The 54,887-nt window shown below is 71.5% G+C and carries 57 protein-coding genes and 6 tRNA genes (1 of these 63 running past the window's edge); 27 read left to right on the top strand and 36 right to left on the bottom strand.

From position 1 onward, the window contains the following. Positions 1–401, bottom strand: the 5' end (the start) of a protein-coding gene (locus L942_RS13320; RefSeq protein WP_037359654.1) for an alpha/beta fold hydrolase. The gene continues 460 nt to the left of window position 1, outside the view; the window shows 401 of its 861 coding nt (coding positions 1–401); its start codon is at positions 399–401; the stop codon falls past the left edge of the window. 45 nt (positions 402–446) lie between these two features. Continuing rightward, positions 447–1,397 carry a LysR family transcriptional regulator gene (locus L942_RS13315; protein WP_037359693.1) on the bottom strand — a complete coding sequence of 317 codons (951 nt, stop codon included), beginning with the start codon at positions 1,395–1,397 and terminating at the stop codon, positions 447–449. 118 nt (positions 1,398–1,515) lie between these two features. Here L942_RS13315 and L942_RS13310 point away from each other — a divergent pair, with 118 nt between their 5' ends. Together L942_RS13310 and L942_RS13305 are read left to right on the top strand one after the other, a co-directional pair. Beyond that, positions 1,516–2,385 (top strand): alpha/beta fold hydrolase, encoded by an 870-nt coding sequence (locus tag L942_RS13310; protein WP_037359651.1) that lies wholly within the window; start codon positions 1,516–1,518, stop codon positions 2,383–2,385. Next, the gene (locus L942_RS13305) at positions 2,382–3,815 is read left to right on the top strand and encodes an MFS transporter (protein WP_051165918.1); all 1,434 of its coding nucleotides are present in this window, start codon (positions 2,382–2,384) and stop codon (positions 3,813–3,815) included. The genes L942_RS13310 and L942_RS13305 overlap by 4 nt, the downstream gene beginning before the upstream one ends. A gap of 31 nt (positions 3,816–3,846) precedes the next feature. Here L942_RS13305 and L942_RS13300 read toward each other — a convergent pair whose 3' ends face one another. Further along, entirely contained in the window at positions 3,847–4,986 is a 1,140-nt protein-coding gene (locus L942_RS13300; protein WP_037359648.1) for a TolB family protein, read from the bottom strand. A 191-nt stretch (positions 4,987–5,177) separates the two neighbouring features. Next, the gene (locus L942_RS13295; RefSeq protein WP_037359645.1) at positions 5,178–6,569 is read right to left on the bottom strand and encodes a KamA family radical SAM protein; all 1,392 of its coding nucleotides are present in this window, start codon (positions 6,567–6,569) and stop codon (positions 5,178–5,180) included. 121 nt (positions 6,570–6,690) lie between these two features. Here L942_RS13295 and L942_RS13290 point away from each other — a divergent pair, with 121 nt between their 5' ends. The 3 genes from L942_RS13290 to L942_RS13280 are packed head-to-tail and all read left to right on the top strand — an operon-like array spanning position 6,691 to position 10,722. Further along, positions 6,691–8,292 (top strand): amidohydrolase, encoded by a 1,602-nt coding sequence (locus tag L942_RS13290; protein WP_037359644.1) that lies wholly within the window; start codon positions 6,691–6,693, stop codon positions 8,290–8,292. A 10-nt stretch (positions 8,293–8,302) separates the two neighbouring features. After that, a complete protein-coding gene (gene lnt, locus L942_RS13285; protein WP_037359641.1) occupies positions 8,303–9,931 on the top strand; it encodes an apolipoprotein N-acyltransferase in 1,629 nt (542 codons plus the stop codon). A gap of 23 nt (positions 9,932–9,954) precedes the next feature. After that, complete coding sequence (locus tag L942_RS13280; RefSeq protein ID WP_037359638.1) at positions 9,955–10,722, top strand: polyprenol monophosphomannose synthase; 768 nt, start codon at positions 9,955–9,957, stop codon at positions 10,720–10,722. A gap of 7 nt (positions 10,723–10,729) precedes the next feature. On the opposite strand, the gene L942_RS46000 is transcribed toward L942_RS13280, so the two are convergent. The 3 genes from L942_RS46000 to L942_RS13265 all read right to left on the bottom strand — a co-directional run bounded on the left by L942_RS46000 (position 10,730) and on the right by L942_RS13265 (position 12,703). Continuing rightward, positions 10,730–11,806, bottom strand: a complete 1,077-nt coding sequence (locus L942_RS46000; protein WP_037359634.1) for an SRPBCC domain-containing protein — start codon at positions 11,804–11,806, stop codon at positions 10,730–10,732. Beyond that, positions 11,803–12,147, bottom strand: a complete 345-nt coding sequence (locus L942_RS13270; protein ID WP_037359631.1) for an ArsR/SmtB family transcription factor — start codon at positions 12,145–12,147, stop codon at positions 11,803–11,805. The genes L942_RS46000 and L942_RS13270 overlap by 4 nt, the downstream gene beginning before the upstream one ends. Positions 12,148–12,226: 79 nt before the next feature. Then, on the bottom strand, positions 12,227–12,703 hold the full coding sequence (locus L942_RS13265) for a winged helix-turn-helix transcriptional regulator (RefSeq protein ID WP_051165917.1): 477 nt from the start codon (positions 12,701–12,703) through the stop codon (positions 12,227–12,229). Between the two features lie 49 nt (positions 12,704–12,752). Here L942_RS13265 and L942_RS13260 point away from each other — a divergent pair, with 49 nt between their 5' ends. After that, positions 12,753–13,934 carry an MFS transporter gene (locus L942_RS13260; RefSeq protein WP_037359628.1) on the top strand — a complete coding sequence of 394 codons (1,182 nt, stop codon included), beginning with the start codon at positions 12,753–12,755 and terminating at the stop codon, positions 13,932–13,934. Between the two features lie 100 nt (positions 13,935–14,034). Here the strand turns inward: L942_RS13260 and L942_RS13255 are convergent, their stop codons facing one another. The 3 genes from L942_RS13255 to L942_RS13245 all read right to left on the bottom strand — a co-directional run bounded on the left by L942_RS13255 (position 14,035) and on the right by L942_RS13245 (position 16,796). Further along, complete coding sequence (locus L942_RS13255; RefSeq protein ID WP_009078445.1) at positions 14,035–14,382, bottom strand: RNA polymerase-binding protein RbpA; 348 nt, start codon at positions 14,380–14,382, stop codon at positions 14,035–14,037. A 226-nt stretch (positions 14,383–14,608) separates the two neighbouring features. Further along, positions 14,609–15,373, bottom strand: a complete 765-nt coding sequence (locus L942_RS13250; RefSeq protein ID WP_037359625.1) for a thymidine kinase — start codon at positions 15,371–15,373, stop codon at positions 14,609–14,611. Between the two features lie 22 nt (positions 15,374–15,395). Then, positions 15,396–16,796: an MFS transporter gene (locus L942_RS13245; RefSeq protein ID WP_037359623.1), complete on the bottom strand. Its 1,401-nt coding sequence runs from the start codon at positions 16,794–16,796 to the stop codon at positions 15,396–15,398. Positions 16,797–17,046: 250 nt separating this feature from the next. Here L942_RS13245 and L942_RS13240 point away from each other — a divergent pair, with 250 nt between their 5' ends. Beyond that, entirely contained in the window at positions 17,047–17,751 is a 705-nt protein-coding gene (locus L942_RS13240; protein WP_051165916.1) for a transglycosylase family protein, read from the top strand. Here the strand turns inward: L942_RS13240 and L942_RS13235 are convergent. Then, complete coding sequence (locus tag L942_RS13235) at positions 17,684–18,682, bottom strand: helix-turn-helix transcriptional regulator (protein ID WP_037359617.1); 999 nt, start codon at positions 18,680–18,682, stop codon at positions 17,684–17,686. The two genes, L942_RS13240 and L942_RS13235, sit on opposite strands and share 68 nt — an antisense overlap. Positions 18,683–18,722: 40 nt before the next feature. Beyond that, on the bottom strand, positions 18,723–19,499 hold the full coding sequence (locus L942_RS13230) for a glycerophosphodiester phosphodiesterase (protein WP_037359614.1): 777 nt from the start codon (positions 19,497–19,499) through the stop codon (positions 18,723–18,725). Between the two features lie 66 nt (positions 19,500–19,565). Between L942_RS13230 and L942_RS13225 the strand changes: the two genes are divergently transcribed. Together L942_RS13225 and L942_RS44260 are read left to right on the top strand one after the other, a co-directional pair. Next, positions 19,566–19,946 (top strand): hypothetical protein, encoded by a 381-nt coding sequence (locus L942_RS13225; protein ID WP_051165915.1) that lies wholly within the window; start codon positions 19,566–19,568, stop codon positions 19,944–19,946. A 136-nt stretch (positions 19,947–20,082) separates the two neighbouring features. Then, positions 20,083–20,304, top strand: a complete 222-nt coding sequence (locus tag L942_RS44260) for a hypothetical protein (RefSeq protein ID WP_158684455.1) — start codon at positions 20,083–20,085, stop codon at positions 20,302–20,304. Between the two features lie 252 nt (positions 20,305–20,556). On the opposite strand, the gene L942_RS13220 is transcribed toward L942_RS44260, so the two are convergent. The 5 genes from L942_RS13220 to L942_RS44255 all read right to left on the bottom strand — a co-directional run bounded on the left by L942_RS13220 (position 20,557) and on the right by L942_RS44255 (position 24,727). Next, positions 20,557–21,021, bottom strand: coding sequence for an SRPBCC family protein (locus L942_RS13220; RefSeq protein WP_037359611.1), 465 nt, complete (start codon positions 21,019–21,021; stop codon positions 20,557–20,559). A 4-nt stretch (positions 21,022–21,025) separates the two neighbouring features. Next, the gene (locus L942_RS13215; RefSeq protein WP_037359608.1) at positions 21,026–22,051 is read right to left on the bottom strand and encodes a tyrosine-type recombinase/integrase; all 1,026 of its coding nucleotides are present in this window, start codon (positions 22,049–22,051) and stop codon (positions 21,026–21,028) included. 697 nt (positions 22,052–22,748) lie between these two features. Beyond that, positions 22,749–23,459 (bottom strand): SDR family NAD(P)-dependent oxidoreductase, encoded by a 711-nt coding sequence (locus tag L942_RS13210; RefSeq protein WP_037359605.1) that lies wholly within the window; start codon positions 23,457–23,459, stop codon positions 22,749–22,751. A 176-nt stretch (positions 23,460–23,635) separates the two neighbouring features. Continuing rightward, positions 23,636–24,502: an LLM class flavin-dependent oxidoreductase gene (locus tag L942_RS13205; RefSeq protein WP_037359602.1), complete on the bottom strand. Its 867-nt coding sequence runs from the start codon at positions 24,500–24,502 to the stop codon at positions 23,636–23,638. Positions 24,503–24,556: 54 nt separating this feature from the next. Beyond that, positions 24,557–24,727 carry a hypothetical protein gene (locus L942_RS44255; protein ID WP_158684454.1) on the bottom strand — a complete coding sequence of 57 codons (171 nt, stop codon included), beginning with the start codon at positions 24,725–24,727 and terminating at the stop codon, positions 24,557–24,559. A 28-nt stretch (positions 24,728–24,755) separates the two neighbouring features. Between L942_RS44255 and L942_RS13200 the strand changes: the two genes are divergently transcribed. The 4 genes from L942_RS13200 to rox all read left to right on the top strand — a co-directional run bounded on the left by L942_RS13200 (position 24,756) and on the right by rox (position 29,261). Continuing rightward, a complete protein-coding gene (locus L942_RS13200) occupies positions 24,756–25,361 on the top strand; it encodes a TetR/AcrR family transcriptional regulator (protein ID WP_037359599.1) in 606 nt (201 codons plus the stop codon). Continuing rightward, complete coding sequence (locus L942_RS13195) at positions 25,345–26,961, top strand: acyl-CoA dehydrogenase family protein (protein WP_037359597.1); 1,617 nt, start codon at positions 25,345–25,347, stop codon at positions 26,959–26,961. The genes L942_RS13200 and L942_RS13195 overlap by 17 nt, the downstream gene beginning before the upstream one ends. A gap of 22 nt (positions 26,962–26,983) precedes the next feature. Beyond that, positions 26,984–27,658: a class I SAM-dependent methyltransferase gene (locus L942_RS13190; RefSeq protein ID WP_037359593.1), complete on the top strand. Its 675-nt coding sequence runs from the start codon at positions 26,984–26,986 to the stop codon at positions 27,656–27,658. Positions 27,659–27,833: 175 nt separating this feature from the next. Then, complete coding sequence (gene rox, locus L942_RS13185; RefSeq protein WP_037359590.1) at positions 27,834–29,261, top strand: rifampin monooxygenase; 1,428 nt, start codon at positions 27,834–27,836, stop codon at positions 29,259–29,261. Positions 29,262–29,330: 69 nt separating this feature from the next. Here the strand turns inward: rox and L942_RS13180 are convergent, their stop codons facing one another. From L942_RS13180 to L942_RS13170, 3 genes are all read right to left on the bottom strand, one after another. Continuing rightward, the gene (locus tag L942_RS13180) at positions 29,331–30,107 is read right to left on the bottom strand and encodes a PE-PPE domain-containing protein (protein ID WP_037359587.1); all 777 of its coding nucleotides are present in this window, start codon (positions 30,105–30,107) and stop codon (positions 29,331–29,333) included. A gap of 213 nt (positions 30,108–30,320) precedes the next feature. Further along, positions 30,321–30,968 (bottom strand): SWIM zinc finger family protein, encoded by a 648-nt coding sequence (locus L942_RS13175; protein ID WP_037359584.1) that lies wholly within the window; start codon positions 30,966–30,968, stop codon positions 30,321–30,323. Next, on the bottom strand, positions 30,965–33,355 hold the full coding sequence (locus L942_RS13170) for a DEAD/DEAH box helicase (RefSeq protein ID WP_440201317.1): 2,391 nt from the start codon (positions 33,353–33,355) through the stop codon (positions 30,965–30,967). The genes L942_RS13175 and L942_RS13170 overlap by 4 nt, the downstream gene beginning before the upstream one ends. A gap of 184 nt (positions 33,356–33,539) precedes the next feature. On the opposite strand from L942_RS13170, the gene L942_RS13165 reads away from it, so the two are divergent. From L942_RS13165 to L942_RS13145, 5 genes are all read left to right on the top strand, one after another. Next, positions 33,540–34,289 (top strand): TetR/AcrR family transcriptional regulator, encoded by a 750-nt coding sequence (locus L942_RS13165; RefSeq protein ID WP_037359582.1) that lies wholly within the window; start codon positions 33,540–33,542, stop codon positions 34,287–34,289. 86 nt (positions 34,290–34,375) lie between these two features. Beyond that, positions 34,376–35,698, top strand: a complete 1,323-nt coding sequence (locus tag L942_RS13160) for an RNA polymerase sigma factor (RefSeq protein ID WP_037359579.1) — start codon at positions 34,376–34,378, stop codon at positions 35,696–35,698. Further along, positions 35,695–36,498: an alpha/beta fold hydrolase gene (locus tag L942_RS13155; protein ID WP_037359575.1), complete on the top strand. Its 804-nt coding sequence runs from the start codon at positions 35,695–35,697 to the stop codon at positions 36,496–36,498. Before L942_RS13160 ends, L942_RS13155 begins: the two co-directional genes overlap by 4 nt. Then, positions 36,498–36,821, top strand: coding sequence for a YciI family protein (locus L942_RS13150; RefSeq protein ID WP_037359572.1), 324 nt, complete (start codon positions 36,498–36,500; stop codon positions 36,819–36,821). The genes L942_RS13155 and L942_RS13150 overlap by 1 nt, the downstream gene beginning before the upstream one ends. A gap of 34 nt (positions 36,822–36,855) precedes the next feature. Next, entirely contained in the window at positions 36,856–37,344 is a 489-nt protein-coding gene (locus tag L942_RS13145; protein ID WP_037359569.1) for a GyrI-like domain-containing protein, read from the top strand. Positions 37,345–37,362: 18 nt separating this feature from the next. Here L942_RS13145 and L942_RS13140 read toward each other — a convergent pair whose 3' ends face one another. Beyond that, complete coding sequence (locus L942_RS13140; protein ID WP_037359681.1) at positions 37,363–37,839, bottom strand: anthrone oxygenase family protein; 477 nt, start codon at positions 37,837–37,839, stop codon at positions 37,363–37,365. Positions 37,840–37,953: 114 nt separating this feature from the next. Here L942_RS13140 and L942_RS13135 point away from each other — a divergent pair, with 114 nt between their 5' ends. Continuing rightward, positions 37,954–38,787: an alpha/beta fold hydrolase gene (locus L942_RS13135; protein ID WP_037359567.1), complete on the top strand. Its 834-nt coding sequence runs from the start codon at positions 37,954–37,956 to the stop codon at positions 38,785–38,787. A 142-nt stretch (positions 38,788–38,929) separates the two neighbouring features. After that, positions 38,930–39,865, top strand: a complete 936-nt coding sequence (locus L942_RS13130; protein WP_037359565.1) for an AraC family transcriptional regulator — start codon at positions 38,930–38,932, stop codon at positions 39,863–39,865. A gap of 273 nt (positions 39,866–40,138) precedes the next feature. Here L942_RS13130 and L942_RS13125 read toward each other — a convergent pair whose 3' ends face one another. Next, positions 40,139–41,275 (bottom strand): FAD-dependent oxidoreductase, encoded by a 1,137-nt coding sequence (locus L942_RS13125; RefSeq protein WP_037359562.1) that lies wholly within the window; start codon positions 41,273–41,275, stop codon positions 40,139–40,141. Positions 41,276–41,358: 83 nt separating this feature from the next. On the opposite strand from L942_RS13125, the gene L942_RS13120 reads away from it, so the two are divergent. Together L942_RS13120 and L942_RS13115 are read left to right on the top strand one after the other, a co-directional pair. Then, entirely contained in the window at positions 41,359–42,045 is a 687-nt protein-coding gene (locus L942_RS13120) for a TetR/AcrR family transcriptional regulator (protein WP_037359560.1), read from the top strand. A gap of 27 nt (positions 42,046–42,072) precedes the next feature. Continuing rightward, a complete protein-coding gene (locus tag L942_RS13115) occupies positions 42,073–42,816 on the top strand; it encodes a hypothetical protein (RefSeq protein WP_037359559.1) in 744 nt (247 codons plus the stop codon). Between the two features lie 27 nt (positions 42,817–42,843). Here the strand turns inward: L942_RS13115 and L942_RS13110 are convergent, their stop codons facing one another. Both L942_RS13110 and L942_RS13105 read right to left on the bottom strand, forming a co-directional pair. Then, entirely contained in the window at positions 42,844–44,007 is a 1,164-nt protein-coding gene (locus tag L942_RS13110) for a tyrosine-type recombinase/integrase (protein WP_037359557.1), read from the bottom strand. Next, on the bottom strand, positions 44,004–44,699 hold the full coding sequence (locus tag L942_RS13105) for a TetR/AcrR family transcriptional regulator (RefSeq protein ID WP_037359556.1): 696 nt from the start codon (positions 44,697–44,699) through the stop codon (positions 44,004–44,006). The genes L942_RS13110 and L942_RS13105 overlap by 4 nt, the downstream gene beginning before the upstream one ends. An 80-nt stretch (positions 44,700–44,779) precedes the next feature. Between L942_RS13105 and L942_RS13100 the strand changes: the two genes are divergently transcribed. Further along, positions 44,780–45,901 (top strand): FAD-dependent oxidoreductase, encoded by a 1,122-nt coding sequence (locus L942_RS13100; RefSeq protein WP_037359554.1) that lies wholly within the window; start codon positions 44,780–44,782, stop codon positions 45,899–45,901. A gap of 88 nt (positions 45,902–45,989) precedes the next feature. On the opposite strand, the gene L942_RS13095 is transcribed toward L942_RS13100, so the two are convergent. After that, positions 45,990–46,859: a PhzF family phenazine biosynthesis protein gene (locus L942_RS13095; RefSeq protein ID WP_037359551.1), complete on the bottom strand. Its 870-nt coding sequence runs from the start codon at positions 46,857–46,859 to the stop codon at positions 45,990–45,992. 3 nt (positions 46,860–46,862) lie between these two features. Beyond that, positions 46,863–47,156 carry a DUF1330 domain-containing protein gene (locus L942_RS13090; protein WP_037359548.1) on the bottom strand — a complete coding sequence of 98 codons (294 nt, stop codon included), beginning with the start codon at positions 47,154–47,156 and terminating at the stop codon, positions 46,863–46,865. Between the two features lie 146 nt (positions 47,157–47,302). On the opposite strand from L942_RS13090, the gene L942_RS13085 reads away from it, so the two are divergent. Then, entirely contained in the window at positions 47,303–47,656 is a 354-nt protein-coding gene (locus L942_RS13085) for a winged helix-turn-helix transcriptional regulator (RefSeq protein ID WP_037359545.1), read from the top strand. A 34-nt stretch (positions 47,657–47,690) separates the two neighbouring features. Here L942_RS13085 and L942_RS13080 read toward each other — a convergent pair whose 3' ends face one another. Further along, on the bottom strand, positions 47,691–48,290 hold the full coding sequence (locus tag L942_RS13080; protein ID WP_235079067.1) for a lytic polysaccharide monooxygenase auxiliary activity family 9 protein: 600 nt from the start codon (positions 48,288–48,290) through the stop codon (positions 47,691–47,693). A 379-nt stretch (positions 48,291–48,669) separates the two neighbouring features. Between L942_RS13080 and L942_RS13075 the strand changes: the two genes are divergently transcribed. After that, positions 48,670–49,797 (top strand): hypothetical protein, encoded by a 1,128-nt coding sequence (locus L942_RS13075; protein WP_037359541.1) that lies wholly within the window; start codon positions 48,670–48,672, stop codon positions 49,795–49,797. Positions 49,798–50,225: 428 nt separating this feature from the next. On the opposite strand, the gene L942_RS13070 is transcribed toward L942_RS13075, so the two are convergent. Next, positions 50,226–50,831 (bottom strand): response regulator transcription factor, encoded by a 606-nt coding sequence (locus L942_RS13070; protein WP_037359538.1) that lies wholly within the window; start codon positions 50,829–50,831, stop codon positions 50,226–50,228. Further along, entirely contained in the window at positions 50,828–51,988 is a 1,161-nt protein-coding gene (locus L942_RS13065; protein WP_200862799.1) for a sensor histidine kinase, read from the bottom strand. Before L942_RS13065 ends, L942_RS13070 begins: the two co-directional genes overlap by 4 nt. An 86-nt stretch (positions 51,989–52,074) precedes the next feature. Here L942_RS13065 and L942_RS13060 point away from each other — a divergent pair, with 86 nt between their 5' ends. Next, entirely contained in the window at positions 52,075–52,491 is a 417-nt protein-coding gene (locus L942_RS13060; protein WP_037359534.1) for a hypothetical protein, read from the top strand. Positions 52,492–52,537: 46 nt separating this feature from the next. Further along, complete coding sequence (locus L942_RS13055; RefSeq protein WP_037359531.1) at positions 52,538–53,338, top strand: pentapeptide repeat-containing protein; 801 nt, start codon at positions 52,538–52,540, stop codon at positions 53,336–53,338. Here L942_RS13055 and L942_RS44880 read toward each other — a convergent pair whose 3' ends face one another. The 7 genes from L942_RS44880 to L942_RS44250 form a co-directional block, all read right to left on the bottom strand. Then, positions 53,339–53,506, bottom strand: coding sequence for a hypothetical protein (locus L942_RS44880; protein WP_200862798.1), 168 nt, complete (start codon positions 53,504–53,506; stop codon positions 53,339–53,341). Positions 53,507–53,750: 244 nt separating this feature from the next. Beyond that, positions 53,751–53,822: transfer RNA gene (locus L942_RS13050), tRNA-Arg, on the bottom strand. Positions 53,823–53,827: 5 nt separating this feature from the next. After that, positions 53,828–53,901, bottom strand: a tRNA-Lys gene (locus tag L942_RS13045). Between the two features lie 9 nt (positions 53,902–53,910). Beyond that, positions 53,911–53,985, bottom strand: a tRNA-Gln gene (locus tag L942_RS13040). 213 nt (positions 53,986–54,198) lie between these two features. Then, a tRNA-Arg gene (locus L942_RS13030) sits at positions 54,199–54,272 on the bottom strand. Positions 54,273–54,307: 35 nt separating this feature from the next. Beyond that, positions 54,308–54,380 (bottom strand) — tRNA-Gly (locus L942_RS13025). A 25-nt stretch (positions 54,381–54,405) separates the two neighbouring features. After that, positions 54,406–54,490 (bottom strand) — tRNA-Tyr (locus L942_RS44250). Positions 54,491–54,887 lie beyond the last annotated feature (397 nt).

Here is a 54,887-nt window from a genome sequence, read left to right as displayed (position 1 = left end):
AACGAGTTCATGACCACTCTGGTCGGCAGGATGTCCAGCAGGGCAAGCGCTTTGACGTCCGCGGGGCGGTCGAGTGCCCAGCGGTGCGCGACACGGGCGCCGCGGTCGTGCCCGATCACCACCGCCGATTCGAACCCCAAGCGGTGGACCAGAGAGCTCAGGTCGGCGGCGGCGGCGCGTTTGCCGTAGTCGCCCGAGCGGGCCAGTCCGGAGGCGCCGTAACCGCGCAGATCCGGGGCGACGACGGTGCGGCACCGGCTGAGCGGTTCGACGACCCGGCGCCAGCAGGCGTGCGTTTGCGGCCAGCCGTGCACCAGGACGACCAGTTCCGGCCCGGTGCCGGCGATCCGATAGGCCAGGTCGACGTCGTCCAGTCGCACCGACTCGAGCGGCCGTGGCATGTTTCTCCCTTGCGGCGAGCGAGTGTTCCAGTGTCGCCGGACCGGTCACGAGGCGCCAAGCGCCGGCTGCCGCCCAGTGGCAGCCGGATGCCGGGCGAGGAGGTCGTCGAGCCGGCTGCCGACGTCGGCGCAGTTCTGCCGGACCACCGAAAGGAAAGCGGCCAGCACCGGCGAGGAATCGGCCGCCCGGAAAGACATCTGCAGATCCGGCAGCCGGAACCGCGGCTCGACGGCGCAGAACCGGATGTCCTTGCGAGCGATCAGCCGCATCCGTTCCGGACCGAGGCCGACCCCCGCGGAGCAGGCGGCCAGCCCGGCGATCGTGTGGATGTCGCGCGCCAGGGTGGCCCCGTCGAGGACGGCGGGCTCGAATATCGACCGGAGATAGGAGCCGGCCGCGTCCGCGCTGACCACGAGCGGCTCGCGGGCGATTTGCGCGACGTCGACAGACTGGCGGCCGGCGAAGGGATGCCCCGCCGAAACCGCGGCCACCAGGTGGTCGGAACCGATGGGCACGGTGACCAGCTGCTCCGCGCCGGTCCCGCGGGGGCTGCCCCGTCCGACCGCCACATCCAGCTCGCCCGCGAGCAATGCGGCGGACCCGGCGGAACTGTCCAGCTCCTGCAGGGTCATCCGAACGTCCGGATGGGTCCGGCGGAACCGGCCGATCACCCCCGGCAGCGGATCGAGCAGCGCGGACCCGATGAACCCGAGCCGCAGCCGCCCGGTCTCCCCGCGCGCCGCGCGGCCCGCGTCGATCAGCGCGAGGCTCATCTCGGCGAGCGCGCTGCGCGCCCTGGCGAGGAACGCGTCCCCGGCGGCCGTGGGCAGCACGCCGCGCGCGGTTCGGTCGAAAAGCCGTTCGCCGACTTCGCGCTCGAGCGCGGCGATCTGCGTCGACAACGGCGGCTGGGCGATGCCCAAGGAGGCAGCGGCGCGGCCGAAGTGCTGATGCTCGGCGAGGGCCAACGCGTACCGGAGATGACGGGCTTCCACGGCGGTCACGATACCTGCGAAGTATCACGCGGCCCCACGTGAGATATAGCGATGGATAACGCGCCGGCACCGGTGTGCGGTGGAGAGGTCCGTGATCGACGCTTCCGAAGGATCTCCAGTGACCCGACCCTCCTCGTCCGAGACCGTCCTCCTGCTCGTGCACGGCGCCTGGCATTCCGCCTCGCACTGGACGTCGACGCAGCGCGCACTCGCGCGGCACGGCGTCGCCAGCGTCGCCGTGGACCTGCCCGGCAGCGGGCTCGGCGCGCCGGTCCCCAGCGGGTACTTCCTGCCTGGCCAGCCCGGTTTCGCCAGCGAAAAGTCGGCTCTGCACGGCGTGACCATGCAGGACAGCGTCGACGTCGTGCTCGACGCGCTCGGCAATGCCCGCACCCGGTACCGGAACGTCGTCCTGGTCGCGCACAGCGCCGGCGGTTCGGCCGCGTCCGGCGCCGCGGAGCAGGCGCCGGAACTCGTCGACCGGCTGGTCTATCTGTCCTCGTTCGTGCCGGCGGGACGGCCCCGGTTCGCCGACTACATCGAAGCGGAGCAGAACGCGGGGGCGGTCCGGATCCCGCCGGTCGGCGATCCGGCCGAACTCGGCGCGATCCGGATCAACCCGCTCTCCGCGGACCCGGCGGTCACCGAGGGCATCCGCCGGGCGTTCCTCAGCGATCTCCCCGCCGGCAGCCCGGATTCGTGGCGGCAGTTCCTGCACCCCGACCTCCCGTTCGCGAACTTCACCACGCCGGTCCCGGTGTCCGCGGCGCGCTGGGGCCGGATTCCCCGCGCCTACCTGCGGCTGACCGACGATCTCGCCCTGCCGCCGGCGACTCAGGACCTGATGATCGCCGAGGCGGACCTGCTGACGCCGGAGAATCCGTTCCGCGTGCACTCCCTGCCGGGCGGCCATTCCCCGTTCGCGACCCGGCCGGACGAGCTGGCGGCGACGCTCACCGCGGTCGCCCTGGACCGGTCCGGCCGATGAGCGCGGTGCGTCTTTCGCCGCCCTCCCGCCGGCTGCTGCTGCCGATCGTGCTCTCCGGCACCTTCGTGCAGTTGTTCAGCGTCACGGTCATGCAGGTCGGCGTGGTGGACGTCCAGCGGGACCTGCGCGCCGGGGCGGCGGAGACCCAGCTGGTTCTCGCCGCCTACACCCTCACCTACGCCTGTTCGCTGATCGTCTCCGCGCGGCTGGGGGACAAGTACGGCTACCGCCGGATGTTCGTCACCGGGATGGCGTTGTTCACCGCCGCCTCGATCGGGGCGGCTGCCGCGCCGGACGCGTGGGTGCTGATCGCCGCGCGCGCCCTGCAGGGTTTCGGCAGCGGTCTGATGGCGCCGCAGATCCTGTCGATCATCCAGTCGGCGGTGCCCGCGGACCGCCGTCCCGCCGCGCTGAGCGCCTTCGGCGCGACGATGGCGGCGGCCTCGCTCGCCGGCCCGGTGCTCGGCGGCGTGCTGACCCAGCTGGATCCGCTGGGACTGGGCTGGCGGGCCGCGATGCTGGCGGTCGTTCCGGTCGGGATCGCCGCCCTCGCGTTCTCTCCCGCGCTGCCGTCCGTCCGCGGCGGACGCGAACCCCAGCGCGTCGATCCGGCCGGTGCGGCGCTGAGCCTGCTGGGGTTCGCCCTGCTGGTGTTCCCGCTGGCCATGGGACGCGAGACCGGGTGGCTGCCCTGGACCTGGGCGAGCCTGGCGCTGGCCGCGGCGTCGCTGACCGGTTTCGTGCATTCCCAGCGCCGGGCGGCAGATCCGCTTGTGCAACCGTCCACGTGGTCCGAACCGGCGACGCGGCGGGGGCTGGTCGCCGTGCTGGTGTTCAACGCGGGCGTGCCGTCTTTCACCCTGCTGCTGTCGATGCATCTGCAGGCCGTCAAGGGCTGGAGTCCGCTGCAGACCGGGCTGAGCCTCACCCCGTACGCCGTCGGAGCGCTGGCCGGGAGCCGGATCGCCGGCAACAGGCGGCTCGGCCCCCGGGCGCTCGCCGCTTCCTCGCTCGCGATGGGACTGGTGTCGGTCGCCGTCCCGGTACTCCTCGGCGACGACGACCTGCTCTGGTTGTACTGGCTCGCGTTGTGCGCCGGCGGAGTCGCTTTCGGGGTGTTCACCGCGTCGGCCTTCACCCGGATCATCGCCAGGGCGCGCCCCGAGGCGGCGACCTCGGTTTCCGGCCTGCTTCCCACGGCGCAACAACTGGGCGGGACGTTGGGCGTCACGTTCGCCGGGATGGCCTACGCCGCACCGGCCGCGACCGCGAGCGGCGCGTTGTGGCACGGGATGACTTACGAGGCAACGGTTTTCGCCTTCGCCGCCGCCCTGTGCGCGATCGGCGGCCGTACGGCGACCAGGCCACCGGCGGCGGTACTCGGGGGTGAGCCGGTGGAACGGGGCGATCGATCCCGCCGGACCGGTTGACCGGTGAGCTGCGGTCGCAGCAGCCGGGGTCCTACCGCGCGCCGGGAGTCCAGCCGAGCACCTCGGTGGCCTCGCTCCACGGCCCGTCCAGACGGCGGGTGCCGCCGGTGGCCAGGTCCGCCACGATCAGCTGGTGGGTGTTGCGGTCCGCGTACGCCGTGGCGAGCGCGCCGGGCGCCGGTGACGGGACGAACATGGTGCGGCCGGCAGGTTCGCCGATCCCGCTGTCCCCGCCCAGCGCGATCGGCAGCGTGCGGGAACTGCGTTCCTGCCCGGTGACCGGGTCGAGCAGCTTGACGGTGCGGTCGTAGCTGTCCTCGTCGCCCGGGTGCGAAACGACCACGAGCGCACAGGTTCCCGGCTGGAAGAACCACACGTCGTCGCTGCGGCCCAGCGGCACTTCGGTGGTGTGCGACAGGTCGGAGGCGTCCGCGAGGAGCGTCGGGCCGACCACGACCGGATCGGGTGCCCGGTGCAGCAGCACGTGCCCTTGGCAGGTGTTCAGCAGGTCTTCCTTCTCGGGCAGGTCCTGGACAGCGCCGGTGCTGACGCGGCCGACGACTGTCGTGTTCGGCGCGAGCGCGCCGCTGCTGTCCGGGATCACCGAGGGCAGATCGCCGTTGTAGCGGCTGAGCAGCACCGTGTCCGGGTCGCCCCAGAGGGCGCACGTCATCCCGGACACGACGTCCCGGTACTGACCGGAGGAGCCGGGCCCGGTCTCGCGGTAACTGCCGCTGGGCCGGGTGACGAGACCGGCCACGGCACCCTTGCGGTCGGCGGTGTAGACCCCTTGTTCGGCGGTGATCGCGACGTGCGCGCTGTCGGGCGCCCAGGTCACGCACAGCGGACTGGTCACCGACGCTTCGGCGACGATCTCGGTCCCGGCACTGACGTCGTGCAGCACGATCCGGCTGGCGCGGTTGACGTAGGCGAGGGTCCGGCCGTCCGGCGACAGCGCCACGGCAGGCAGCTGCGGTGCCGTGTTCCCGGTCAGCAGCGGCGTCGTGGCCCCTTCGGCCACCCGCCACACCGCAGGCTGCCCGGCCTGGTCCTTGCCAGCCACTATCAACGACCCGCTGAGCGGCGGGGGAGCGATGTCGGGCGGCGACGAACACGCGGCGGCGAAAAGAGCGATGGCACCCAGCAGGACGGCGGTCTGGCGGCGGAACATGAAACGATCATCGTGAGATCCGGCCCGGTCCGGGGACGGCGAAAATGCCGACTACCGTCGACCAGGTCGCTCCGGGTGTTTCGCCGGAACCGGTCTTCTGCCACGGCGCGGCTCGTCCACGGCAGGGCGCGGAGCCGGGTGACGGTCGGCCGTCGACCGCGGATCCGCCACCCGGCCGCGGACAAACGGGATCAGCGGTCCCGCTGCTCGCCCCACCACTTCTGCCCGGCCTCGGGCAGCGTCTGGATCGGGTCGTAATACGGGTACTTCCGCTGCAACGCCTCCGGATCCTCGTGCTCGATCCCGGTCCGGTAGTTCTTCGTCCAGTACGAAATCCCCAGATCCCGGTCGTACTCGGCGAGCTGGTGCACCCACCGCTTCCCGACGTAGGGAACGTCGCACACAATCCGCGGCGTCGCGTACCCCGGCAAATACCCCATGATCGAGTGCTGCAATTCCTGCGCTTCCCACACGGCCACCCGCCAGTGCTCCGCATTCGGAATCATGTCGCACATGTAGAAGTAGTACGGCAGGATGTTGGCCTCGCCCTGCAACGCGAAGCAAAGATCCAACAGCGCCGCCGGAGTGGCATTGACCCCGCGCATCAGCACGCCCTGGTTCCGCACATCGCGCACCCCGACCTGCAACGCCGTCCGCGCCGCTTCCGCGACGAGCGGCGTCACCGACTGCGCGTGGTTCACGTGCGTGTGGATCGCCAGGTTCACCCCGCGCGCCTGAGCCGTCAGCGCGACTCGCTGCAGGCCTTCGGTCACCTTCGGCTGGAGCCAGTGCTGCGGAAGCGCGGCGAGGGCCTTGGTGGCGAGGCGGATGTCGCGCACGGTCTCGATGTCCATCAGGCGCATCAGGAAAGACTCCAGCTGCGGCCACGGAACGTTCGCCACGTCGCCGCCGGAGACGACCACGTCGCGGACGCCGGGGGTGCGCTTGAGGTAGTCGATCATGGCGTCCTGCCGGTCGACCGGCTTGAGCGCGAGCTTGTGCTTCTCGACCTGCTCGGTCGAGTTGCCGACGAGGTCCATCCGGGTGCAGTGCCCGCAGTACTGCGGGCAGGTCGAGATCATCTCGGCCAGCACCTTCGTCGGGTAGCGGTGGGTGAGCCCCTCGACCACCCACATCTCGGCCTCGTGCAGCGAGTCCCGTTCGGCGTGCGGGTGGCTGGGCCACACCGGGTGCCGGTCGCTGCGCACGGGAAGCATGTAGCGGCGGATCGGGTCGGCGTAGAACGCCTCGGTGACCTTCGCCGGGTCGGTGCCCGCGTGCGGGGCCATCGTGTTGATCATCTGCGGCGGCAGCAGCATCGACATGGTGGCCATTTCGCGCTGGTCGGCGAGCAGGTCCTCGTAGAACCGGTCTTCCAGCAGGTCGCCCATCAGGGCTCGCAGCTGCTTGACGTTGCGCACGCAGTGCACGCGCTGCCATTGGGCGTCCCGCCACTCTGCCTCGGTCACGTCGTGCCAGCCGGGGAAGCGGCGCCAGTCGGGTTCCACCAACTCGGCGCGGACGTACTCGTACGGCTGGTCGAAGGCGGCGGCAGTCGGCACAGGTTCCTGGATCGCAGTCATCTGTACTCCAAGTCGTCGGGAACGCGTAAAAATATCCTGCCATAACGTTAGTCCGCCGTAAATCTTTCTGCCCGACGACCCGGTCTGCCCTGGTCGGAAGACCAGGCGGGAGACTCGGGGAGTGAACGACAGCACCACGCTCCTGCTCGGCGGCCGCGTCTACACCCCGTCCTCCCCGGACGCGACCGCGATGGCGGTCTCCGGCGGCACCGTGGTGTGGGTCGGCCAGGACGCCCCGGCCCGCGCGCTGCATCCGGACGCCGAGGTCGTCGACCTGGACGGGGCGTTCGTCGCGCCGGCGTTCGTGGACGCGCACGTGCACGCGACCTCCACCGGGCTGCACCTGACCGGGCTCGACCTGACCGCGGTCCGCAGCTCCGGCGAACTGCTCGCCGCGGTGCGCGACGCCGTCGTTCCCGGGCAAGTGCTGCTCGCGCACGGCTGGGACGAGTCGTCCTGGACCGAGCAGCGGCTGCCGAGCCGGGCAGAACTCGACGCCGCCGCCGGGGACACCCCCGTCTACCTGAGCCGCGTCGACGTCCACTCCGCTCTCGTGTCGAGCGCGCTGGCCACACTCGCGCCCGGCGTCGAGGCCGCCGCCGGATGGTCCGCTGACGGCCCGCTCACCCGCGCCGCGCACCATCTCGTCCGGGGAGCGGCCCGCGACGCGGTCACCCGCGCCCAGCGCCAGGCCGCGCAGCGCGCGTTCCTCGCGACGGCCGCCGCGCGGGGCATCGTGTCGGTCCACGAATGCGCGGGCCCGGACATCTCCGGCGAGGAAGACTTCGCCGACCTCCTCGCGCTGGCCGATCCGGCCCTGCCCGAGGTCGTCGGCTACTGGGGCGAACTGAACGGCTTCGACACCGCCCGCCGCCTCGGCGCGCACGGGCTCGCCGGAGACCTGTTCGTCGACGGCGCCCTCGGCTCCCGCACCGCGGCCTTGACCGCGCCGTACTCGGACGAGCCGGGCGCCTCCGGTTCCCTCTACGCCGACGCCGGGGTCATCGCCGATCACCTCGTCGCCTGCACCGAAGCCGGATTGCAGGCCGGTTTCCACGTCATCGGCGACGCCGCGGTCGGCGAGGTGGTCGAAGGGTTCCGGCTCGCCGAGAAGCAGGTCGGCCAGCGTGCGCTCGCGGCGCGGCACCACCGGCTCGAGCACCTGGAGATGGTGACCGCGGACCAGGCGCGCGCACTTGCCGGATGGGGCGTCGTCGCGTCCGTGCAGCCGTTGTTCGACGAAGCCTGGGGCGGCGACTCCGGCATGTACGCGGAACGTCTCGGCGCCCGGGCCGCAGCGCTGAACCCGTTCGCGCAGCTCGCCGCGGAAGGCGTCGTGCTCGCCTTCGGCAGCGACGCTCCGGTGTGCGCGGTCGACCCGTGGGCGGCGGTCCGGGCGGCCGTGCACCACCACACCCCCGAGGCGCGGCTCTCCGCCCGCGCCGCGTTCACCGCGCACACGCGCGCCGGACACCGCGCGGCCGGCGTCAACGACGGAGTGACCGGAAGCCTCGTCCCCGGCGCGCCGGCGCACTACGCGATCTGGGACGCGGCCGACCTCGTCGTCGCGACCGCCGACAGCCGCGTGCAGCGCTGGTCCACCGACCCGCGTTCGGGCGTGCCGCCGCTGCCGAGGCTGGAACCGGGCACGCCGCTGCCGCGCTGCCTGCGCACGGTCCGCGGCGGCACGGTCATCTACGACGAGTTCACGCCGTCCGCTTAGAGTTCCGGGTGTGGCAGTGAGCGTGGCGGACGCCGAATCGGGCGTTCCGCACAAGACCAAGCGAAAGCGGGCGTGGAAGCCCTGGCTCGCGCGCGTCGCGGTGACGGCGGCGACCGGCTACGGCTACTACCTCAGCTTCGCGCCGCGCCCGCTGTGGTGGCTGGCCCCGCTCGCGTTCGCCGCGTTCGCTCTCGTCCTTCGCGGACGGTCGTTCCGCGGCGCGTTCGGGTACGGATTCGTGTTCGGCATGGCGTTCTTCGTGCCGCTGCTGGTGTGGCTGCAGGACTTCCTCGGCCGCGACTTCGGGCCGCTGCCGTGGCTGGCGCTGTCGTTCGCGCTGTCGCTCTACTTCGGACTCGCCGGATGGCTGATCCGGGTCGTGGCGCGGCTGCCGCTGGCGCCGCTCTGGGGCGCGCTCGTGTTCGTCGCGCTGGAGACGCCGCGCACCTGGTTCCCGCTCGGCGGATTCCCGTGGGGCCGGGTCGCGTTCAGCCAGCCCGAGGGCGCGTTCCTGTCGCTCGCCTCGGTCGGCGGCGCGCCGCTGGTCGGTTTCGCCGTCGTGCTCACCGGTTTCGGCCTGGCCGCGCTGATCGCCCGGCTGTGGCACACGCGCAAGGCCTGGGACCGCGCGCTGGTGTGGCCGGCCGTGTTCACCGTGCTCCCCGCGGCGGCCGGGCTCGCGTGGTGGCCGACGATCGGCACCGAAGCGCAGAACGGTTCGCTCACCGTCGCGTCGGTGCAGGGAAACGCCCCGGACATCGGGCTAGCGCTCCAGGGACAGCGCGGGGTGCTGCGCGCGAACGCCCTCGCCGAGAGCGCCCGCCTGCTGCAGAAAGTCCAATCAGGACAGGCCCCGAAGCCGGACCTGCTGCTGTGGCCGGAAACCTCGACCCCGCTGGACGGCGACGATCCGGGCGTCGACCAGATGGTGTCGGCCTTCGGGAGCCCGGCGATCATCGGCGCGCTCGTGCGCACGCCGGACGGTGCGGCGGAGAACTCCGCGGTCGTCTGGGACCCGAAGACCGGCCCGGGGCAGCGCTACGTCAAAAAGGACCTCGTGCCCTTCGGCGAATACGTGCCCGCCCGCGCCATCGCGCGGCTGGTGACGCCGTTCGTCGACGACACCCTCGACATGCGTCCCGGCGACGGCTCCAACGCCGCGCTGTCGGTCGCGGGCACGAAGGTCGGGGTGTTCGTCTGCTACGAGTCGGCGTTCGACGCTCCCGCGCGCGACGCGACGAACGCGGGCGGCGAGCTGCTCGTCGTGCCGACCAACAACGCGTGGTACGGGCCGGGGGAGATGAGCTACCAGCAGCTGGCCATGGCGCGGCTGCGCGCGGTCGAGCACGGGCGCGCGGTGGTGGTGTCGGCGGTGTCCGGGGTGAGCGCGCTCGTCGCCCCGGACGGAACGATCACCAGCTCCACCGGGCTTTTCACGGCGGATGCCCTGGTCGGGCGCGTGCCGCTGCGCACGCAGACTACGCTGTCGGATCGAATCGGTGCGTGGACGGAGTACGGACTGCTGGCGTTGGCGATCGCGGGTGTCGCCGGCGGGTTCGTGCTCCGTTTTCGCACCCGGCGCGGCACGGCAGTGCCGGCCTCGACAACGGGGACCACAGCAGGGGAAGCGGCGGGCTGACCCGCCGGATGCGGAGGACACGGATGGCGCAGGCGCCTCGGGGGGCCGAAACGATCGAACCGGTGCTGGTGGTGATCCCGACGTACAACGAGCGGGACAACCTCGGCCCGGTCCTGGACCGGCTCCACAAGGCACTCCCGGACGTCGACGTGCTCGTCGTCGACGACGGCAGCCCGGACGGCACCGGCGAGCTCGCCGACGAGCGCGCGGCCGCGGACAAGCGGGTGCACGTGCTGCACCGCACCGCGAAGGAAGGCCTCGGCAAGGCCTACATCGCCGGGTTCCACTGGGGGCTGGAGCGCGGCTACGCGACGTTCGTGGAGATGGACGCCGACGGTTCGCACGCGCCGGAGGACCTGCCCCGGCTGCTGGACGCCGTCCGCGACTCGGACCTGTCCATCGGGTCGCGGTACGTGCCCGGCGGGAGCACGGTGAACTGGCCGCTGCGCCGGACGCTGCTCTCGCGCGGGGCGAACCTCTACTCGCGGATCGCGCTGGGCATCAAGGTCGCGGACATGACCGCCGGGTTCCGCGCGTACCGGCGTCCGGTCCTGGAGAAGCTGGCGCTGAACGAGGTCGCCTCGCACGGCTACTGCTTCCAGATCGACCTCACGCGCCGCACCGCGGACGCCGGATTCGACATCGTCGAGGTGCCGATCACCTTCACCGACCGGGAGATCGGCGTGTCGAAGATGAGCGGCGGCATCATGTCCGAGGCGTTCTTCCGGGTCGCGGAGTGGGGCGTGCAACGCCGCCTGGCCCAGCTGAAAAGGCTGCTGGGCCGAGGCTGACGGTTCTTCAGTCCAGGACGCGGTAGGTGAGGTGCTCGGCGCCCGGCGTCGACACCGCACCGAGCGGCTCCAGCCGCACCGGCGCGGGAGCTCCCTTGGGGAACAACGGGGTTCCGTCGCCGAGGACGATCGGCGCGAGGTGGATCCGCAGCACGTCCGCCAGCCCGGCGTACAGCACCTGCGACGCGATCGACCCGCCGCCGCCCACGGTGACGTCCTTGCCGCCCGCGGCCGCCCGGGCCTGCTCGACCGCGCTCTCCAGGCCGTCGGTGACGAACCGGAACCGTTCGCCCAGCCGGACTTTCCCGGGCCGGGAGTGGGTGACCACGAACACCGGCGGCGCGGGGATCCGGTCCTCGCCGTAGCCGTCCTCGTCGGCCCAGCCGTGCGGGCCGTCGACGACGTCAAACATGGCGCGGCCCATGACCACCGCGCCGGTGTCGGCGAACGAGCGGTGCAGGATCTCCGAGTCGCGCGGCGTCGGGTCGGACACCCAGGCGTGCAGCGGTTCGCCGCCGATGCCGAGCCCGTGTTCGGGACCGGCTCCCGGAGCGGTGACGTAGCCGTCCAGCGACATCGAGATGTCCACGACCACCCGGCTCGCTCCCGGCTGGCCCGTGTCGCGCGAGAGTTCGTCGAGCCGGTCCATCGAATCGCGGATCCCGCGCTCCATCCCGCTCGCGACCATGGCGTCGCGGGCCTCGACGCTCGGGAACACCGACCGGGTCCGCAGCCGCGTCCGGCCGCCGAGGTCCTCGAAGACCAGGGTTTCCAGGCTGACCTGGCCCGGCGCGCCCTCGTACTCGAAGGTCTGGACTATCCGTTCGGCGGTGTCCACCGCGTGGAAGACGCCGCGGAACACGTGCTCGCCGCCGTCGGGGTCCACGTGCACGTAGCGGTACGCCCCGCCGGAATGCGCGGCGAATTCGAGGATCCGCATCTCGATGTCGCGCGGGCCGAGCCAGCGGGTGACCAGGTCGGGGTCGGTGTAGGCGCGGAACAGCCGGGCGGGCGTCGCGTCGAACTCGCGGACGACCTCGATGAACGGGCTGCCGGGCTGGGCGGTGATGGTGGTCGGGTTCATCGGTCCTGCTCCTTGGTCTCTTCGAGAAGGCTGTCGAGGCGGCGGAAGTCGCGTTCGCGGTTCAGCCGGTAGGTGTCGATCCAGCTGGTCAGCTCTTCGAGAGCGGCCGCGTTGAGATGGCACGGGCGGCGCTGGCCGTCGCGGCTGCGCGTGATCAGCCCGGCCGCCTCCAGCACCTGGACGTGCCGTGAGACGGCTTGCTTCGTCACCGGGAACGGCTCGGCCAGTTCGTTCACCGTCGCTTCGCCGCGCGAGAGCCGGGCGATCAGCGCGCGCCGGATCGGGTCGCCCAGCGCGGTGAACGCCCGGTCCAGCCGGTCCTCTACGTTGTCAACGGACATCTTTATCAACCGATCCCTTTATCAAGCAGTACGTTGACTGTAAGGCTGTCGCGTCGCCCAGACAAGGGGCGAGCGGGAGTCAGATTTTGCGCACCGAGGTCGTCTCGACGCCGACCGGCGCACCGCTGGCCGCGACCGGCCGGAGCGGCGGGATCGGCCGCCCGGCCTCGTCGACGAGCACGGAGTGGTCTTCGCCGGGGGAGAAGGCGTGCCGCTCGCCCCACTGGCGGAGGGCGACGACGACGGTGAACAGGTCCCGTCCCGCGGCGGTGAGCGAGTAGACCTGCCGCTTGCCCGACTCGGCGGTCCGCCGGTCGAGGACGCCGCGGTCGACCAGGCGGCGCAGCCGGTCGGCGAGGATGTTGCGCGCGATGCCGGTCCGCTGCTGGAAGTCGGTGAACGCCCGCGCGCCGTCCATCGCGTCGCGCACGATCAGCAGGCTCCACCGGTCGCCGACGAGGTCCAGGGTGCGGGCCACCGGGCACGACGGGTCGGTCCAGGCCGGGTTCTCGCCCACGATCGGCTGCCTCCTCGATGAGTTGCTCTTTGAAACCATTCTGCCGTACGGTGCGATTGGTTGCAATTCGCTACTGATTGGGGGAGTCATGGGCCTGACCACGGGCCGCCGGACGGTGTTCGCCGCGGTGTGCGCGGTCGCCGTCGCGAGCATTTACGCCGCTCAGCCGGTTCTGGCCGAGATCGGCAGGGACCTCGGCCTGCCGGAGGCCGGCCTGGGCTGGGTCGTCGCCGCCGGGCAGCTCGGCTACCTGGCCGGGCTCGCCGCGCTGGTCCCGCTGGGCGATCTCGTCGACCGCCGCGCACTCATCGCCGCGCACCTGCTGCTCACCGCAGTCGGCGCCGGCTTGGCCGCGGTCGCGACGCACACCTGGCTGCTGCTGACCGGGCTCGTGCTCGCGGGCCTGTTCGCGGTGGTCGTGCAGACGACCGTCGCCTATGCCGCCGCTCTGTCCACTTCGGACGAACGCGGGCGCACTCTCGGCGTCGTGACCTCCGGCGTGGTGATCGGCATCCTGGGCGCCCGGGTCGCCGCCGGGGCACTGGCCGGCCTCTGGGGTTGGCGCAGCGTCTATGTCGCGCTCGCCGTGCTGCTCGCGACGCTCGCCGGGCTGGTGCTCAAGACGATGCCGCCGGATCCGCGCCGCGCCGGCACCACGTACCGGGACGTGCTGGCTTCGCTCGGCGGCCGGTTTCGCGAGCCGCTGTTCCTCTCGAGGGGCCTGATCGCGTTCTTCCTGTTCGCGTCGTTCGGCACGCTGTGGAGCGGCCTGTCGCTGCCTCTCGCCGGGGACCCGTGGCGCCTGAGCACCGCGCAGATCGGGTTGTTCGGATTGGTCGGCCTGGCCGGTGCCCTCGGCGCCGCCCGCGCCGGACGTTGGGCCGACCGCGGACGCGCGAGCCTCGTCACCGGCGGCGCGCTGATCCTGCTGACAGTGTCGTGGCTCGCGATCGGACAGCCGTCGCTGTGGCTGTTGGCCCTGGGCGTGCTGGCGCTCGATTTCGCGGTGCAGGCGGTGCATGTCAGCAACCAGCACTTGCTCACCGCAGCGCATCCCGATCGCACCAGCAGCGTCATCGGCGGCTACATGATCTTCTACTCGCTCGGCTCCGCCCTGGGCGCGGCCGCGACGACCACCGCGTTCGCCGCGGCGGGCTGGACCGGCTCTGCCGTCGTGGGCGCGGCGTTCGCCGCGTGCGCGTTCGCGGTGTGGTTCGCTGCCCGGCGGTACGCAGCGGAAGGGCGGCGGACGCCCGTGAAAACGTCCTGAGCCGGCGCCGAAACCCGCCGCGGACGCGGAACGGCCCCCGCGGGGGGAGGTCGCGGGGGCCGTTCCTGTTCGGTGGTGGGAGCCAGCTACTGGCCGAGGCTCAAGCGGACCGGCTGGTCCGGCGTCCCTTGAGCTCGGCGAGACGTTCGTTCAGCAGGTCCTCGAGCTCGGGGATGGAGCGGCGCTCCAGCAGCATGTCCCAGTGCGTCCTGGGGGGCTTGACCTTTTTCTGCTCGGGCTGCCCGCCGTCGACGATCTCGGATTCGCTGCCGTGCAGGCGGCACTCCCACACCGTCGGGATCTCGGCGTCGTCGGAGAACGGCACCTCGAACTCGTGGTTCTTGGGGCAGGAGTAGCGCACGGTACGGCGCGGAGCGAGGTCGTGATTGCGGTCGGTCTCGTAGCTGACCGCTCCCAGCCGGCTTCCACGGAGAACACGGTCGGCCATAGTGGGATTCCTTTCAGTCAGCTCCGGGTGGAGCCAGGGTGATGCTCACCCTATGCAACGAACACAGTGCCCGAGAGATTCCCGGCACGCCATGTCACTGCTCACGATGAGCTGCGTCACCCGTGGTCTTCAGCTTCCTCCAGAGGGAGTCGTTTCGCCCTCTGACGTGACGCGGATACCGCCTTCTTAGTGCGGATATCCCCCAGTCGGGCTAGTTAGGTTAGCGCTAGGACAACCGTAACTGACCGTGCTGGGCGGCGGCGGGTCCCAGATCCCCGGACCGGAAGTGGCGACGGCACAGTACCTGATAACGGACCGTGACCGTTTCGGCATCAGACCGTGCTGAAGCTGAAGATTCAACTACAGAGTGTTCGGTATCCGCCACCACAACGGTGTCGCCCTCGCGGAGAATCACGTCGTCGCGCACCCGCGCGTTGAACCGGCCGGGCAGCCCGCACCAGCACAGCACCTCGACCTGGACCGGCTGGAGCTCGTCGGCGATCTCGAACAGCCGCGCGGCTCCCGGGAACAACCGGGAGCGGAAGTCGGTCGCGATGCCGAAGCAGTAAACGTCGATGCCCGCCTCGTCGGCGAGTTCGGCGAGCTGGTCGACCTGCGCGGGGGAGAGGAACTGCGCCTCGTCCACGATCACGTAGTCCACGTGCTGCCCGCGCGCCCACTGCTCGCGCACCAGGTCCCGGATGTCGGTGCCGGTTCCGACCTCGGTCGCCCGCCGGACGATGCCGATCCGGCTGGTGATCTGCGGCGCGCCGGACCGGTCGTGCCGGACCAGGACCAGGCCGCGGCGGCCCTGGCGCGCGTGGTTGTGGTCGATCTGCAGCGCGAGCGTCGACTTCCCGCAGTCCATCGGGCCGTAGCAGAACTTCAGCCGCCCCCGCGCGGGACCGTTGCGCCGGGCTCCGGCGGGCGGGGCCGCGGAAAGCGCGTCGGTGGGGTCGTCGTCGAGCGCAACGTCGTCTGCAGCGGTCACGACGACCGACCCTATCGGGGCCTCACAGCACCTCCGGCGGACGGTTGCCGGCGGCCGCGATCGCGCGCCGCACCGGCACGAGCGCGACGAACGCGAACCCGAGCACGAAGAACACCACGAGCGCGACGATCGCCAGCCGGAACGACCCGGTCGCCTGCCCGACGCCGGCGAACACCAGCGGCCCCAGCCACGACGTGCCCTTCTCGCCGACGACGTAGAGCGAGTAGTACTGCGCGTCCTTCCCGGCTGGGATCATCTGGCTGAACAGCGACCTGGCCAGCGCGTTCGTCCCGCCCAGCACCAGCCCGATGCCGATCGCCACGGCGAAGAACTGCAGCGGCTGCTTCGGCTGCACGAAGTACGCCCCGCCGAGCACCACGACCCACAGCACGAGACTGACCAAGATCGTCCGTTTCGCGCCCAGGCGGCGCGCGAGCAGTCCGTGCAGCACGCCGCCGGCGTAGGCGAGGAACTGGATCACCAGCACCGTGATGATCAACACCTCGTCGGAGAACCGCAGCTCGTCCTTCCCGTACTGCGCCGAGACCGTGACGACAGTGTTGATCCCGTCCGCGAAGAGCAGGTAGCTGCCGAGGAAGGCGAGCGTGAGCGGATACGCCTTCGCCTCGCCGAGCGTCTGGCGGAGCTCGCGGAAACCGGCCCGCAGCACCGAAACCCCGCGCTGAGTCGCGGCCGGCACGTGGACGCGGGGAAGCCGTCGCAGCGTCGGGACGGTGAAGACGGCCCACCAGATGCCCGAGGTGAGGAAGCAGATCCGCACCGCGAGCCCGGTGTCGACGCCGAGGGACTCGCGGCTGAGGTAGAAGGCGAGCTGCAAGGCGAGCGCGAGCCCGCCGCCGAGATACCCGAACGCCCAGCCCTTCGCCGACACGTCGTCGCGCTCGTCCGGCGTCGCGATGTCCACCAGGAACGAGTAGTAGACGACCAGCGATCCGCCGTAGCCGATGTTCGCGAGGACGAACATCGCCGCGCCCAGCTGCCAGTCCGAACCGGCCATGAAGAACATCAGCGCCGACGCCGCCGCGCCCAGCACGGCGAACCCGCCGAGGATCTTGCGCTTGTTGCGGCTGCGGTCGGCCACCGCGCCCGCGATCGGCAACACCAGGACCTGCACCACCGTCGCCACCGACAGCAGGTAGCCCCACAGCGAACCGGCAGGGAAGTGGAGCCCGAACAGCGACACGTCGCAGTGGTTGAGCTTGTCGTCCGCGCCGGCAGCGTTGAGGCAAGCCCTGTCCCCGTTAAGGGTGATGTTCTGCTTCGCGTCCGCGGCCGCCACAGTGCTCATGTACAGCGCCCCGAACACCGTCGTCACCGACGAATAGAACGGCGAGTTGGCCCAGTCGTAGAAGTACCAGCCCCACCGTTCCCGCTTGCTGTCCCGGGCCTCGGCCAGCGTCATCCACGGCTCCTCGTTCGGTCGCGAATCTCCAGGTCGCGGCGGACATTACTGGCGCGGGCCCGGTCGGCACCGCCGAAGGGGGCAAACCGTGTCCGGTTCGTCGCTTCCGGTTCCCGCCACGCCGTGCGGAGAAACGCGCGACACGCCGGCCCGGGCGTGTCGCTACGGGCAGATCCGGGCGTGTCATGTGAGACTGCTGTGCGTGGTGTGACTCTTGTGGTCCATGAGCCGCGTGCTTAGTGTGCGTGGCATGACCAACCGCGTTCGCACTGCCAGACGGGCCGCCGCGAGAGCCTTGCTGCTCGTCGTCGCCGTCCTCGGCATGGAACTCGTCGTCACCGGCGCCGCCTCCGCGGACCCCGCCTCCGGCACCTGGGCCAAGCTCCGCATGTGCGAGTCGAGCGGCCGCTACTCGATCAACACCGGCAACGGCTACTACGGCGCCTACCAGTTCGACCTCCCCACCTGGCGCAGCGTCGGCGGCCAGGGCCGCCCCGACCAGGCCAGCCCCCGCGAGCAGGACTACCGCGCGCTCTACCTGTACCGGATGCGCGGCTGGCAGCCCTGGGAATGCGGCGGCATGCTCGGCCTGTCCAACGACGGCGACGCGCGCAGCAAACGCGTCCCCTCCTGGGAAGAGGCCGCCTACATCGGCGGCGGCGGAGTTCCGACCCCGCCCGCGCCCCAACCGCAGCCCGCCCCGCCTCCCGGACCGCCCGGCGCGACCCCCGCCTGGCCCGGCCTCGTCTACGCCTACGGCGACTGCGCGCCCGCACTGCGCACCTTCCAGCTGCGGATGAACGCCTTCGGCTACGGCTTCAACGGCACCGGCTGCTACTACGACAAGACCCGCACCGCGGTCCTGGACCTGCAGCGCGCCAACGGCATCAACGATTCGGGCCGGCTGGGTCCGAAGACGTGGAAGGCCGCGTGGGAAGGCAAGGCTCCGCGCTGACCCGCCCCGCCGCCGCGTAACGCGCGGCGAGCTGCCGGAACGCTTCGGCGAGTTCGGCCGGGCCGACGACCTCGACATCGGCGTCGACCCGGCCGCACGACGCGGCCAGCCCGCGCCACGACCAAGCCCCCAAGCTCACCCGGCACCGATCCGGCCCGAGTGCCTCCACGACGGCGTCCGGCAGGTAGCTCGCCGCTTCCGTCGCCGGGAGACGCAGGATCACCTCGCCGCGGCAGGGCCATTCCCCGGACAAATCCGTCCCGCGGAACCGGGCGGCCACGAACGCGGCGACATCAGGCAGCCCGCGGTCGGCGAACTTCGGCCCGGTGGGCGTGCGCGGCGCGATCCGGTCCGCGCGAAAGATGCGCCAGTCCTCGCGATCGAGATCCCACGCGACGAGGTACCAGCGCTGGCCCCAGGTGACGAGATGATGCGGCTCCACCCGCCGAGGCGGCGTATCCGCTGGGCCGTAATCGAACCGCAGCACCTCCCGAGCGCGTACCGCGGCGCTCAACGCGACGAGCGTGCGCGGATTCGCCGGGGGCGCGGGATGCTCGACGGCTGTGAAGGTCAGCGCGTCGACGCGGTGCCGCAGCCGCGCAGGCAGCACCTGCCGCACGGTCTGCAACGCCCGCTTGGCCGCCTCCTCGATCCCCGCCCCGGTCGCCGCCCGCAACGCGATCGCCAGCGCGACCGCCTGGTCGTCGTCGAACAACAGCGGAGGAAGCCGCGCACCCGCGTCCAGCCGGTAACCGCCGTCCGGGCCCTTCGTCGTGACGATCGGATAACCCAGTTCCCGCAACCGATCGACATCCCGGCGCACCGTGCGCGGACTGACCCCCAGCCGCTCGGCCAACAGCGCGCCCGGCCAATCCCGCCGAGCCTGGAGCAGCGAAAGCAGCGACAACAGCCGCGCGGACGTCTTCGGCACGCCGTCGATCCTGCCTGCAGTAGCGGTCAGGAACGGTCCGCTACTTCCACGCACCCCGCTCCCGCAGCACGTCGCGCAAGACGTCCGGCCGGTCGGTGACGATCCCGTGCACGCCGAGGTCCAGCAGCATCCGCATCTGGTCCGCGTCGTCGATCGTCCACGTGTGCACCTCGAACCCGCGCCGCACCGCCGACTTCACGAACGCCTGGTCCACCACCTTCAACAGCCCCTGCCGCACCGGAACCTGCGCGAGCCAGCCCGCCGAGAACCGGCTGATCGGCAGCAGCGGAGCCCAGCCGTTCGCCCACAGCAGGAACGCCGACCGCGGCCCCATCGCGGTCAGCAGCTTCGGCCCGGCCAGCTTCCGCAGCCGCGCGAGCCGCGAGTCCGAAAAGGACGCCGCAGCGACCCGGTCGATCGCCCCGGTCCGCTCCAGGGCCCGCACGAACGGGACCACCGCGCTGTCGGCCTTCACGTCGATGTTGAAAAACGCGTCCGGCAGCTCCTCGAACAGATCCTCCAGCCGCGACAACGGCGCCCGGCCGTCGATCTTGACGTCCTTGAGCTGCGCCCACGTCTGCGTCGCGATCGCCCCGCGCCCGTCCGTCGTGCGATCGAGCGTCGCGTCGTGGTGCACGACCACCACCCCGTCGGAGGTGGCATGCACGTCGGTCTCGAGATAGCGATACCCCTCGGCGACCGCGCGCTGGAACGCCGGCAGCGAGTTCTCCAGCCCCTCCAGGTCGCCGATGTGCCACCCGCGGTGGGCGAAGGCGCGGGGGAGCGAGTCGGCGAGGTACGGAAACGGTGGACGCATGCTTCCAGTCTGCGCCATCGGTGTGGCCCCGTCGTGAGAACGTGATGGACAGCTAGAGTCCGGCAGGTGAGGGAACTGGCCGAACACGCTCTGACCGGCGACGAACGCGTCGTGCCCCGCCGCACGAACGCCCCGAAACACTGCGGCTGGTGCGGACGCCGCCTGCCCGAAGCGGGCAACGTCGGACGCCGCCGCCGCTACTGCGGACAGTCTTGCCGCCAGCGCGCCTACGAACGCCGGACCGCCCTGCAGCGCAGCGGCCTGCCCGAGGACGCGGTCGTGCTGTCGGACACCGAGATCGCCGCCCTGCAGGACCGCCTCTTCCAGCTGCGCTGCGCCGCGGAAGACATCGTGACCGCCGCCCAGGACGGCGCGTCGGCAGGAGAGCTGCGGCAACTCGCGGAGGAGATCGCCTCGGCGGCGAAGGACCTCGAACAGCTTCGCTGAGGGGCATCGCCGAGTTCTTGCGAGATATGCCGCTGCGGTTGCCCGACGACCCAGCCTCCGCGCAAGCGACGCGTGCCGAGAACTTGCCTCGTCTCCGACGACGACTTCCGCCGCGCGATGCGGCAGATGGTGCTCCATGGCGAAACCGACAACCGCGGCGAATTCGGCCTCACCATCCGGCTGCCGGTCCTCGAACGTGCCCGCCCCGCGGCCGAGCAGGGATCGCGTCGGGCACGTGATCCACGACCGCATCGTGCCCGCTGATCTCGGCGAGGCAGAAGCGCAGGCAAAGCTCGACTGGCTCGGCTTGGTCGCCGAGCCGGGCGTCGAACGCTACCGGGAGCTGGTCAGCCCGTAATCGTCCGCCGGAACCGCGCAGCGTGCCTGCTTTCGCGTGGCTCGCCGCCTTCCGCGCACACCGATACCCCCGATCGAAACAACTCCGAGAGGGTTGCTCCGGCACCGACAAGCCCGTTGCGTTCGGCGCAGGGGAGAGGCTGAACTAGCCGTCCGGCCTCCCTTGACGTGGCAACTCGGCGGCGCGTCCGGGGGAGCATCCGCGCGACTCGCTGATGACGGGCCAGCGCCCCGACGGCGCGCGAACCCGGGCCTAGGACTGCGGAAGCTCCGCCGCCTTCGCCAGGTTCTCCAGCGACGCCGCCAACTTGTCCGCGGTCATCGACCGGGCGCGCTCGTTTCGCATCGTGTCGTCGGGATCCAGTTGCGACCAGTCGTAGGTGTGCGTGACCTCGGTGCGGTTCGCGCCGAGCGGGTTCAGCTCCCACCGCCACAGATGGCCCGGAGGCTGCTTGCCCGGTTCCGCCGGACGCCACGCCACCCGGCGCGCCTCCTCGAACTCGACGATGCGGTTCTCCCGGACCCAGCCGTTCGTCAGCGTCGTGGAGAACACGTCGCCGACCGCGTGGACGCGCTGGCCCGGCGCGGCCTCCGCCAGGTTGTCGTTGCCGTCCCAGCCGGGCTGCTGCGCCGGGTCGGCGATCAGTTCGAAAATCCGCTCCGCGGGAGCCTCGATCTCACGGCTGGCGCGCACGACGCGCGGGAGTTCGTCAGTCACGCGTTCATGCAATCACATCGGCCTCCCGCGTGGCGTCCGTTCGGGACTCGTCTTCCCGGGCCAATCCGTTCAGTGCCCGATAGGTCCGGTTGCTCGCCGCGGCGGCTCGCTGCTCCCGGCCGGTCGCTTCGATGTAGTTCTGGCTCGTCGCCAGGCTCGCGTGGCCGAGCAGGGACATGATCTCCGACGCCGTGGCACCGTCCTCGGCCAGCCGCGTGGCGAAGGTGTGCCGCAGAGCGTGCAGATTCGCGCCCGTCGGCACCCGGTCGTGCAAGCCCGCCCACCGGTAGCACGACTTCACCAGGTACTCCAGCGCACCGCGGCCGATCGGGTTGCCCGCCCGGTCGCGCAGCAGCGGTTCGCTCGCCGGGAACCGCTGCCGGGGAAAGCGCCGGCGGCACGACGCCTGGTAGTCCTCGATCAGCTTCGCCATCGCGGGCTGCACCGGAATCGACCGGTCGCGGCTGCCCTTGCCGTGGACGTGCAGCCGCAGTTCACCGTCCCGCCCGACCACCGATCGCGGGGTGAGCGCGCGCATTTCCGCTGCCCGCAAGCCCGCGACCAGACCGAGCGCCAGCACCAGCACATCCCGCTCCGGCCACGGATCCCGCGCCCGCCGGGCACCCTCGGCTGCCGCGGTGAGCAGTTGCTCGGGAGTTTCCTCGCCCCGCAAGGGTTTCGGCGTCAACGGGGGAGTCTTGGGCCGCGCGACGGCTCCCATCGGATTGCCCGGGAGCAGTCCGTCCGACACGCAGAAGGTGAGGAACTGGTTCCACGTCGACCAAGCCCGCAAGACGGAGCTTTTCGCGTGGTTGTCGGCAAACGCGCCGAAGGCGGCCCGCAGCACCGGCCCGGTCAGCTCTTCGACGTGCACCTCGTCGCGCCCCAGCTCCGCCAGCAGGAGAGCGGTGATCCCGGCGAGGTCGCGCCGATAAGCGGCGGTGGTGTGCGGCGAGTCCTTGCGCGGCCGCCGTGCCGCGAAGAACGCTTGCTGTGCCTCGGAAACGAGCATAGTGATCTTGTACCGCACAGCACCGACAATTTCGACGCTCGCCGCCGTCTGATATATGATGCATAATAGCGATTATGCATGAAACATGGGCACGGAAGGCCGGAATCCCCTTTGGGGGACAGCGCTTTCCGATCCGCCAACTCGAGCGTGGAAGCTCCTCGCGCGACACGCGAAGTCCCTGTTGAGACCTGCTCCCGTGCGCTGAGCTGACCTGATGCTGGATCATGTCAGCGACGCGTTCGTAGGGCCAAGTGGATCTTCGAGCTGTCCGAGTCGGTCTCGGCGCGTTCGAGAATGTTGTTGCACTCCAACCTCAACGTCCAGCCAGCCGTGCTTAATTCGTCACGGTGACGAATTAAGCACGGCTGGGACTGTGGTTCCATCGGGGATCCCGGACGGCCCTCTCCGAAGGGACCACCACAGGACTCGACTGGAGACCTCGGCGGCGGCCGCGCCGCGAGACGCCGCCGACCGAGTCCGGAGCGCGCCGGAGTCTCACGTTGACGCAAGGCGGAAACACGTGCGGTAAGTGCGTGACGAGCCCTTGGCGGCCTCTCCTCAACCCGCAGATCAGCAGGTCAGTAAAACGCCGATAATGTACATTATGTCAAGTAGACGGCTGGAAGTGTCCGGAGGTCCGCTCACCCGTTAGCCCGATCTGATCTGGTGGTTGTGGACGGCATCTGGCCAGCCGTTCATGTCAGCTGTCCCAGTCTCACCACACCAGCGGGCCGTTGATGTCCGTGTAGGTGCCGGTCGGCCCGTCGGGTCCGATCTGGGCCATCCGCACGATGATCTCCGCGCCCTGTTCGACTGTCTGGCCGCCTTGGCGTCGGTTGATGTCCGTGCGGGTGTAGCCAGGTTCGACGGCGTTGATCCGGATTCCGGGAAATGTCTTCGCGTACTGCACGGTCACCATGTTCACCGCGGCCTTCGACGCCGGATACGCCATCCCGCGGTATGCATACTGATGCGTTGCCCGGTCGCTCATCCGGCCGAGCGATCCCAGTGCGCTGCTGACGTTGACCACCACAGGCGCGGACGATCGTTGCAGGAGCGGCAGAAAGGCGTGCAGCACCCGCACGACGCCGAAGACGTTGGTATCGAACGTTTCCCGCATCAGGTCGGCAGTGGTCTCCCCTGCACCGACCGGTTCCCCATCGCTCTTCAGTTCGATCGCGATGCCCGCGTTGTTGACGAGGACGTCCAGTCCCCCTTCGGCCTCGACTGTTTTCGCGGCGGCGAGGACCGATGCCTCGTCGGTGACGTCAAGCTGGACAGTTCGTGCGCCGAGTTCCGCGGCGGCTCGTTCGCCCCGGGCCGTGTCGCGGGCGCCGAGGTAGACGGTGTGTCCGGCGGCGACCAAGCGGCGGGCGGTTTCGTAGCCGAGGCCCTTGGTGGCACCGGTGATGAGCGTTGTGGTCATGGCGGCGAACGTATGTGCTGGAGCGCGGACTAGGTCAAGCTTCCGGCGGCAGAATGGGAGGACGATTCTGCGCCCGCCACTCCCCTCCCGGACGGCATCCGCGGTGCGGGATATCGGTGGTCGCGGCGTTGAGCGAGTGGTTGGTGCACACGAGCCGCCGGGCTGGTCGTCGAGATCTAGTCCAGTCCGCTGGGCGGGCCTTGGCTGATCCGGCGGAGGGTGGGTTCGAGGCGGTCGAGGTCGCTGGTGGTGATGAGCTGACGTTCGTCCCACCAGGTCGCGCCGGCTTCGGCCAGCGGGGCGATGACGTCGCGGGCTCGGGCCGGGTCGCCTGGGCTGCGGCCGCCGACGACGAAGTCGAACTTCTCCCCCGCACCGTGTTTTCGGGCGTAGGACACGACATCACGGACGTCTTCGGGGGCCGGGGCGACGCCATGCGTGGCGTTCTTGAACAGCGGGGCGACGCCGTCCCAGCGTGCGGCGCGGCGGACCGGTTTGCGGTTCGGCCACACGGCGGCCAGCCAGACCGGCGGACGCGGTTGCTGGACGGTGGCGGGCCGGAGGGTGACGTCGCGGACTTGGTAGTGCTTGCCGTCGTGGTCGACGAGGTTTCCGGACCAGTACCGGTCGAGCAGGCCGAGGCTTTCGTCGAGGTGCTCGGCCAGGACGACCGGGTCGGTGGGTTCGCCGAAGCTGCCGAACTCGTCTTCGATCGGTCCGCCGAGGCCCGCGCCGAAGATGACCCTCCCGCCGCTGAGGGCGTCGAGGGTGGCGACCTGCCGGGCGAGGTGCTCGGGACGGCGGCGCGGCACGGCGGTGACCAGCGTGCCGATCTTGAGCGTGGAGGTCGCGAGCGCCGCCGCGGTCAGCAGCATCCAGGGATCGCCGAACGGCTTGCCGCGGCGGATTTCCTTGTCGTGGACCACGTGGTCCCAGAGGAACAGCGCGTCCCAGCCTTCTTGTTCGGCCGCTGCCGCCACTCTCGCCACGGTCCGGGCATCGGCGAAGTCGCCGAAGTTCGGGATGTTGATCGAGAAGCGCATGTCCGAATGGTTCCGGCGAGGGAGGCGGCGCGGCAAGCGAATAAGCCAGCCGGGTCAGGATCGGCGCAGAGTTCCGAGGATCAGGTCCGTGGTGTCGGCGGTGAGCAGCATGACGAACTGGCAGGCGCGGAGTGCGGCGTCGGGCAGCCCGTTGTCGTCGAGGTAGCCGGCTAGTGCTTGCTGGGTGGCGGCGGAACCTTCGTTGTCGCGCCACCGTTGACTCAAGTTATGAATCGATGGTTCACTTCTTCCCGTGGCCTACCGCAGAACGCCCAAAGTCCAGGAGCGCCTCGACGCGCTCCGGGAGAGCATCCTGGACGCCACTGTCCAGCAGCTGGCCGAGCACGGGTACTCCGGCTGTTCGGTCGCCGCCGTCGCCGAGCGGGCGGGGGTCGCGGTCGGCACGGTGTACCGGCACTTCCCCACCAAGGCCGATCTGGTCGTCCGGGTTTTCCGGCAGGTCGTGTCGCGCGAGGTGGAGGCGGTGCGGTCGGCCGCGGGCGGGCCGGCGGATCCGGTGGCGCGAGTCGTGGCGGTGTTCGAGACGTTCGCGGCGCGGGCGTTGAAGTCGCCGCGGCTGGCGTATGCCTTGCTGGCCGAGCCGGTGGACGCGGTGATCGACGCGGAGCGGCTCGAGTTCCGGCGGGTGTTCCGGGATGTCGTGGCCGAGCACGTCGCCGAAGGGGTGCGGGCCGGGGTGTTGCCCGCGCAGGACGCGGCGGTGAGCGCGGCGGCGCTGGTCGGGGCCGCGGCTGAGGTGTTGATCGGCCCGCTGACCAGCGGCGGGTCGGCGGAGGTCGGCGAGTTGAGCACGTTCGTCGTGCGGTCACTGGGAGGTTCGGATGCCCGCAACGCATGAGGTCTTCAATCAGGTTCCGCCGCTGGAGCACGACGTCGCGGCCGATCCGGCGCTGGCCGAGGCGGTCGGGCGCACCGAGGCGTCGTGGGTCGTCGACGAGCTGCACGAGCTGGGGCGGCTGGCCGGCAGCGAGCGGGTGCAGGAGTGGAGCCGGCTGGTCAACGAGAACGAGCCGGTGCTGCGCACGCACGATCGGTACGGGCACCGGATCGACGAGGTCGAGTTCCATCCGCATTGGCACGACTTGATGAACGTCGCGGTGTCGCACGGGCTGCAGGCCGCGCCGTGGCGGGACGAGCGGCCGGGGGCGCACGCGGCGCGGGCGGCGAAGTTCTATGTGTGGAGCCAGTCCGAGGCCGGGCACACTTGCCCGATTTCCATGACGTACGCGGCGGTTCCGGCGTTGCGCGCGAACCCCGAACTGGCGGAGAGGTACGAGCCGCTGCTCGCCTCGACCGAGTACGACTTCGGGTTGCGCGAGCCGGGCACGAAACGCGGGCTGATCGCGGGCATGTCGATGACCGAGAAGCAGGGCGGTTCGGACGTGCGCGCCAACACGACCGCGGCGCGGCCCGCGGGCGACGGAAGCTACCGGCTGGTCGGGCACAAGTGGTTCACCAGCGCGCCGATGTCGGACCTGTTCCTCACGCTCGCGCAGGCCCCGGGCGGGCTGTCCTGTTTCCTGCTCCCCCGCGTGCTCCCGGACGGCAGCCGGAACCCGATCCGGTTGCAGCGCTTGAAGGACAAGCTCGGCAACCGGTCGAACGCGTCGTCGGAGATCGAGTACGACGACGCGGTGGGCTGGCTCGTCGGCGAGGAGGGCCGCGGGGTCCGCACGATCATCGAGATGGTCAACAACACCCGGCTCGACTGCGCGCTCGGCAGTGCGTCGGGGATGCGGCTGGGCGCGGTCCGCGCGGTGCACCACGCGACGCACCGGCACGCGTTCGGCAAGGCGCTCGTGGACCAGCCGCTGATGGCGAACGTGCTGGCGGACCTGGTGCTCGAGGCGGAAGCGGCGGTGGCGGCGTCGATGCGGCTGGCGGCCGCGGGCGACCGGCGCGACGACGAGCAGGAGCAGGCTTTCCGCCGCCTCGGGCTCGCAGTGACCAAGTACTGGGTGTGCAAGCGGGCTCCGATGCACGCGGCCGAGGCGCTGGAATGCTTCGGCGGCAACGGGTATGTCGAGGAATCGGGCATGCCGCGGCTGTACCGGGAAGCGCCGCTGATGTCGATCTGGGAGGGCTCGGGCAACGTCGCCGCGCTCGACGCGTTGCGCGCGATGGGGCGGCAGCCGGAGTCGGTCGCGGCGTTCTTCGCCGAGGTGGAACTCGCCGCGGGCGGGGACGCTCGCCTCGACGACGCGGTCGACCGGCTCAAGAAGGATCTGTCCGATGTGGACGATCTGGAGTTCCGGGCGCGCCGGGTCGTGGAGTCGATGGCGTTGGTGCTGCAGGGTTCGCTGCTCGTGCGGCACGCGCCGCGCGCGGTGGCGGACGCGTTCTGCGGCACGCGGTTCGGCGGCGACTGGGGCGTGGCTTTCGGTACTTTGCCCGCTGGAACCGACACTTCCGCGATCATCGCCCGCGCCCGCGTCTAGTCCGCGTGTTTCGCCGGACCGGATGGGGTGGCGGGGGCTACTGTCCCTGCCCGTGACCGAACCTGTTTACCTAGCCGAGACGCGGACCGCGTACGACATTGTTGCCGAGAATTACGCCGAGATGCTGAAGGACTTCCTTCAGGACGCGACCTGGGACCGCGCGGTGCTCACCGCCTTCGCCGAACTCGTCGGCGAAGGGCCGGTCGGCGACCTGGGCTGCGGCCCGGGGCGGCTGACCGGGTACCTCAAGTCGCTCGGGCTGGACGTGTTCGGCGTCGACCTGTCCCCCGCGATGATCGAGGTCGCCCGCCGGACGCATCCGGACCTGCGCTTCGAGGTCGGCTCGCTGGCCGCGCTCGACCTCGCGGACGGCTCGCTCGCCGGGGCGCTCGCGTGGTACTCGCTGATCCACACGCCGCCGGAGGAGCTTCCGGTGCTGGCCAAGGAACTCGCGCGGGTCCTGCGGCCAGGCGGCTGGTTGCTGACCGCGTTCCAGGTGGGCGACAACGAACGCCGCCGCATCGAAAACGCTTACGGCCACGACATCGCGGCCGACGCCTACCGGCTCGATCCGGACTTCGTCGCGCAGGTGCTCGCCGACGCCGGTTTCGTGGTGGACGCGCGGCTGGTGCGCGAGCCCGGCCCGAGTTACGAGGCGACGCGGCAGGCGTATCTGACGGCCCGCAAGGAGGGCTGAGGAGAGTCCACTGGGGACGGAAGTGGGTAGGGAGTTCTCCCTGCCCACTTCAACGTATAGCGCACCCCGGGGCTTGCGGCAAGGGCCGGGTGGTGCTCCACAATCGTCCGCCGGAGCCGCTGCCTGCGGAAAGACCGCGGGCGGAAACGGCTCCGGTACGGGGGACGGGAACTTCATGGCGGACGTGATCGTGGTGGGGGCCGGGCCGGCGGGCATGATGCTGGCCGCGGAGCTGCGGCTGCACGGGGTGCGCGTGGTCGTGCTGGAAAAGGAGGCGGAACCGCCGACGTACGTGCGTGCGCTCGGGATGCACTCGCGCAGCATGGAGATCCTGGACCAGCGGGGGATGCTGGAGCCGTTTCTCGCCGAGGGTTCGACGCATCCGGTCGGGGGTTTCTTCGCGGGGATCGCGCGGCCGGCGCCGGAGCGGCTGGACACGTCGCACCCGTACGTGCTGGGGCTTCCGCAGCCGAGCACCGACCGGCTGCTGGCCGAGCACGCGGTGAAGGCGGGCGCGGAGATCCGGCGCGGCTGCGAGGTCGTCGGGCTGAGCCAGGTCGGCGACGGGGTCAGCGTCTCGCTCGCCGACGGCAGCGAACTGCGGGCGCGCTATCTGGTCGGGTGCGACGGCGGGCGGAGCACGGTGCGCAAGGCGCTCGGCGTCGCGTTCCCGGGCGAGCCCGCGCGGCGCGAGGTGCTGCTGGGCGAGATGGAGGCGACTGCGGATCCCGCCGAGATCTCCGCTCTGGTGACGGAAATCCGCAAGACGCAGCTGTGGTTCGGGGTCGGGCCGCTGCGCGACGGGCTGTTCCGCGTGGTCGTGCCCGCGGCCGGGGTGGTCGAGGACCGGGAGGCGCGGACGCCGACGCTCGACGAGGTCAAACGGCAGCTGCGCGAGTACGCCGGTACCGATTTCGGCGTCCACTCCCCTCGCTGGCTCTCGCGGTTCGGCGACGCGACCCGGCAGGCCGAGCACTACCGCGTCGGCCGGGTGCTGCTCTCGGGCGACGCGGCGCACGTCCATCCGCCGCTGGGCGGGCAGGGGCTCAACCTCGCGCTCCAGGACGCGTTCAACCTCGGCTGGAAGCTCGCCGCCGAGGTCAACGGCTGGGCGCCGGAGGGCCTGCTGGACACCTACGAGGCCGAACGCCACCCGGTCGCGGACGCCGTGCTGGACAACGTCCGCGCGCAGGCGGTGGTGATGTCGCCCGACCCGGACGGGCGCGCGATGCGGCGGCTGCTGACCGAGCTGATGGCCTTCGAGGAGGTCAACCGGCTGCTGCTGGAGAAGGTGCTCGCGCTCGACGTCCGCTACGACTTCGGCGGCGGGCATCCGCTGCTCGGCCGGCGGATGCGGGACCTGCCGCTCAAGCGAGGCCGGCTCTACGAGCTGACGCGCCAGGGCCGCGGGCTGCTGCTGGACCAGAACGGGCGGCTGTCGGCGGAGGGCTGGGCGGACCGGGTCGACCACGTCGTGGACGTGAGCGAGGACCTCGACGTGCCGGCCGTGCTGCTGCGGCCGGACGGGCACGTGGTCTGGACCGGCGAGGATCAGCACGAGCTGGAGTCGCGGTTGTTGCATTGGTTCGGCGCGAAGCGATGAGGACGTAGCGGGGCCGAGCGGGTTTCCCGGCTGCCCTGGGGGTGCCGGGAAACCCGCTCGGGGAATCGGTCAGGGGTGCACCGGGCCGCCCCAGCAGTCCTGCTTGCCCAGCCGCACGGACGTGTTGGTGTACACGCCGTCGGCGATGGTGTCCTGCATGATCGACCGCTGATCGGTCGGGCGCGGCCATTGGTAGCACCAGTGCTGGGCGAAGTAGCCGCCGGCCGCCTGGATCGGGTCGAAATCGCAGATGCCGTCGGTCTGGATGCAGTAGCGGATGGACCGGACGCCGTCGAAGCCCGGGCGGCCCGCGCCGAACGACACGTACCCGCCGAACGGCGACGGCAGACCCGCTCCCGGCGGGAGCGTCGCGCTGATCCCGGTCCCGGCCGGGCCGGGCGGCTGCATCGGGTCGGCGAACAGCTTCGCGCTGAACTTCGCCTTGTCCACCCCGAGCTGGTTGTCGGCGATGTCGTTGAGCACCAGGTTCGCCACGATCGCGCCCTGCGAGTAGCCGACGACGGTGAACTCGGCGTCCGGGTTCTCGCGGTAGGCGTCCTGGACGACCTGGCGGCCGCGGTCGTGCCCGATCGCGACGCTCTGGTCCATCGGGGTCTGGTCGCAGTTGGGCGCGCCGGCGGCGCCGGCCGGATAGTCCACGACCCGCGCGATGCCGCCCCGCAGCCATTCCGGACGGTAGACCGACGCCTTCCCGTCGCAGGTGCCGCCGATCAGGATGTAGTAATGCGCGTCGTCGGCGTGGGCCGGCGCCGCGCTGGCGAATCCCGCGCCGAGCGTGGCGACGACCGCGCCGATCAGCGCGATCCTGCTGGCTTTCTTCCCCATCGGATCCCCTCCGCGTCGAATGGTCAGCACGTTACTGAACGCATTCGGAAAGCTACGGAGAACCGATGAAATCCTGCTGAAAGCATGATCGCCCGCGAGCCGCCGCGTTCGCCGATTCCGCTGGTCAGGCGGGCAGCTGCGGACAGCGAGTCCACCGGATCGAGTGACCGACGGCAGACGCTCGCCGCCGGTCGCGGTGACTGTGCGCGCGGTTCAGCGGACGCGTGGCGTGAACTCCGCGAGTTCCGGCAACGGCGGTACCTCCCGCGCATACGCGTCCGCGGCCAGCACCCCGGTGGTGACCCGGGTGGCGGTGCGGCGGCCGAGTTCGTCCAGGATCTCCTGCTCGGTCCGGCCCCGGGCGAGCAGCAGGAGGAAGGGGTCGGCGTCGAGCAGCCAGGCGACCTGGAACGACAGCGCGGCGGCGTGCCGGCACGGAAGTTCCCAGCCCGGGCAGTCGCAGTCCGGGTCGAGGTCGCCGATGCCGGGCAGCAACGGGACGACCTCGGCCAGCTCCGGCGGCAGCTGCCGGTCGAGCAGCGCGGCGAGGTGCCCGGAATGGTCGGCGGCGCGGTCGAGCAGCAGTTCCCAGTCCGTTGTGGACAGTTCGGCCAGGTGCACGCCGGTGCGGTACGGGCCGTCGTCGGCATCCTCGGTGGTCGCGGTGATCAGGCCCGGGCTGACCGTGATCGGACCGACGAGGCCCGCCGCGGCGTAGCTCCGGCCTTTCTTCAGCTGCCGAAGGTCGAGCGCGGTGTCCTCCATCGCCTGCAGCCACGCGCGGCCCCACCAGGTGCGGGCGAACGGACCGCGGCCGGCCCGGGCGGGGAACGCGGGGAATCCGCGGATCCGGTCGGTCATCGCTGCCTCCGGAGGGTGACGAGCTCGGTCAGTTCGGCGTCGGTGAGCTCGGTGAACGCGGCCTCGCCGGAAGCGAGCACCGCGTCGGCGAGCGCGCGTTTCTCCCGCAGCATCACCGCGATCCGGTCCTCGACCGTGCCCTCGGCGACCAGCCGGTGGACCTGCACCGGCCGCGTCTGGCCGATCCGGTACGCGCGGTCGGTCGCCTGGTCCTCGACCGCCGGGTTCCACCACCGGTCGTAGTGCACGACGTGGTCGGCGCGGGTGAGGGTGAGCCCGGTGCCCGCGGCCTTGAGCGACAGCAGGAACACCCGCACGTCGCCGTTCTGGAAGCCGCGGACGAGTTCCTCGCGCCGGGCGACCGGGGTGCCGCCGTGCAGCAGCCGCGAGGGAATGCCGCGCGCGGCCAGGTGCCGTTCGAGCAGCCGCGCCATCGCCACGTACTGGGTGAACACCAGCACCGCGCCGTCCTCGGCGAGGATCGTGTCGAGCAGTTCGTCGAGCAGTTCGAGTTTTCCGGACCGTCCGGCGAGCGTGCTGTCGTCCGGTTCGCCGAGGAATTGCGCGGGGTGGTTGCAGATCTGCTTGAGCGCGGTGAGCAGCTTGACCACGCGGCCGCGGCGGGCCATGCCGTCGCTCGCGGAGATGTCGGCCATCAGCTCGCGCACGGTGGCCTCGTACAGCGCGGCCTGCTCGCGGGTGAGCGGCACCGGCCGGTCGGTCTCGGTCTTGGCGGGCAGTTCGGGCGCGATGCCCGGGTCGGACTTGCGGCGGCGCAGCAGGAACGGCCGCAGCAGCCGGGAAAGCTGCTCGGCGACCGCCGGGTCGGCCCGGGATTCGACCGGTTTCCCCCAGCGCCGGCGGAACTCGGCGAGCGGGCCGAGCAGCCCGGGCGTGGTCCAGTCGAGGATCGCCCACAGTTCGGTGAGCGTGTTCTCCACCGGCGTGCCGGTGAGCGCTACCTTCGCTGCCGAACGCAGCAGCCGCAATGCTTTCGCCGTGTCGGAGCGGTGGTTCTTCACGTGCTGCGCCTCGTCGGCGACCAGCAGGTCCCAGCTCACCTCGGCCAGCGGCGCGGGATCGGTGCGCAACGTGCCGTAGGTGGTCAGGACGAAGCCGCCGCCGAGATCGTCGAGCGACCGCGCGGCGCCGTGGAACCGCCGCACCGGCGTTCCGGGCGCGAACCGGCGGATCTCGGTTTCCCACGTGCCCAGCAGCGAAGCCGGGCACACGACCAGCGTCGGGCCGGTGTCGCGGCGCAGGTGCAGCGCGATGAGCGTGACGGTTTTGCCGAGCCCCATGTCGTCGGCGAGACAACCGCCGAGACCCAGTCCGGTGACGGTGTCGAGCCACAGCAGGCCGCGCAGCTGATAGTCGCGCAAGGTCGCGGCCAGCCCGGCGGGCTGTGGCGCCGGCTCGGGATCGGCCGACAGCCGGGCGCGCAGTTCCTCCAGCCAGCCGTCGGTGCGGACCTCCACCTGGTCGCCGTCGACCTCGGTGCGTCCGGTGAGCGCGACGCCGAGCGCCTCGATCGCGGTCAACGGCTTCAGCACGCGGTCCCGGGCGCGGTCGGCGGTCTTGGCGTCCAGCAGCACCCAGCGGTCCCGCAGCCGGACGACCGGGCGCTGGGCCTCGGCGAGCGCGTCGAGTTCCGCGACGCTCAGCTCGCTGTCGCCGAGTGCGAGCTGCCAGTCGAACTGCAGCACCCGGTCGCCGCCGAAGAACGACCGCGCGTCGGACGGCTCGCCGCCCGGCCGGACCACTGCGCGCGCGGCCAGCCCGGTCAGCTCGGTGGGCCAACGCACCGCGAGGTCCGCCGCGTCGAGCGCGCCGGCGAGCAGTTCGGCGATCTCGCGGTCTCCCAGTTCGACCGACGACGGAACCGCCGCCGACAGCAGCGGGGCCAGCGCCGGCCACACCTCGGCTCCGTGCCGCAGCGTCAGCAGAACCTCGTGCCGCGCTTCCTGGCTGCCAGTGCGCCACAGCTCTTCGGCGTCGACCAGCGGCTCGGTGCCGCCGTGCACCTGGACGACCGCGCGGAAACGGCCGCCCGCCAGGTCGTCGGACTCGACCCGCAGCGACACGCGCAGCGCGGGCTGGACGCCGGCGACGTCGCCGAGGAACCGCATCAGCAACGGATACGGCTCCGGCAACCGCTCCGGGGCGCCCGGGATCGGCGTGGCGTGCGCGTGCGGCGGCATCGCGTCGGCGAGGCGGCGCAGCCACGTTTCCTCGTCCGGGTCGAGCGGACCGGTCCATCCGGCCGCGGCGAGCCGTTCCGCGGCTTGGGCGGCCAGCGCCCAGAACCGCGCCGACGGATCCGTGAGCGATCGCAGCACCGGCACCGCGTCCGCGGTCGGCAGCCGCAGCGCGGGCACCGTGCGCACCCCGTCCGGCAGCACGACCTCGACCGTGCCGGGTGTCCCTGGACCGTCCGGCTCCGCGCCGTCCAGTCTCCAGAACACGACCCGGCCCGGCTCCACGACGACTGAATTCAGTGCTCCGCCCTCCCCTGGCTGGCCTCCGCGGGATAGTCTACCGGAAAACTCTGTACTGCGTACGAGGAGCGGAATGGGCACCGAGGAGCCGGCCGATCCGCGGCGGACCATCGAACTGCTGTGGGGCGTGGCCGGTCCCCCGCGCCGCGGTCCGAAGCCGAAGCTGTCGGTCGAGCACGTGGTGTTCGCCGGAATCCGGGTCGCGGACGCGGAAGGGCTGGACGCGGTCACCATGCGCCGGATCGCCGACGAACTGGGCGTCGCGACGATGTCGCTCTACACCTACGTTCCCGGCCGGGACGAACTGCTGGAGCTGATGCTCGACCACGCGCACGGCGAACTCCCCGGCGAACTGCCCGAAGGCTGGCGGGCCGGGCTCGCCGCGGTCGCCGAAGACCTGTGGCGGCTCTACCACCGGCATCCGTGGCTGCTGGAGATCCGCGTCGGCCGCCCGACCCTCGGCCCGCACACCTTCGCCAAATACGAGCGCGAACTGGCCGCGATGGACGAACTCGACCTCGACGACGTCCAGCTCGACGCGATCGTCAGCCTGCTCAACGGACTGGTCGCCGGCGCGGCGCGCGGTTCGGTGGACGCGGCCCGCGCCGCGCGGCGCAACGGGATGACCGACCTCGACTGGTGGCGCCGCTCGGCGCCGGTGCTGGCCGAGATCCCGGCCGCGGACCCGGCGCGTTTCCCGCGCGCGAGCCGGGTCGGCACCGCCGCCGGGCAGACCTACGGCGGGTCCTCGGATCCCGAGCACAACTTCCGGTTCGGGCTCGAACGCATCCTCGACGGGATCGGCCAGCTCGCTGGAGTCTGACCGCGCGAAATTGTCGGCGCCCCGGTCTACCGTGCGAAGGAGGTCGGCGGAACCGTTCGCCGGCGAGAATCCGAGGGGAGCACGCCGTGGCTGGGGAGCACGACGCGGCCGAAGCCGCGCTCGCGCAGGCATTCCGCGAGGAGTGGGGCTCCGTCGTCGCCACGCTCATCCGCGTCACCGGCGACTGGGACCTCGCCGAGGAATGCGCCCAGGACGCGTTCGCGCTCGCCGTGCGCACCTGGCCGCGCGACGGCGTCCCCGACCGCCCCGGAGCGTGGCTCACCACCGCCGCCCGCAACCGTGCCGTCGACCGGCTCCGCCGCGCGGCCGTGGGAGCGGGCAAACTCCGCGAGGCGGCGCTGCTGGCCGTCCCGGACGATCCGGCCGAGGTCCACAGTGGACACCATGGACACGGCGGAGTGGAGGACGACCGGCTCCGGCTGATCTTCACCTGCTGCCATCCCTCCCTCGCTTTCGAAGCACAGGTGGCACTGGCGCTGCGGACGCTCGTCGGGCTCAGCACCGCGGAGATCGCCCGGGCGTTCCTGGTGTCCGAATCGACGATGTCCCAGCGCCTCGTCCGGGTGAAACGCAAGATCCGCGCCGCCGGGATCCCGTACCGCGTGCCGCCCGCCCACCTGCTGCCCGAGCGCACCGCCGCGGTGCTCGGCGTGCTGTACCTGCTGTTCAACGAGGGGTACTCGGCCAGCGAAGGCGACGATCTCCAGCGCCCCGACCTGGCCGCCGAAGCGATCCGGCTCGCCCGGCTGCTGCGTTCCCTGCTGCCGGACGAACCCGAGGCCGCCGGCCTGCTCTCGCTGCTTCTGCTGCAGCACGCCCGCCGCGCCACCCGGACCGGCCCTGGCGGCGAGCTGGTCCCGCTCGAGGAACAGGACCGGAGCCGGTGGGACACCGCGGCGATCGCCGAAGGCACCGCGCTGCTGGAGGAGGCGTTGCGGCGGCGCAGTCCCGGCCCGTACCAGGTGCAGGCCGCGATCGCCGCCTGCCACGCCACCGCCGCGCGCGCCGAGGACACCGACTGGGCGCAGATCGCCGGGCTTTACGGGCAGCTGCGGCGGTTCCGGCCCGGTCCGGTGGTCGAGCTGAACCGGGCGGTCGCGGTCGGGATGGCCTTCGGGCCGGAGGCCGGGCTCGCCCTCGCCGACCGGCTGACCGAGGACCTGGCGGGCTATCACCTGCTGCCCGCCACCCGCGCGGACCTCCTCCGCCGGCTCGGCCGCACCGAAGAAGCCCGGTCCGCCTACGCCGAAGCGCTCGCCCTGGCCCGCACCGGAGCCGAACGCGGCTACCTCCGGAGACGGCTTTCGGAAATTTCTTCGCCGGAGGTGTCTGTCTCCGCCTCTCCCGTTCGTCGGGAAGGCGAACCGACTCCGGAAGGACAGCCATGATCAGCAAAATCCTTCGCGTGCCCGGCGCGGAGATCCACTACGACGTCGAGGGCTCCGGGCCGCCGCTGCTCCTGGTGCCCGGCGGTCCCGCGGACGCCACCGGGTTCGCCGCGCTGCGCCCGTGCCTCTCCGACCGCTACACCGTCGTCACCTTCGACCCGCGCGGCATCTCGCGCAGCCGGACCACCGATCTCGACGACGACCTGGTCGGCCAGCACGCCGAGGACGTCCAGCGGCTGCTCGCCGAACTCGACCGCGGGCCGGTTTCGGTGCTGGCCAACAGCGGCGGCGCGATCACCATGCTCGAGCACACCGCGCGCTATCCGGGCGCGGTGCGGACCCTGGTCGCGCACGAACCGCCGGTCAGCCGTTACCTCGGCGACCCGCTGGCCGATTTCCCGGACATCCCGGCGATCTACCGGGAGCAGGGCGTCGACGCGGCGATCGGCGCGTTCATGGCCGCGAGCGGATTCGAGATCCCGCCGCCGCCCGAGCACCCGACCGCGGAGGAAATCGAACAGGGCAAGCGGATGCGCGGCAACTTCGAGGTGTTCTTCGGCAAGCTGATGGGCGCCATCGGAGCCTGGGAACCCGACCTCGCAGCGCTCGCCGCCGCGGACACCCGGATCGTCGTCGCGGTGGGCGACGCGGTCGGCACGCCGGCGTACGAGGCGAGCATCGGGCTGGCCCGCGCGCTCGGCCGCGAGCCCGTCCGGTTCCCGGGCGACCACGCCGGTTTCGCCGCCGAACCCGAGGCGTTCGCGACCCGTCTCGACGCAACGCTCAACGAGGAGAACTGATGCGCTACCTGCTGATGATCGCCGGGTCCGAGGAACCGACCCCCGAACAGCTCGCGATGGGCTGCGGCGGATGGTCCGAGGACCTTCAGGAACGCGGCATCCTCGTCGGCGGCGGAGGCCTGCACCCGCCCGCGACGGCCACCACGGTGCGCGTGCGCGGCGGCGAGGTCCTGCTCACCGACGGGCCGTTCGCCGAGACCAAGGACCAGATCGGCGGCTACGCCGTGCTGGAGTGCGCCGACCTCGACGAGGCCGTCGGCCACGCGTCCCGGCATCCGGCCGCCACCTACGGAACCATCGAAGTCCGCCCGATGCTCGGCTGACTCCCGCCGCCCCCCGAACCGGAAAGGAATTCCCTTGCCCTCCCTTGTGGACAGGAACGAACAGCGCTACGTCGGCTACCGCGCCACGGTCGGATTCGACGGCATGCCCGAGGTCGCACACCGGATCGCCGCGATCGTCGGCGCACTCGCCGAACGGGGTGCCGAGCCGGCTGGCGCCCCGTTCCTCCGCTACCTGGTGCTCGGCACCGACATGGCGACCGTCACCGTCGAAGCCGGAGTGCCCGTCGCGGACCCGATCGACCTCGGCGACGAATACTTCACCGACGTCCTTCCCTCCGGCAAGTACGCGCAGGCCACCCACCACGGCCCGCCGAACGGCCTCTTCGCGGCCACCGCCGACCTTCTCGCGTGGGGAGAGAAGGAGGGCGTGCGCTGGGACCGCACCCTCGAGGCCGACGGCGAGCACTGGGCCGCGCGGCTCGAGATCTACCGCACCGACCCGCGAGTCGAACCGGACGCGAACAACTGGGACACCGACCTCTGCTTCCGGCTCGCCGACTGACCCGCCGGTGGCCCGAGGTCACGCGCCCCGGGCCACCAGACCACCGACGAGACACCCGAATCCGGCCGCGGACAGCACTGTCCGCGCCAGGTTCCACCGCACCCACGGCTCCTCGAACCGGGCCCGCAGCGCGGCGAAGTCGGCCGTGTCGACGGCGAGGGCGTTGTTCATCGGCACATTGATCGCGCCGGTCACCAGCACCGTCGCGACCAAAAGCGCGGCGCCCGCGACGAGCCACGGCAGCGCGCCTTGCCCGCTGCTCGTGAAGTGCAGGACCACGGCCGCGATCGCGAGCAGCGGCGCGCCCAGGAACGACAGCATGAACCAGCCGTTGACGATGACGTCGTTGATCCGGCGCATCGCGGTCACGAAGGTGTGGTCGTCGGCCTGGGCGAGCCCTGGCATCACCGACACCGTGTACGCGTAGAAGAGCCCCGCGATCAGTCCCGCCGCGAGCACTGCCGCCACGAGAACCGCCTTGGAAACGAGCACCATCGCCTTGCCTTCCCACTTGTCCCCCAACGCATCCCCAGTCAACCCACGGAACGCGAGACGATCCATCGCTCAGGCGCTTGAAACCATGCGTCATCGTCTCGCCAGGAGACCTTCATGCAACTTCCCAACGGCGTCACTCTCGGCACCGAACACTTCGGCGACCCGGCTGCACCGCTGGTCCTGCTCATCGGCGGCACCACGATGCTGTCCTGGCCCGACGCCCTGTGCGGAACGCTCGCGCGCGGCGGACGGCACGTCGTGCGCTACGACCTCCGCGACTCCGGCGCTTCGACCACGCTCGACCCGGACGCCCCGGCCTACACCCTGCGCGATCTCGCCGCCGACGCGGCCGCTCTCGCCCGCGAACTCGACGACCGGCCCGCGCACCTCGCCGGGATCGGGGTCAGCGGGATGGTCGCCCAAGTCGCCGCACTCGACCACCCCGGCGCGTTCTCCGCCCTGACCCTGTACGGAACCCGCCCCGTCGCGCCCGGTCCGGTCGACCCGGACTTGCCCGACCACGACGCGAATGCCATGCGCGAACTGTTCGCGCTGCCGATGCCCGACTGGGCGGACCGCGCCGCCGTCGCCGAACGCGCCGCCGCCAGCGCCGAGATCCTCGGCAACGACCCGGAGGCGGCCCGCCGCCTCGCGGCCCGCGTCTTCGACCGCGCGGCCAGCACGGATCCGGCCGTGCAGCTGGCCAACCACCTGGGCATGGTGTTCTCCAAACTGGACTGCACGCCCCGCTGGCGCGAACGCCTGCCCGAACTCGCGATCCCGACGCTGGTGCTGCACGGCCGCCGGGACGTGTTCTTCCCGGTGGGCAACGGCGAAGCGCTCGCCCGCGAGATTCCTGGCGCGCGCCTGGTGGTCCTCGATCACGCGGCGAGCGCGATTCCGGACGCTGCCGCCGAGAAGATCGCCGAGGCGATGCTCGCCGCCTGACTCTTGCCGGTACCCGCGGCGCGGGGCACCGGATTTCCGTTGCGGTTAACGGCGACGCGGGGGCCGATACCCGGACGGCTGCGCGGCGAATGGGCAAGGGTGCGTCCGCGCTTTCCGTTGCCGCAGCGCTAGTCTCGGCCGGGTGGACCCGCTCACCGCGTTGCTCGAAGGACCCCGCGCGCACGGCGCGTTCCTGCTCCGGTCCGTGCTGCGCCCGCCGTGGTCGTTGCGGATCGAGGACGAAGCGCCGCTGACCGTGCTCGCCGTGGTTCGCGGCGACGCCTGGCTCGTGCCCGACCACGCCGACGCCGTCCGCCTGGACGCAGGAGACGTCGCGGTGGTCCGGGGACCCGAGCCGTACCTCGTCGCCGGCGATCCCGCGACGCCGCCGCAAGCGGTGATCCGCCCGGGACAGGAATGCGTCGCGCCGGACGGCGGTCATCTCACCGACCTGACCGAGTTCGGCGTCCGCACCTGGGGCGCGGACGCCGACGGGCCGACGATCCTGCTCACCGGCACGTACCCGACGGTCGGCGAGGTCTCGCGGCGGCTGCTGGCCGCGGTGCCGAGCGTCGTCACCGCGCGCGCCGGGACCGCGCCGGACCCGCTGGTCGCGATGCTCGCCGACGAGATCGACCGCGACGTTCCCGGGCAGGAAGCAGTCCTGGACCGGGTGCTGGACCTCCTGCTCGTCCGCGTCCTGCGGGAATGGCTCGACCGCCCGGCCGCCCCCGCCTGGTACCGCGCGCACCGCGACCCGGTGGCCGGCCACGCTCTGCGGCTGCTGCAGAACCAGCCCGAACACCCGTGGACTGTCGCCAGCCTCGCGAGCGCGACCGGCGTTTCCCGCGCCGCGCTCGCGAGACGGTTCACCGACGCGGTCGGCGAGCCGCCGATGACCTACCTCGCCGCCTGGCGGCTCGCCCTCGCCGCCGACCTCCTGCGCCGGCACCCCGACGCGACCCTCACCGCCATCGCCCGGCAAGTCGGCTACCGCAGCCCGTTCACGCTGAGCGCGGCGTTCAAACGGGAGTACGGGCGCAGTCCGCAGCACTACCGGCTGCGCCAACCCGCCTGACGACGCGGACTCCCGCCAACCCCGCAGACCTAGCAACTCACCTCACGAGCGCTCTCCGCCGCCAACGCCTGCGACGACTGCACGGCCAGCCGTCGCAGGCGGCACACCCCGTGGAAACTCAACAACCGAACGACCGACCCCACAACCGCACCCAGCGGCTAACCGCGCAGCCGCCGACCGCAAACCCACGAAGGCGGCTGCCGGAACTCACCGCCCGAACGCTCGGCGCCACCCGCCAACCGCGGATGGCGGAACCACCTGACCAAAGCCAGGTCAGTCCTCCTCCCCGGACATCTGCGCGAACAAGCGCCGCACCTTCTCCGCCGCGCCGTCGGACAGGAACAGCTCGAGGTTGTCCGCCGACATCTGTGCCGAGGGTTCGGCGCGTTCGAACATCGCCTGCTCGAACTTCCGCACGTCCCCGCCCTCGGCGAGGACCAGGGCCAGTTCCGCGCCGTCGCGCATCGCGAGGTTCGCGCCCTGCCCGGCGAACGGCGACATCAGGTGCGCCGCGTCCCCGATCAGCGTCACGCCCGGCGTGTGGTCCCACCGCAAGCCGATCGGCAACGCGGTCAACGGATACACCTCCACCGGCCCGGACGCGGCGTCCAGCAGCCCCAGGAACTCCGCTGGCCACCCGGCGAACAGCTCCTTCAACGCGGCACGGGCGCGATCCGGGTCGTCGAACGGGATCCCCGATGTCTCCGGCCAGTCCTCGGCGCAGCGCAACGCCAGGTGGACGCGGATCGTGCCGTCCCCGTTGCGCTGCGCGGAAAGCGTCCGATGATCCCCGATCGCGGAGAAACTGCCGCGCCCGACGAGCGCCGACTCCGCCGGGTGCGCCCGGTCCGCGTCGTGGATGACCAGGCCCACCCCGTGCACGCCGCAATAGGCCGGCTCCGCGTCGGTGAGCAGCGGGCGGATCCTCGACCGTCCGCCGTCCGCGCCGATCAGGAAATCGCAGTCCAAGGTTTCGCCGCCGGACAAGTGCACCCGGTGCCGTCCGTCGCCGAGCGGCTCCGCGCGCGTCACGGCGTGTCCCCAGTGGACGGTCTCCTCCGGAAGCGCGTCGAGCAGCAGTTTCCGCAGCGCCGGCCGGTCCGCCTCCGGACGGCTCCAGCGGAGCGGTCCCTCGTCCGGAGTGATTTCCTGCCGCAGCAGGGTTCCCGCGGAGTCGTAGAGGACCATGTCCTGGCCCTCCGGCCGGGCGATCTCGCGGTAACCGGCCTCCAGGCCGGCCTCGCGCAGCGCCCACTGGCCGTCGTCGACCGTCAGGTCCAGCGTTCCGCCTTGGACTCGTGCTTCGCGGCCGGCGTCGCGTTCGCAGACCACGGCGTCGATGCCGTGCGCCTTCAGCACCCGCGCGCAGATGAGGCCGCCGAGCCCGCCCCCGGCGATGACGATTCGCATGATGACATCCCCTCGATACACTGTATTGACGAAATACACCGTATCGAACTGGTCCCGGTAGTGTCACCCGAAAAGGAGCGAGCATGGACGAACTGGTGTGGGAACGGCCCGAACCGCCGGCGCGCGCGACGCCGGCGCCGCTGAGCCGCGCCCGCATCGTCGAGACCGCCTGCGCGCTCGCCGACGAAGGCGGTCTCGACGCGGTGTCGCTGCGCAAAGTCGCGGCCGCGCTCGGAGCCGGGCCGATGCGGCTGTACGGCTACCTCGACACCAAAGAAGAACTGCTCGACCTGATGACCGACGCTGTCTACGGCGAGATCCCGCTGCCGGACCCGGACACCGAAGGCGTCGCCGCCCTCCGCGCGCTCGCCCACGGCTGCCGAGCCGCGGTCCAGCGGCACGAATGGTTCGCAGACCTGATCGGCGGACGGCCTGGCCTCGGCCCGAACGCGCTCGCCTACCTGGAAGCGTCGCTCGCCGCCGCGGCCGGTCCTGGTCCGATCGAGGACGCCATGATCACCGTGTTCACCGTGCACTCCTACGTGATCGGCGCCGTGCGCAGCGAAATCCGCGAGCGCCGGTTGATCAGCGACACCGGACTCGACGAGGAAGGATGGCAGCGCGCCGCCGGACCGTACCTGAAGCGGATGTTCGACACCGGCCGCTACCCCACTCTTCTCCGCACCTCGCGCGACGCTGTCCACCCCGACGGAGACGCCGTCTTCGCCGCCGGCCTCGAACGAGTGCTCGCCGGACTCTCCGTGGGCTAGTTACCGCTTAAGCGGCAAGATGGGCGCATGGACACCGCCGCGCTGGGCCCGACGACCCGGGTCATGCACGCCATGGAGCAGCTCTGGGCCGAAATCCGGCGGCGGCACGCGGACGTTCCCGAAGCGATCCTGGTCCTGGCGTCGGGAACGATGGGCACCACCACCGAGATCCACGGCCACTTCGCGCGGTCCCGCTGGCACGTCGGCGAAGGCGTCGAACCGCGCGCCGAGTTCTTCCTCGGGGCGGAAGGCCTGCGGCGCAGCGCGGCCGAGATCCTCTCCACCACGCTGCACGAGGCCGCGCACGGGCTCGCCGCCACCCGCGACATCGTCGACGTCAGCGACGGCCGCTACCACAACAAGCGCTTCGCCGCGCTCGCCGCCGAACTCGGCCTGCGCGCCGAACAGGCGGACCGGATCGGCTGGTCCTCGACCACCGCGCTCCCCGCGACCATCGAGGCGTACGAAAGAGAACTCACCCGGCTCGAAGCGGCGCTGACCGTGTGGCGGCACACCGAGCAGGAAGTCGCGCGACGCGCGATCGCGGCCCCGCCTGATGATCCGGAAACGCCGGACGAGGTCGCCGAACCGCTCGCCCCGCCGGTGGTGATCGCCCCGGTCGACGGCCGCGGCGCGCACCGCGGCGGACCGAACTACGTCGCGGCGATCTGCCGCTGCGAACCCCCGCGCCGGATCCGCGCGGCCCGGTCGATCCTGGAGCTCGGGCCGATCACCTGCACGTTGTGCACCGAACCGTTCATCGAGGCCTGACCGCTGCCGCGGCAGGACGCGGCGCGCTCAGCCGAGCCAGCCTCGGTGCAACGCCGGAGCCAGCTCGTGCGCCGCCGAATCCCGGACGGCGTTCTCGTCGTGGAGGTACCCCTCGGTGGTCGACAACGCGGAGTGCCCGAGGTCGCGCTGGACCTGGCGCGGCGGGACCCCTCGCTCGATCGCGTGCGTCGCGTAGGAGTGGCGCGCCGAATGCGGGTGAATGGTGTCGCACAACGGCTCCAGGTGCGTCGCGACGAACCTGGCCTCAGGAGTCTCGAGCACTTCCCGCAGCCGCGCGGTCTTGGGCGGCTGGCAGAACGTCGCGCACAACCGGCGCAGCAACGCCGTCACGTGCGAAACATGCACGCGCGCGCCGGTGCTCGTGACGAACAACGGCTCCGCCCGGTTCGCGCCGACCTGCCCGCGCACCGCCGGGACCCGCGGCATGACGCGCTGGGCCAGATAAGCGTCGAGCGCGTCCGCCACCGGTGCGGCCAGCGCGACCTCCCGGTCCTTGGAACCCTTGCCGTGCACGCGAAGCACGCCGAAGCCGCGCGCGGTCGGCCGCCGGTAGTCGCTCAGCTCGACGCCGACGAGTTCCTCCGCCCGCACCCCGGTGCCGATCAGGATCTCGACCATCGCCCGGTCGCGCAGCCCGTTCCGGCTGTGGCCGACCAGCAGCCACGCCGCGAGCAGCAACGCCCGGCACGCGTCGAACGACCAGCGCGAGGTCTGCGACGGGACTCCGGACGGCCGGTTGAGATGCTGCGCGCGCCGGTCCACGAGTGCCGCGGGATTGTGGCCGGCCAGGCCTTCCCGCAGCAGGTACTTGCGGTAGAACGCGGACACCGCCGACAGCATCCGGCCGCGGGTCGCGTCGCGGTATCCAGCCCGTGCCAGCTCGTCCAGCCACTGTTCGACGTGCTCCACCCGGACGTCGGCGAACGACGTGAACCCGTTGCGCAGGCACCACGGCAGCCACGCGAGCGCGTCCGGATCGGTTCGCCGCGCGCGGCCGCGACGACGGTTCGGGTCGGGCGGCTGATAGCCAGGCACCCACTCGAGCGGGATGCCGAGATCGGTCGCGTACGCGATGCGCGTGTTGAGCGACGCGTAGACGCGCAGGAATTCCCCGAACCGCTCCCGCGCGTCCTTGCCCGCTCCCCCGGACTCGGCGAGCGCGAGGGTCATGCGCGCCCGCCCGGATACCGCGCGGCGACCCCGGCGAGCACGAGGTCGATCCCGGCCAGGAACTGCTCGCGATCGTCGTGCTCGCGCATCTGGCTCGCCATCAACCGGGTCGTCTCGTACTCCTCCGGATCGAGGTCCTCCCACACGCGCGCCGTGGCGGCGAGGAATTCGGCCCGGTCCGCGGCCGGCTGGGCGACCTGGCCGTTCGCCGCGTTCTGCCCGGCCGCGCCCAGGACGTAGTGCATCAGCACCGAGGTCGCGGTGAACCAGTGCTCCTCGGGCACGCCCAGCGCGCGGACCCGGCGGCCGAGGCTTTCCATGATCCGCGGCGTCACCGGCCCGCCGGGGCTGCGGGACAGCTGGAGCAGCAGCTGCGCGGCGAGCCACGGATGCGCGTCGATCGCGGAGAACAGCCCGAGCGCGACCGCGTGCACCTCCTCCCGCGGCGAGCCGGCCGGCTCCGCGGCCAGCGCGTCCGCCACCACCGCGTCGGTCGCGGCGACCAGCAGCTCGCTCTTGTTCGCGACGTGCCAGTAGATCGCCCCGGGACCGGTCGCGAGCCGCTCGGTCAGCACCCGGAACGTCAGCCCGCTCTCGCCGGCCGCGTCCAGCAGTTCCACCGCCGCCTCGACGATGCGCTCGCGAGAGAGCGCCTCCGTGCGCCGCTGTCCCCGGCGCGTCCCCGTAGCCATGCTCCTATCTTGACATATCTGGAGCGCCGTTCCAATATGGAATGGCGTACCAGACATCATCCCGCGAAAGGAGTCTTGCCATGAACACCTCTGTCACGATCGTCGGCGCCGGGCTCGGCGGCCTCACCCTCGCTCGGGTCCTGCACGTCCACGGAATCCCCGCCGCCGTCTACGAGGCCGAGCCGTCCCCGACGTCGCGCGCCCAGGGCGGTCTGCTCGACATCCACGACTACAACGGTCAGCTCGCCGTCGAGGCCGCCGCGCTGACCGCCGAATTCCGAGAGCTGATCCTGGAAGGGAGACAAGAACTGAGACTGCTGGCCCGGGACGGAACCGTGCTGTTCGAACAGCCCGACGACGGCACCGGCGGCCGTCCCGAAGTCCACCGCGGCGAGCTGCGGCAGTTGCTGATCGACTCGCTGCCGGAGGGCACTGTCCACTGGGGACACAAAGTCAGCGGCGTGCGCGCCTTGGCTCAGGGCTACGAGGTCGCCTTCGCCGACGGGACCGCGATCGCCACCGACCTGCTGGTCGGCGCGGACGGCGCGTGGTCGAAGGTCCGGCCGCTGCTGTCGGCGGCGAAGCCGGAATACACCGGCACGGCGTCGATCGAGACCTTCCTCCACGACTCCGACCGCCGCTTCCCCGCCACGGCCGATGCGGTCGGCGGCGGAATGCTGCTGGCCCTCGAGCCGGGCCACGGCATCACGGCACACCGCGAGCGGAACGGAACCCTGCACGCCTACGTCGGGCTCGCCCGGTCGCTGGAGTGGTTCGAGGGCATCGATTTCGCCGACCCAGCCGCCGCGACCGCCCGGATCGCCGCCGAGTACGAGGGCTGGTCGCCCGCGTTGACCGCGCTGATCACCGAGACCGACACCGCGCCGGTCCTCCGGCCGCACTACGGCCTGCCGGTCGAGCACCAGTGGGAGCGAGTGCCGGGCGTGACCCTGATCGGCGACGCCGCGCACCTTGCCCCGCCGAACGGGGAAGGCGCGAACCTGGCCATGCTCGACGGCGCCGAACTCGGACGCGCGCTGGCCGAGCATCCCGACGACCCGGAGGCCGCGCTTGCCGAGTACGAAAAGGCGATGTTCCCGCGCAGCGCGGAGATCGCCGCCGAGGGCGCGCACCTGCAACAGCAGATGTTCGGCCCCGGCGCGCCGAACGGCCTGATCGCCGAGTTCGTCGCCGGGACGTAGGAAATTCGGGGTCGCGCCACCCGGAATCCGGGGCGAGCCGCTGGTTCCCGGGTGGATCCTCTGCGCCGCAGGTGTTCCGGCTGTCGCCTCAGGAGCTGTCGCGGACCACGGCCAGCCCACCGACCCGGGTCGTGATGCCCGCCGGGCCGCGACGAGCCGACGCGAGCACGCTGGCCGGTCGGCCGAGGCTGTCGCCCTGCTCCACCTCGATCGCGACCGTCTCCGCTCCTGCGGTGTCGAGCAGGTGCGCGGCCAGGCAGCCGGTGCTGTTGGCGTTGGCGACGTCCTCGTCGACACCGATCGCCGGCGCGAACATCCGCGCCGCGCCCGGCCGGTCGCCCACGGGCGGCACGTACACGAAACAGCCGAGCAGCCCGTATTGCTGGCACGCCGCGGCCAGCCTGCCGAAATGCGGGCGGACTCGGCGCAGCGCGAACCGGTCGCGCACCGGCACCAGCATGCGTGGCGCAACGGGTGTGGCGATCCGGGCCGTGTCGGTCGGATGCGGATCGTCCGCGGTGAACCCGAGCGCGGCGACGATCGCGGCGCGCTCGTCCGGTTGCGGGTGCCGCAGCGCGACCAAGCCCTGGTCGAACCACACCTCGATGCCGGCGGGACGGCGGATCGCGACCGTGTCGAACGTGCGCCCGCCGGTATGTTGGCGGTCGTTCAGCTCGTTCAGCCCGCTGCGCGTCAACCGGACAGCCTGAGCGGCAACCGTGCCGTGGCCGCAGCCGGAGAGTTCCGCCGCGGCGGTGAAGAACCGGACCGGCAGGCCACCGTCCGGTGTCCGCCCCGACCCGAGAAACGCCGCGTGCGAGGCACCGGCCGCAGCGGCGACCGCACGCCGGTCCGCATCTGTCGCCGCCGGGTCGTCGTCAGTGACCGCCGCGGGGCTGCCGCCCCCGCCGGCGCGCCGCACGCACGCGTCGACCACTGTTACCTCCGGCCAGGACATCGGTCAGTCGACGCCCTCGACGATGCGGAAGTCGCGCTCGACGGCGTCGGACAGGACGGCCAGCGCTTCCTGATAGGCCGCGCTCTCGCGCGTCGCGACGGCCTGCTCGAAGCTGTCGAACTCGATCAGGATGGTGCGCTCGGCGATTCCGGCGTCGTGCGCCGCCACCCGGCCGCTGCGGACAAGGACCCGCCCGCCCCCGGCCTGGACGGCGACGCGAGCGAGCTTGTCGTAGGCGGCCAGTTTCTCCCGGTCCGAAATCCGGCGGTAGACGCTGACCCAGTAGCCCTTGGGCATGGCACCTCCAGTGTCGGGTCGAGTGAAGCTGCCTCGCGGGTCGGGCGGGGACGAACTCGACGGCGGCGCTTCCCCATCGGCCTGTTTCGAAATCAGAAACGCCGAGCGGATGTTAGTGTTTCGAATAACGAAACGCAAGGAGGGTCATGCCGACGCCTCGCCCCGGAACCCCGGTCCGCGGATCGACGACCGGCCGTCCCCTCATGGCCGCGATGGACCTGTTCGGCCGCCGATGGGCGCTGCGCATCCTCTGGGAACTGCGCGCGGGCCCGCTCGGCGCCCGGGCACTGCTGGCCCGCTGCGAAGGGATGTCGTCCAGCGTCCTCTACCAGCGGCTCCGCGACCTCGCCTCCAGCGGGATCATCGCCTCCTCGGCCGAAGGCTACGAGCTGACGCCGCTGGGAACCGCGCTCCGCGATGCCCTCCGGCCGCTCGACGAATGGGCGAGCGTCTGGGCGCGGGAGCAGGAACGCGCCGATCGGGAGTCCGCGGAGAAGTGAAGCGCGGCGCCCTGGCGTTGCCGGGCGACCGTGTTCAGCGGAAGATCACGTCCGAGCAGGAGTAGAACGCCTCGCCGGAATCGGGCCAGTGGCGTTGCCAGATCGAGTAGATCAGGTGCCTGCCGGTCCGCCCGCCGGGCAGGTTCGCCTGGAGCTGGTAGGCGTTGCCGGCGATCGGCGGGTTGTCCTGCCGGTAGAACGGGGTGTCTTCCAGGTCGGACCACTTGAGCGGCTTCGTGGGGTCGTAGCCCGGCTTGGTCACGTAGAGCTCGAAGGTGCCCTCGTGCGCCGCGGTCAGCTGGTACTGGAAGGTGTACAGGCCGCTGCTCGGCAGCGTGGTCGCCGGCCAGTCGTCGCGGGCCAGGTCGAGCCCCTTGTACTTGTCCCGGCCGGCGCTGCACAGCTTGCCGTCCGGGATGATCTCGCGGCTGCGGCCGCTGGCGTCGGCGATGTTGACCTCGTCCCAGTCGTAGGGCGGCCAGCTGTCGCCCACCGCGACCGCGGCCTTGCACGCGGCGGACTGCGGGTTTTCCGGCCCTTCCCGGAAACACTGCATGATCCGGCTGATCGGGTTGCCCATCGAGCCGTGCGCCAGCGCGGGGACGGCGGTGAAGACCGAGGCCGCGCCGAGCACGGCGGTCAGGGTCGCGACTTTGACGGCGGAGCGGGAAGCTTCATCGCGGGCTCCTCTTCCGAGAGGTCTAGACCACACCCACGGTAAGCGTCCCGACACGCGGCTTGTAGGCCCGAAAGTCGGTGGAGGCGATTCCGGTGCGCTCGCGGGGCGCGTCATGACGCCCGTGGGCCTCCCCGCGCCGGATTCCGGGCCCCAGTTCATCCCCCTCTCCCGCGGGGGACGCCCTCCTGCCGCAACTATATGAATAATCTCAGTTATCCATATAGTCGTGTACCAGCACCGCGCCTTGCCTGTTCTAGTTAGTTATCTGATACCTCCTGTTTTAGTATCGAAACCCTAACTGTAGGATTGGCTCCACCTGCGGAAAGGGGCAGTGATGGAGACGGTGGGGCCGCCGATCCGGCGCGGAAGCCGGGAGGAACGCCGGGAAGCGACGGTGCGCGCGTTGGCCGCCGGGGAGGAGGCGGGGTGTGCGTACTGCGGCGAACCGCTGCCGCCTATCCCCCGCCAAGGCGGGCGGCCGACGCCCTACTGCCCCGCCGACCCGGAGCGCTACGGCAAATGGGGCGCGAAGGTCATCACGTGCGCGATGCTCGACGAGCAACGCGAGATCTGGGTGACCGTCTACGGCCCGGACCAGCCGATGACCCAGCTCGACACCCAGGCGCTCGACAAGCAGCTCGGCTCGGCGCTGTCGGCGTTGGACCCGCTGCACGCGGAGCTGTCCGCGCTGCGCACGCACGTCACCGACCAGACCGCGGCGGCGCTCAAAGCACGGGAAGAGGCCGAGGCTGCCCGCGACGAGGCGTTGGAGCAGGCCCGGGTGGCGAACGCGGAGCGCGCGCATGCGATAGCCGCCGCGGAGGAGGCGCGCGAGGCTGAGACGGCAGCCAAGAAACAGTCCGAAGTGGACCGAGCGGAGCGCGACGTGGCCCTCGCCAACGCTGCTGCGGCCAGGAAAGCGCAGGAATCCGCGCTGGCCGTCCGGGACGAAGCCGAGAACAACCGGCAGCGCGCGCTCGAGCAGGCAGCAGCCGCACACGACCGGGTCACGGCGTTGCAGCGGGAGATCTCGGCGTTGCGCGCGACGGCGGTCGAGGATCTGGAACAGGCCCGGCGCGACGCGGCGGAAGCGCAGCAGCAGCTCCGGGCATCCCTGATGGCTGAGCACGAGAGCCGGATGCGGGAGCTGGAACAGCGGCTGCGCGAGCAAGCGGCGGAGGCGGACGAACGGGTGCGCGGTGTTCAGTCGGCAGCCGATCAACGGGTCGCCGAGTCCGCGGCGCAGCTGAGCCAGGCGACCAAGGCATACGCCGAAACGCTGGCCCCGCTGCACGCTGAACTGGGAGAACTGCGCGCCCGGGTCAGTGCGCAGCAGGCGGAACTGGACGAACTGCATCGGCTCCGCGAGGCCGAGGAAACGGAGCAGCCGGGAGACGCAGCAGCCACCGACCACGAGAGGGTTGTGGTTGAGGACCCGAAGTCACCGGATCTTCCCGGCTGACGGACCTCGCGGTGCCATTCTCGGCCCGCCTAGGCGCGCCTCCGCTGTACGCACCGACCGTCCGCTCGTCGCGTCGCCGTCGATGCCGATCGACGGTGCCACCGCAGGGTGCCGCATGGCTTGTGGTCATCGTCGGCACTGCGGATCCCCGCGCGGCGGGACTGCCAGTGTTGGTGTGGATCCGGTGGGCGCTACCTCTCGGCGGCCTCAAGCGACCCGATGTATGACCCGCAGCGCAGGCCGAGGCGGGAGTCGTCGTGGCGACCATCAACTGTCGCCGCATTCGGGGGCGGCCCCGACTGGGTCACCGTGCTGGGGATGTCCCCAGGAGCGTCGCCCGATCGCTGCCGGGGCTGCAGAACGCCCCCGCGCTGGCACGGCAGGTCATCGCCGAGGTCCCGCGCGGCAGGTCGCGAGCATCGTGCGTGCTACAGCCACCCGCTCGTCTCGGCGACCCGCACCGCCTCCGCGCGCGTGCGGGCCTGGGTCTTCCCGATGGCCGAGGACAGGTGGTTGCGCACTGTCCCGGCCGACAGGCCCAGCGCCTGCGCCAGGTCCGCGACCGTGCCGCCTTCCGCGGCGGCGCGCAGGACGTCCGCCTCGCGGTCGGTGAGCGGGCTCGCGCCGCCGGCCAGGGACTCGGCAGCGAGCGCCGGGTCCACGAACCGCAGGCCGGCGTGGACCCGCCGGATCGCGTTGATCAGCTGTTCCGGGCGCGAGTCCTTCACCACGAACCCGGCCGCGCCCGCGGACATCGCGCGCGAGAGGTAGCCGGGGCGGCTGAAGGTGGTGCAGATCAGCACGCGGCACTCCGGAAGGGCGTGCCGCAGTTCAGCGGTCACGGCGAGCCCGTCGCGGCCAGGCATCTGGACGTCGACGAGCGCGATGTCCGGCGAGGTCCGTTGCGCGGCGGGCAGGACATCGGGCCCGGACCCGACCTCGGCGACCACCTCCAGGTCCGATTCCATCCGCAGCAAGGAAGCCAGCGCGCCGCGCACGAGCGCCTGGTCGTCGGCCACCAGGACCCGGATCATGCGGTGCCTCCCGTCGCCGGTCCGCGCGCCAGCACCCGGAAACCGCCGTGCGGGCCGCGGCCGTGTTCGAGCGAGCCGGACACCGCGGCCATCCGCTCGGCGAGGCCGGTGAGGCCGTGTCCGGGCACGACCTCGGCGGGGACGGTCCCGTCGTCGGCGACCTCCAGCCAGTCGCGACCGATGCGGACGGTGCAGCGCTGCGCGTCGGAATGACGGAGCACGTTGGTCACGGCTTCCCTTACTACATAACCGAAAACGCCCTGCAGTTCAGGGGCGGCGGCATCGGCCTCGGCGGGCAGTTCGGCGTGGACTCCAGCGGCGCGCAACGCCATCCGGGCGCCGGCGACTTCGGTCGCGAGCGACACCGCCCGGTAGTCGGACACGGTGGCGCGGACGTCGGAAAGGGCTTCCCGGCAGAGGTCGTCCAGGTCCCGGATCTCGGCCAGCGCCGCGGCGGTGTCGTCCGACGTTTCCAGGATCCGCCGCGTCAGGCCGAGTTTCAGTGTCATCGTGGAGAGGCTGTGTCCGAGGACGTCGTGCAGGTCCCGGGCGACGCGCTGCCGTTCCTGGTCGACGGCCATCCGCCGGATCTGCTCGCGAGCCGCCCGGAGGTGGCCGATGGTGAACGTCAAGGCGTAGACGATGCCGAGGATCGCGGTGACGGCGACGAGCGTGAGGACCTGGCCCCAGGCCACGACGCCGTTCTGGACGAGCATCCACGCGATCTGCGCGAGAGCCGCCCCGGTGCCGAGCAGCAGCGAAAACCGCAGCGGCAACAGCATGAGTCCGGTCGCGATCGCGTAGGTGAGGCCGGTCAGGTACGCCGGGGAGCCCAGGATCAGCGCGGGCGTGGCGCCGAGCGCGAACATCACGGCCACCATCGCGATCCGCCGCCGCCGCAGGGCGAGCGGGCCGAACCACAGCACCAGCAGGTACGCGACGGCGTAGCAGGCGAGGACGGCGAACACGAGCCTGGTGCGCACCGGCCCGAATTGGCTGTCCGCGATCGCGACGACCCAGGCCGCCAGGAAGCCCATCAGCACGCCGTTGACCACGACGGACCGGACGCGGCCGCGGCGCGGGTCGGGTCCTTCCGTCCAGAAGCTCCAGTCCGGCCACTGACGGGCCGAGAACCGGTCCGGATCTGGTTCGCGCACGTCGATCATGGTACGACCGCCGCGCCGACGATCACCCATGACAAACGGCACGGGCGGTTCCGGCGGGGCGATGCTGAAGTAGCCGCATGTTGCGCCTGAAGAAATCCGGTCGGACCAAGTACGAGATCACCAGCGACGGCCGCCCGCTCACCGTCATCGAAGGCCGGTCCGGAGGGCAGTTCCGGCTGGACGGCGGCAGCTACCTGATCCGCCGCCGGCTGCGCACCTACCGGCTGCTGACCGCCGACGGGTCGGTGCTCGCGAGCGCGCACCGACCGGGTACGCGCTCGTGGAGCGTAGAGACCGCCGGTTCGGTGCTGCGCTTCCGACGGACCGGCCGCCGCGACCACGATCAGGTCGACGAGGCCGGCAACACTCTCGGCACGGTCACCGCGGAGTCCGCCGACCTGCCCGGCGTCGAGCCGGAACTCCAGGTGTTCGTGCTCGCGGCGCTCGCGATGCGCTCACGCCGCCGACGCGTCGTGGTCGTCGCGGGCAGGTGAGCGGCGACTACCCTGGACGGGTTCGCCCGCCTGCGCTGGAGAGACCTTGCCCGACCGCCGTACCCTGACCGCCGACTGCACGAGTTGTTTCGCGCTCTGCTGCGTCGCGCTCACCTTCACCAAGTCCGCCGATTTCGCCATCGACAAGCGGGCGGGCGACCCGTGCCCGAACCTGCGGTCCGATTATCGCTGCGGCATCCACGATCGGCTGCGCCCCAAGGGATTCGCGGGCTGCACCGGGTACGACTGCTTCGGGGCCGGACAGCAGGTGTCCCAGGTGACGTTCGGCGGCCGGAGCTGGCGCGAGGCGCCGGAAACGCGCGACCGGATGTTCGCCGCGCTCCCGGTGATGCGGCACCTGCACGAACTGCTCTGGTACCTCACCGAAGCGCGCTCGCTGGCCGTGACCCGCGAGATCCACGCCGACCTGGACGCCGAGATCGCCGACCTCGAGCGGGTCACCGGCGAAGACGCGGACGCAGTGCTGGCCATCGACGTCGACGCGCGTCGAGCGCAGGTGAACCCGCTGCTGGCGCGCACCAGCGAACTGGTCCGAGCCGCGGTCGGACGCAAGAAGGACCGGCGCGGGGCCGATCTGATCGGCGCGAAACTGGCCGGAGCGGACCTGCGCGGCACGAACTTCCGCGGCGCCTACCTGATCGCCGCCAACCTGCGGGACGCGAACCTGCCCCGCGCTGACCTGATCGGCGCGGACCTGCGCGATGCCGACGTCCGCGGCGCCGACTTCACCGACAGCATTTTCCTCACCCAGTCCCAGGTCAACGCAGCCCGCGGCGACGCGGCGACCACACTGCCGCCGCGGCTGACCCGCCCGGACCACTGGTAGTCAGCGCGGCCGGGTGGACCCCACGACGACCCCGGCGAGCCGGGCGATCCAGCTGCCGCACACGCACCGCACGTAGTCGGCCCGGCTGTCCGCCGACGCGGGGACGATGGCGGAGGCGGGCAGTTCGGCCAGGGGCCAGCCACAACGGGGGCAACGGTTTTCTTCCATGACCGCCATCGTGCGGTAATGGTTCAGTGCAGTTCAACCCTTACGGATTGCCGCACAGCGGGGCGTCCGAGACCCGCCCGGGAGTCGAACCCGGAAGTCCACGGCTTTGCGGGCCGTGCCACGACCGTCGTGCAGCGGGCCGGTCGCGCGCCGTGGTGTCGAGCCACGTTGGCGGGGCTTATGAGGCTCCGCTGGTTGCCGAACCGCGCGCGGGGACACCGTCCGAAGCGGACGGAAGCCGTCGTGCCCCCGGCAGGAGTCGAACCTGCGTTCCCGGCTTCGGACGCCGGCGTCGTGTCCGTTGGACCACGGGGGCGGAAGTGGGCCGCCAGGGACTCGAACCCTGAACCCGCCGGGTAAAAGCCGGCTGCTCTGCGCGATTGAGCTAACGGCCCGCGGCGGGGTGGCTGCCCGTCGAGGGTTCGAACCTCGGTTTCCGCGTCCAGAGCGCGGCGTCCTGCCAGTTGGACGAACGGGCATCGGCCCCCGGTCCAGGATTCGAGCCTGGGCCCGCGGATCCCGAGTCCGCGATGCCGCCGGGCTGCCCCAGCCGCGAACGCGCGAGGAGCGTCGGATGCCCGCGGGTCGAACGCGGTGTCTCCTGTCCCGAACCAGGCGGGGCACCGGCGGCGCACGACGGCAGTCCGCGTCGTGCGCGGGAAAAGCCCGGCGCCCCCTCGGCGCCGGGCCCGTACCCCGACCAGGATTCGAACCTGGGACTTCCGCATTCGTAGTGCGGCGCTCTGTCCCGCTGAGCTACCGGGGTGTGCGTCCGAAGCCGCGAACGGGCGCCGGACCGCGAACGGCCGGAGGGCATCGAACCCTCTTCTTCGGTTTGGAAGACCGACGTGTCCGCCGAGTTCACCACGACCGCATGGCGCGCCCGTCCGCGGGCGCAGTGGTGAAGGAGGGAGTCGAACCCTCAATGCCCTCGCGGGCGCCCGGGTTACGGCCGGGTGGGGCTGCCGCCGCCCCGTCTTCACCATGCGGGTCCGGCGGCTCGCGCCTGCCGGACCCGGTGCTCGTCCTGGCCGCGGGTGAGGCGACGGGGACGAGCATTTCGGAAATGTCTTGCTCCGCTGTGCAGTTGTCAAAGAACCGCGCCCATCGGGAAATGGGCAGCAGGAAAATACCGGCGCGAAAAACAACCGCGGCGGGAATCAATGGAATTCGGAAGCCCGGACGAAAGAAGCCGCCCGGATCGGTTTCCCGACGGGCGGCTCCCCGGTGCGCGCAGCGACTGCTGCGTCAGGTCAGGGAGCGGACACCGCCCAGGATCCCGCCGTTGTGGCCGGTGTGCACTGGCGAAGCGGCGAACACTGCACAGCGCGGAACGCGGCCGGATAGCGGCCTCGCATCTCCCGCTTCCGCATGGTCGTCA

The organism is Amycolatopsis orientalis DSM 43388, assembly GCF_000411975.1.
GTDB classification, from domain to species: Bacteria; Actinomycetota; Actinomycetes; order Mycobacteriales; family Pseudonocardiaceae; genus Amycolatopsis; species Amycolatopsis orientalis_D.
Note: the sequence above shows the minus strand (reverse complement) of the source record. Positions and strands in the feature narration are given on the sequence as shown.

Excerpts from the sequence above, each read along its gene's own strand:
- L942_RS13305 (WP_051165918.1), top strand. The coding sequence starts at position 2,382 with ATGAGCGCGGTGCGTCTTTCGCCGCCCTCCCGCCGGCTGCTGCTGCCG.
- L942_RS13300 (WP_037359648.1), bottom strand. The coding sequence starts at position 4,986 with ATGTTCCGCCGCCAGACCGCCGTCCTGCTGGGTGCCATCGCTCTTTTC.
- L942_RS13295 (WP_037359645.1), bottom strand. The coding sequence starts at position 6,569 with ATGACTGCGATCCAGGAACCTGTGCCGACTGCCGCCGCCTTCGACCAG.
- L942_RS13280 (WP_037359638.1), top strand. The coding sequence starts at position 9,955 with ATGGCGCAGGCGCCTCGGGGGGCCGAAACGATCGAACCGGTGCTGGTG.
- L942_RS46000 (WP_037359634.1), bottom strand. The coding sequence starts at position 11,806 with ATGAACCCGACCACCATCACCGCCCAGCCCGGCAGCCCGTTCATCGAG.
- L942_RS13270 (WP_037359631.1), bottom strand. The coding sequence starts at position 12,147 with ATGTCCGTTGACAACGTAGAGGACCGGCTGGACCGGGCGTTCACCGCG.
- L942_RS13265 (WP_051165917.1), bottom strand. The coding sequence starts at position 12,703 with ATGGTTTCAAAGAGCAACTCATCGAGGAGGCAGCCGATCGTGGGCGAG.
- L942_RS13260 (WP_037359628.1), top strand. The coding sequence starts at position 12,753 with ATGGGCCTGACCACGGGCCGCCGGACGGTGTTCGCCGCGGTGTGCGCG.
- L942_RS13255 (WP_009078445.1), bottom strand. The coding sequence starts at position 14,382 with ATGGCCGACCGTGTTCTCCGTGGAAGCCGGCTGGGAGCGGTCAGCTAC.
- L942_RS13245 (WP_037359623.1), bottom strand. The coding sequence starts at position 16,796 with ATGACGCTGGCCGAGGCCCGGGACAGCAAGCGGGAACGGTGGGGCTGG.
- L942_RS13240 (WP_051165916.1), top strand. The coding sequence starts at position 17,047 with ATGACCAACCGCGTTCGCACTGCCAGACGGGCCGCCGCGAGAGCCTTG.
- L942_RS13230 (WP_037359614.1), bottom strand. The coding sequence starts at position 19,499 with ATGCGTCCACCGTTTCCGTACCTCGCCGACTCGCTCCCCCGCGCCTTC.
- L942_RS44260 (WP_158684455.1), top strand. The coding sequence starts at position 20,083 with ATGGCGAAACCGACAACCGCGGCGAATTCGGCCTCACCATCCGGCTGC.
- L942_RS13210 (WP_037359605.1), bottom strand. The coding sequence starts at position 23,459 with ATGACCACAACGCTCATCACCGGTGCCACCAAGGGCCTCGGCTACGAA.
- L942_RS13205 (WP_037359602.1), bottom strand. The coding sequence starts at position 24,502 with ATGCGCTTCTCGATCAACATCCCGAACTTCGGCGACTTCGCCGATGCC.
- L942_RS13195 (WP_037359597.1), top strand. The coding sequence starts at position 25,345 with ATGCCCGCAACGCATGAGGTCTTCAATCAGGTTCCGCCGCTGGAGCAC.
- L942_RS13190 (WP_037359593.1), top strand. The coding sequence starts at position 26,984 with ATGGGGTGGCGGGGGCTACTGTCCCTGCCCGTGACCGAACCTGTTTAC.
- rox (WP_037359590.1), top strand. The coding sequence starts at position 27,834 with ATGGCGGACGTGATCGTGGTGGGGGCCGGGCCGGCGGGCATGATGCTG.
- L942_RS13180 (WP_037359587.1), bottom strand. The coding sequence starts at position 30,107 with ATGGGGAAGAAAGCCAGCAGGATCGCGCTGATCGGCGCGGTCGTCGCC.
- L942_RS13175 (WP_037359584.1), bottom strand. The coding sequence starts at position 30,968 with ATGACCGACCGGATCCGCGGATTCCCCGCGTTCCCCGCCCGGGCCGGC.
- L942_RS13165 (WP_037359582.1), top strand. The coding sequence starts at position 33,540 with ATGGGCACCGAGGAGCCGGCCGATCCGCGGCGGACCATCGAACTGCTG.
- L942_RS13155 (WP_037359575.1), top strand. The coding sequence starts at position 35,695 with ATGATCAGCAAAATCCTTCGCGTGCCCGGCGCGGAGATCCACTACGAC.
- L942_RS13150 (WP_037359572.1), top strand. The coding sequence starts at position 36,498 with ATGCGCTACCTGCTGATGATCGCCGGGTCCGAGGAACCGACCCCCGAA.
- L942_RS13140 (WP_037359681.1), bottom strand. The coding sequence starts at position 37,839 with ATGGTGCTCGTTTCCAAGGCGGTTCTCGTGGCGGCAGTGCTCGCGGCG.
- L942_RS13135 (WP_037359567.1), top strand. The coding sequence starts at position 37,954 with ATGCAACTTCCCAACGGCGTCACTCTCGGCACCGAACACTTCGGCGAC.
- L942_RS13125 (WP_037359562.1), bottom strand. The coding sequence starts at position 41,275 with ATGCGAATCGTCATCGCCGGGGGCGGGCTCGGCGGCCTCATCTGCGCG.
- L942_RS13120 (WP_037359560.1), top strand. The coding sequence starts at position 41,359 with ATGGACGAACTGGTGTGGGAACGGCCCGAACCGCCGGCGCGCGCGACG.
- L942_RS13115 (WP_037359559.1), top strand. The coding sequence starts at position 42,073 with ATGGACACCGCCGCGCTGGGCCCGACGACCCGGGTCATGCACGCCATG.
- L942_RS13110 (WP_037359557.1), bottom strand. The coding sequence starts at position 44,007 with ATGACCCTCGCGCTCGCCGAGTCCGGGGGAGCGGGCAAGGACGCGCGG.
- L942_RS13105 (WP_037359556.1), bottom strand. The coding sequence starts at position 44,699 with ATGGCTACGGGGACGCGCCGGGGACAGCGGCGCACGGAGGCGCTCTCT.
- L942_RS13100 (WP_037359554.1), top strand. The coding sequence starts at position 44,780 with ATGAACACCTCTGTCACGATCGTCGGCGCCGGGCTCGGCGGCCTCACC.
- L942_RS13095 (WP_037359551.1), bottom strand. The coding sequence starts at position 46,859 with ATGTCCTGGCCGGAGGTAACAGTGGTCGACGCGTGCGTGCGGCGCGCC.
- L942_RS13090 (WP_037359548.1), bottom strand. The coding sequence starts at position 47,156 with ATGCCCAAGGGCTACTGGGTCAGCGTCTACCGCCGGATTTCGGACCGG.
- L942_RS13085 (WP_037359545.1), top strand. The coding sequence starts at position 47,303 with ATGCCGACGCCTCGCCCCGGAACCCCGGTCCGCGGATCGACGACCGGC.
- L942_RS13075 (WP_037359541.1), top strand. The coding sequence starts at position 48,670 with ATGGAGACGGTGGGGCCGCCGATCCGGCGCGGAAGCCGGGAGGAACGC.
- L942_RS13070 (WP_037359538.1), bottom strand. The coding sequence starts at position 50,831 with ATGATCCGGGTCCTGGTGGCCGACGACCAGGCGCTCGTGCGCGGCGCG.
- L942_RS13060 (WP_037359534.1), top strand. The coding sequence starts at position 52,075 with ATGTTGCGCCTGAAGAAATCCGGTCGGACCAAGTACGAGATCACCAGC.
- L942_RS44880 (WP_200862798.1), bottom strand. The coding sequence starts at position 53,506 with ATGGAAGAAAACCGTTGCCCCCGTTGTGGCTGGCCCCTGGCCGAACTG.